The sequence below is a fragment of the Streptomyces specialis genome (genome assembly GCF_001493375.1).
GTDB lineage: Bacteria > Actinomycetota > Actinomycetes > Streptomycetales > Streptomycetaceae > Streptomyces > Streptomyces specialis.
On the sequence record NZ_LN929895.1, the window covers coordinates 268,126 to 324,905 of the forward strand.

At 73.9% G+C, this 56,780-nt stretch carries 49 protein-coding genes, 1 tRNA gene and 2 pseudogenes (1 of these 52 running past the window's edge); 27 read left to right on the forward strand and 25 right to left on the reverse strand.

Features of this window, described 5'->3' with window-relative positions; genetic code table 11:
• Positions 1-23: 23 nt before the first annotated feature.
• The 3 genes and pseudogenes from BN2279_RS31205 to BN2279_RS16005 form a co-directional block, all read right to left on the reverse strand.
• Positions 24-1,498, reverse strand: a pseudogene (locus BN2279_RS31205) (Stp1/IreP family PP2C-type Ser/Thr phosphatase).
• Between the two features lie 40 nt (positions 1,499-1,538).
• Positions 1,539-2,042, reverse strand: a complete 504-nt coding sequence (locus BN2279_RS16000) for an FHA domain-containing protein FhaB/FipA (RefSeq protein ID WP_059010147.1) — start codon at positions 2,040-2,042, stop codon at positions 1,539-1,541.
• 10 nt (positions 2,043-2,052) lie between these two features.
• Positions 2,053-2,899, reverse strand: a pseudogene (locus BN2279_RS16005) (FhaA domain-containing protein).
• Between the two features lie 303 nt (positions 2,900-3,202).
• Here BN2279_RS16005 and BN2279_RS16010 point away from each other — a divergent pair.
• The 8 genes from BN2279_RS16010 (at position 3,203) to BN2279_RS16045 (ending at position 11,654) form a co-directional block, all read left to right on the forward strand.
• Positions 3,203-3,289, forward strand: a tRNA-Leu gene (locus BN2279_RS16010).
• A gap of 230 nt (positions 3,290-3,519) precedes the next feature.
• A complete protein-coding gene (locus BN2279_RS16015) occupies positions 3,520-4,683 on the forward strand; it encodes a glycosyltransferase (protein ID WP_234347898.1) in 1,164 nt (387 codons plus the stop codon).
• Positions 4,680-6,149: a sugar transferase gene (locus BN2279_RS16020; protein ID WP_059010149.1), complete on the forward strand. Its 1,470-nt coding sequence runs from the start codon at positions 4,680-4,682 to the stop codon at positions 6,147-6,149. Before BN2279_RS16015 ends, BN2279_RS16020 begins: the two co-directional genes overlap by 4 nt.
• Positions 6,149-7,489, forward strand: a complete 1,341-nt coding sequence (locus BN2279_RS16025) for an O-antigen ligase family protein (protein ID WP_059010151.1) — start codon at positions 6,149-6,151, stop codon at positions 7,487-7,489. Before BN2279_RS16020 ends, BN2279_RS16025 begins: the two co-directional genes overlap by 1 nt.
• On the forward strand, positions 7,486-9,099 hold the full coding sequence (locus BN2279_RS16030; RefSeq protein ID WP_059010153.1) for a lipid II flippase MurJ: 1,614 nt from the start codon (positions 7,486-7,488) through the stop codon (positions 9,097-9,099). The genes BN2279_RS16025 and BN2279_RS16030 overlap by 4 nt, the downstream gene beginning before the upstream one ends.
• Positions 9,083-9,907: a polysaccharide deacetylase family protein gene (locus BN2279_RS16035; RefSeq protein ID WP_234347900.1), complete on the forward strand. Its 825-nt coding sequence runs from the start codon at positions 9,083-9,085 to the stop codon at positions 9,905-9,907. The genes BN2279_RS16030 and BN2279_RS16035 overlap by 17 nt, the downstream gene beginning before the upstream one ends.
• Positions 9,904-10,992, forward strand: coding sequence for a glycosyltransferase (locus BN2279_RS16040; protein ID WP_059010155.1), 1,089 nt, complete (start codon positions 9,904-9,906; stop codon positions 10,990-10,992). The genes BN2279_RS16035 and BN2279_RS16040 overlap by 4 nt, the downstream gene beginning before the upstream one ends.
• Complete coding sequence (locus tag BN2279_RS16045) at positions 10,989-11,654, forward strand: YveK family protein (RefSeq protein WP_159037232.1); 666 nt, start codon at positions 10,989-10,991, stop codon at positions 11,652-11,654. Before BN2279_RS16040 ends, BN2279_RS16045 begins: the two co-directional genes overlap by 4 nt.
• Here BN2279_RS16045 and BN2279_RS16050 read toward each other — a convergent pair.
• The 7 genes from BN2279_RS16050 to hisC form a co-directional block, all read right to left on the reverse strand.
• Complete coding sequence (locus BN2279_RS16050; RefSeq protein WP_059010159.1) at positions 11,626-12,393, reverse strand: SDR family NAD(P)-dependent oxidoreductase; 768 nt, start codon at positions 12,391-12,393, stop codon at positions 11,626-11,628. The two genes, BN2279_RS16045 and BN2279_RS16050, sit on opposite strands and share 29 nt — an antisense overlap.
• A gap of 17 nt (positions 12,394-12,410) precedes the next feature.
• Positions 12,411-13,289 carry a GAF domain-containing sensor histidine kinase gene (locus tag BN2279_RS16055; RefSeq protein ID WP_079032200.1) on the reverse strand — a complete coding sequence of 293 codons (879 nt, stop codon included), beginning with the start codon at positions 13,287-13,289 and terminating at the stop codon, positions 12,411-12,413.
• Between the two features lie 146 nt (positions 13,290-13,435).
• Positions 13,436-14,086, reverse strand: a complete 651-nt coding sequence (locus tag BN2279_RS16060) for a GAF domain-containing protein (protein ID WP_059010164.1) — start codon at positions 14,084-14,086, stop codon at positions 13,436-13,438.
• A 14-nt stretch (positions 14,087-14,100) separates the two neighbouring features.
• A complete protein-coding gene (cydD, locus tag BN2279_RS16065) occupies positions 14,101-17,742 on the reverse strand; it encodes a thiol reductant ABC exporter subunit CydD (RefSeq protein WP_059010166.1) in 3,642 nt (1,213 codons plus the stop codon).
• A gap of 20 nt (positions 17,743-17,762) precedes the next feature.
• A complete protein-coding gene (gene cydB, locus BN2279_RS16070) occupies positions 17,763-18,758 on the reverse strand; it encodes a cytochrome d ubiquinol oxidase subunit II (RefSeq protein ID WP_059010169.1) in 996 nt (331 codons plus the stop codon).
• 17 nt (positions 18,759-18,775) lie between these two features.
• Positions 18,776-20,290: a cytochrome ubiquinol oxidase subunit I gene (locus tag BN2279_RS16075; RefSeq protein WP_059010171.1), complete on the reverse strand. Its 1,515-nt coding sequence runs from the start codon at positions 20,288-20,290 to the stop codon at positions 18,776-18,778.
• Positions 20,291-20,435: 145 nt separating this feature from the next.
• Positions 20,436-21,557: a histidinol-phosphate transaminase gene (gene hisC, locus BN2279_RS16080; RefSeq protein ID WP_059010173.1), complete on the reverse strand. Its 1,122-nt coding sequence runs from the start codon at positions 21,555-21,557 to the stop codon at positions 20,436-20,438.
• A gap of 305 nt (positions 21,558-21,862) precedes the next feature.
• Between hisC and BN2279_RS16085 the strand changes: the two genes are divergently transcribed.
• From BN2279_RS16085 to BN2279_RS16125, 8 genes are all read left to right on the forward strand, one after another.
• Entirely contained in the window at positions 21,863-22,987 is a 1,125-nt protein-coding gene (locus BN2279_RS16085; RefSeq protein WP_059010175.1) for a LacI family DNA-binding transcriptional regulator, read from the forward strand.
• Between the two features lie 154 nt (positions 22,988-23,141).
• Positions 23,142-24,185: a metallophosphoesterase gene (locus BN2279_RS16090; protein ID WP_059010177.1), complete on the forward strand. Its 1,044-nt coding sequence runs from the start codon at positions 23,142-23,144 to the stop codon at positions 24,183-24,185.
• Positions 24,186-24,343: 158 nt separating this feature from the next.
• Complete coding sequence (locus tag BN2279_RS16095; RefSeq protein WP_059010178.1) at positions 24,344-25,045, forward strand: hypothetical protein; 702 nt, start codon at positions 24,344-24,346, stop codon at positions 25,043-25,045.
• A gap of 1,137 nt (positions 25,046-26,182) precedes the next feature.
• Positions 26,183-27,133, forward strand: coding sequence for an LLM class flavin-dependent oxidoreductase (locus tag BN2279_RS16105; RefSeq protein WP_059010183.1), 951 nt, complete (start codon positions 26,183-26,185; stop codon positions 27,131-27,133).
• Between the two features lie 97 nt (positions 27,134-27,230).
• Positions 27,231-28,163 (forward strand): ABC transporter ATP-binding protein, encoded by a 933-nt coding sequence (locus BN2279_RS16110; protein WP_234347994.1) that lies wholly within the window; start codon positions 27,231-27,233, stop codon positions 28,161-28,163.
• Positions 28,160-29,062: an ABC transporter permease gene (locus BN2279_RS16115; RefSeq protein ID WP_059010187.1), complete on the forward strand. Its 903-nt coding sequence runs from the start codon at positions 28,160-28,162 to the stop codon at positions 29,060-29,062. The genes BN2279_RS16110 and BN2279_RS16115 overlap by 4 nt, the downstream gene beginning before the upstream one ends.
• Positions 29,059-29,976 (forward strand): ABC transporter ATP-binding protein, encoded by a 918-nt coding sequence (locus BN2279_RS16120; protein ID WP_059010189.1) that lies wholly within the window; start codon positions 29,059-29,061, stop codon positions 29,974-29,976. Before BN2279_RS16115 ends, BN2279_RS16120 begins: the two co-directional genes overlap by 4 nt.
• 14 nt (positions 29,977-29,990) lie before the next feature.
• Positions 29,991-30,713, forward strand: coding sequence for an ABC transporter permease (locus tag BN2279_RS16125; RefSeq protein ID WP_059010893.1), 723 nt, complete (start codon positions 29,991-29,993; stop codon positions 30,711-30,713).
• A 31-nt stretch (positions 30,714-30,744) separates the two neighbouring features.
• On the opposite strand, the gene BN2279_RS16130 is transcribed toward BN2279_RS16125, so the two are convergent.
• On the reverse strand, positions 30,745-31,740 hold the full coding sequence (locus BN2279_RS16130) for a GlxA family transcriptional regulator (protein ID WP_059010191.1): 996 nt from the start codon (positions 31,738-31,740) through the stop codon (positions 30,745-30,747).
• 70 nt (positions 31,741-31,810) lie between these two features.
• Here BN2279_RS16130 and BN2279_RS16135 point away from each other — a divergent pair, with 70 nt between their 5' ends.
• A complete protein-coding gene (locus tag BN2279_RS16135) occupies positions 31,811-32,758 on the forward strand; it encodes an NADP-dependent oxidoreductase (protein WP_059010192.1) in 948 nt (315 codons plus the stop codon).
• An 18-nt stretch (positions 32,759-32,776) separates the two neighbouring features.
• Here BN2279_RS16135 and BN2279_RS16140 read toward each other — a convergent pair whose 3' ends face one another.
• A complete protein-coding gene (locus tag BN2279_RS16140; RefSeq protein ID WP_059010193.1) occupies positions 32,777-33,958 on the reverse strand; it encodes an alpha/beta hydrolase family protein in 1,182 nt (393 codons plus the stop codon).
• A 197-nt stretch (positions 33,959-34,155) separates the two neighbouring features.
• Between BN2279_RS16140 and BN2279_RS16145 the strand changes: the two genes are divergently transcribed.
• Positions 34,156-34,707 carry an RNA 2'-phosphotransferase gene (locus BN2279_RS16145; RefSeq protein WP_059010194.1) on the forward strand — a complete coding sequence of 184 codons (552 nt, stop codon included), beginning with the start codon at positions 34,156-34,158 and terminating at the stop codon, positions 34,705-34,707.
• 102 nt (positions 34,708-34,809) lie between these two features.
• On the opposite strand, the gene BN2279_RS16150 is transcribed toward BN2279_RS16145, so the two are convergent.
• The 9 genes from BN2279_RS16150 to BN2279_RS16190 all read right to left on the reverse strand — a co-directional run bounded on the left by BN2279_RS16150 (position 34,810) and on the right by BN2279_RS16190 (position 44,538).
• Positions 34,810-35,670 (reverse strand): Cof-type HAD-IIB family hydrolase, encoded by an 861-nt coding sequence (locus BN2279_RS16150; RefSeq protein ID WP_059010196.1) that lies wholly within the window; start codon positions 35,668-35,670, stop codon positions 34,810-34,812.
• On the reverse strand, positions 35,667-36,947 hold the full coding sequence (serS, locus tag BN2279_RS16155) for a serine--tRNA ligase (protein ID WP_079032203.1): 1,281 nt from the start codon (positions 36,945-36,947) through the stop codon (positions 35,667-35,669). The genes BN2279_RS16150 and serS overlap by 4 nt, the downstream gene beginning before the upstream one ends.
• 445 nt (positions 36,948-37,392) lie before the next feature.
• Complete coding sequence (pheA, locus tag BN2279_RS16160) at positions 37,393-38,337, reverse strand: prephenate dehydratase (protein WP_059010199.1); 945 nt, start codon at positions 38,335-38,337, stop codon at positions 37,393-37,395.
• Positions 38,338-38,411: 74 nt separating this feature from the next.
• Complete coding sequence (efeB, locus tag BN2279_RS16165) at positions 38,412-39,650, reverse strand: iron uptake transporter deferrochelatase/peroxidase subunit (protein ID WP_059010895.1); 1,239 nt, start codon at positions 39,648-39,650, stop codon at positions 38,412-38,414.
• 5 nt (positions 39,651-39,655) lie between these two features.
• Positions 39,656-41,587, reverse strand: coding sequence for a copper resistance CopC/CopD family protein (locus BN2279_RS16170; RefSeq protein WP_059010201.1), 1,932 nt, complete (start codon positions 41,585-41,587; stop codon positions 39,656-39,658).
• A 10-nt stretch (positions 41,588-41,597) separates the two neighbouring features.
• Positions 41,598-42,074, reverse strand: coding sequence for a copper chaperone PCu(A)C (locus tag BN2279_RS16175; protein ID WP_059010203.1), 477 nt, complete (start codon positions 42,072-42,074; stop codon positions 41,598-41,600).
• Complete coding sequence (locus BN2279_RS16180) at positions 42,071-42,748, reverse strand: SCO family protein (RefSeq protein WP_059010205.1); 678 nt, start codon at positions 42,746-42,748, stop codon at positions 42,071-42,073. Before BN2279_RS16180 ends, BN2279_RS16175 begins: the two co-directional genes overlap by 4 nt.
• 108 nt (positions 42,749-42,856) lie before the next feature.
• On the reverse strand, positions 42,857-43,651 hold the full coding sequence (locus tag BN2279_RS16185) for a YcnI family copper-binding membrane protein (protein WP_059010207.1): 795 nt from the start codon (positions 43,649-43,651) through the stop codon (positions 42,857-42,859).
• 113 nt (positions 43,652-43,764) lie between these two features.
• On the reverse strand, positions 43,765-44,538 hold the full coding sequence (locus tag BN2279_RS16190) for a hypothetical protein (protein ID WP_059010209.1): 774 nt from the start codon (positions 44,536-44,538) through the stop codon (positions 43,765-43,767).
• 238 nt (positions 44,539-44,776) lie between these two features.
• On the opposite strand from BN2279_RS16190, the gene BN2279_RS16195 reads away from it, so the two are divergent.
• The 4 genes from BN2279_RS16195 (at position 44,777) to tatA (ending at position 48,404) form a co-directional block, all read left to right on the forward strand.
• Positions 44,777-45,223, forward strand: coding sequence for an ATP-binding protein (locus tag BN2279_RS16195; RefSeq protein ID WP_059010211.1), 447 nt, complete (start codon positions 44,777-44,779; stop codon positions 45,221-45,223).
• Between the two features lie 172 nt (positions 45,224-45,395).
• The gene (locus tag BN2279_RS16200) at positions 45,396-46,817 is read left to right on the forward strand and encodes an aldehyde dehydrogenase family protein (RefSeq protein ID WP_059010213.1); all 1,422 of its coding nucleotides are present in this window, start codon (positions 45,396-45,398) and stop codon (positions 46,815-46,817) included.
• A gap of 74 nt (positions 46,818-46,891) precedes the next feature.
• Entirely contained in the window at positions 46,892-47,971 is a 1,080-nt protein-coding gene (locus BN2279_RS16205) for a Zn-dependent alcohol dehydrogenase (RefSeq protein WP_059010215.1), read from the forward strand.
• A 157-nt stretch (positions 47,972-48,128) separates the two neighbouring features.
• Complete coding sequence (tatA, locus tag BN2279_RS16210) at positions 48,129-48,404, forward strand: Sec-independent protein translocase subunit TatA (RefSeq protein WP_059010217.1); 276 nt, start codon at positions 48,129-48,131, stop codon at positions 48,402-48,404.
• Between the two features lie 12 nt (positions 48,405-48,416).
• On the opposite strand, the gene BN2279_RS16215 is transcribed toward tatA, so the two are convergent.
• Positions 48,417-49,115: a DedA family protein gene (locus BN2279_RS16215; RefSeq protein WP_059010219.1), complete on the reverse strand. Its 699-nt coding sequence runs from the start codon at positions 49,113-49,115 to the stop codon at positions 48,417-48,419.
• 268 nt (positions 49,116-49,383) lie between these two features.
• Between BN2279_RS16215 and BN2279_RS16220 the strand changes: the two genes are divergently transcribed.
• From BN2279_RS16220 to BN2279_RS16235, 4 genes are all read left to right on the forward strand, one after another.
• Positions 49,384-50,637, forward strand: a complete 1,254-nt coding sequence (locus BN2279_RS16220; RefSeq protein ID WP_059010221.1) for a hypothetical protein — start codon at positions 49,384-49,386, stop codon at positions 50,635-50,637.
• Between the two features lie 121 nt (positions 50,638-50,758).
• Positions 50,759-51,265 carry a SigE family RNA polymerase sigma factor gene (locus BN2279_RS16225; RefSeq protein WP_059010223.1) on the forward strand — a complete coding sequence of 169 codons (507 nt, stop codon included), beginning with the start codon at positions 50,759-50,761 and terminating at the stop codon, positions 51,263-51,265.
• Positions 51,266-51,302: 37 nt separating this feature from the next.
• Positions 51,303-52,604, forward strand: coding sequence for a hypothetical protein (locus BN2279_RS16230; protein ID WP_059010225.1), 1,302 nt, complete (start codon positions 51,303-51,305; stop codon positions 52,602-52,604).
• A 292-nt stretch (positions 52,605-52,896) separates the two neighbouring features.
• Positions 52,897-53,403, forward strand: coding sequence for a peptidylprolyl isomerase (locus BN2279_RS16235; protein WP_456112213.1), 507 nt, complete (start codon positions 52,897-52,899; stop codon positions 53,401-53,403).
• Between the two features lie 27 nt (positions 53,404-53,430).
• Here the strand turns inward: BN2279_RS16235 and BN2279_RS16240 are convergent, their stop codons facing one another.
• Positions 53,431-53,775 carry a winged helix-turn-helix transcriptional regulator gene (locus BN2279_RS16240; protein WP_059010229.1) on the reverse strand — a complete coding sequence of 115 codons (345 nt, stop codon included), beginning with the start codon at positions 53,773-53,775 and terminating at the stop codon, positions 53,431-53,433.
• Between the two features lie 168 nt (positions 53,776-53,943).
• On the opposite strand from BN2279_RS16240, the gene BN2279_RS16245 reads away from it, so the two are divergent.
• On the forward strand, positions 53,944-54,828 hold the full coding sequence (locus BN2279_RS16245) for an NAD(P)-dependent oxidoreductase (RefSeq protein ID WP_059010231.1): 885 nt from the start codon (positions 53,944-53,946) through the stop codon (positions 54,826-54,828).
• A 54-nt stretch (positions 54,829-54,882) separates the two neighbouring features.
• On the opposite strand, the gene BN2279_RS16250 is transcribed toward BN2279_RS16245, so the two are convergent.
• Together BN2279_RS16250 and BN2279_RS16255 are read right to left on the reverse strand one after the other, a co-directional pair.
• Positions 54,883-55,902: a hemolysin family protein gene (locus BN2279_RS16250; RefSeq protein WP_059010233.1), complete on the reverse strand. Its 1,020-nt coding sequence runs from the start codon at positions 55,900-55,902 to the stop codon at positions 54,883-54,885.
• On the reverse strand, positions 55,899-56,780 hold the 3' portion of the coding sequence (locus tag BN2279_RS16255; RefSeq protein WP_079032205.1) for a hemolysin family protein. Its footprint extends 516 nt past the window's final position; 882 of the gene's 1,398 nt are visible here — the last part of the coding sequence; the start codon falls outside the window, past its right edge; it ends in the stop codon at positions 55,899-55,901. Before BN2279_RS16255 ends, BN2279_RS16250 begins: the two co-directional genes overlap by 4 nt.

The following is a 56,780-nucleotide window of genomic DNA, read 5'->3' on the forward strand; positions in this document are numbered from 1 at the left end:
CTTCTTGGTTTCCTCTTTTTGCGTCAGACCGTGGCTGCCTCACCATACTTCCCCCTTCCCCTCTCCGTCGGCGGCGTCACATTGGTAACTGAGACAGTCTGGGGGGAGGTCGCCTCCTTGCCGTCGCCCTCGTCGGTCTGCCCGTTCTGCTCGTTCTGCTCCTCGGGCTCCGGCGCGGCCTCTTCCTCCTGCTCGGCCAGCAGCCGGCACGCCTCGGCCTGCTCGGCCAGCACCGCGATGCGGGTCTCGGCCTCTTCCAGGCCGCTGACGGAGAAGGACTCCTCGACCTGGCCGCGGGTGGACGCGGGCAGGTGGGCGAGCCGGATCTCGGGGTGGTCCTGCTCGACGCTGCTGAGGCTGAGCGGGCCCAGGTCCTGGCTGATGCCCTGGTAGAGCGCGACGTGGTCGCCGTTGGCGCCGATGTAGTACTGGTCCTGGGTCCAGCGGTACCCGGCGTACAGGCCGCCGGCCACGACGACCAGCGCGACGCCGACGATGGCGGCGCGTTTCCACGCGCGGCGGCCGGAGCGCGCGGGCAGGTAGTCGTCGTCGGTGAACGCGCCGCCGAGCTGGCCCGCCCCCCGGCCGCGCCCCCCGGCGGCGCGGGAGGCGGGGGTCTGCGGGATGCCGCCCGCGCTCTGGGCCTGGGCCTCGGCGACGGCGCGTTCACCGACGACGCCTACCTGCCCGCGCTCTGGGCCTGGGCCTCGGCGACGGCGCCGACGATCTGCGGGGCGTCGTAGAGCTGGCGGGCGAGGGTGTCGCTCTCCTGGGTGTCGAGGTCGAGGACGTCCGCGACGATGCAGGTGATGTTGTCCGGGCCGCCGCCGCGCAGGGCCAGCTCGATCAGCTCGCGGACGGTGTCCTGGGGCGGCGCGAAGGTGCTGAGCGTGTCGCGGAGGGTCTCGGCGCTGACGACGCCGGAGAGGCCGTCGGAGCACAGCAGGTACCGGTCGCCGGGGCGGACCTCGCGGATGGAGAGGTCGGCCTCGATGTGGTCGGCGCTGCCCAGGGCGCGCATCAGGAGGGACCGCTGGGGGTGGGTGGTGGCCTCCTCCTCGGTGATCCGGCCCTCGTCGACCAGCCGCTGCACCCAGGTGTGGTCCTGGGTGATCTGGTGCAGCTCGCCGTCGCGCAGCAGGTAGGCGCGGGAGTCGCCGACGTGGACCAGGCCGAGGCGCTGGCCGGTCCAGAGCAGGGCGGTGAGGGTGGTGCCCATGCCGTCCAGGCGCGGGTCCTCGGCGACCATGGAACGGAGCTGGTCGTTCGCGCGCTGCACGGAGGTGTCGAGCGAGGTGAGGACGTCGGAGCCGGGGATGTCGTCGTCGAGCTGGACGAGGGTGGAGATGACCTCGGAGCTGGCGACCTCGCCCGCGGCCTGCCCGCCCATGCCGTCGGCGATGGCGAGGAGCCGCGGGCCGGCGTAGCCCGAGTCCTCGTTGTGGTCCCGGATCATGCCGGTGTGGGATCCGGCGGCGAATCTCAGTGACAGGCTCATGCGCGCCTTTCCCACCCTCCGGTCGTCATGGTGTTCGGCCCTACTTCCGCAGCTCGATGACGGTCTTGCCGATACGGATCGGCGTGCCGGGCGGGATGGGCACCGGGGTGGTCAGGCGGCCCCGGTCGAGGTAGGTGCCGTTGGTCGACCCGAGGTCCTCGACGATCCACTGGCCGTCACGGTCGGGGTAGATCCTGGCGTGCCGCCCGGAGGCGTAGTCGTCGTCCAGCACGATCGTCGAGTCGTGTGCCCGGCCGAGCGTAATGGTCTGGCCCTGGAGGGCGACAGTGGTTCCGGCGAGCGAGCCCTCGGTGATCACCAGCTTGGTGGGGGCGCCCCGGCGCTGCCTGCCGCGCTGGGGCTGCGGGGGCTGCTGGGGACGGCGCTGCTGCTGGGGGGCCGCCTCGGGCCGGCGGGCGACGGCGCGCTGGGTGACCCGGGTGCCGAAGAGGTCGCTGCGGATCACCTGGACGGCCACGATGACGAACAGCCACAGGACGGCCAGGAAGCCCAGCCTCATGACCGTCAGGGTCAGCTCTGACATTGCCCCCCGCTTACCCTTCGGCTTGCCGGTAGATGACTGTGGTGCTGCCCACGACGATCCGTGAGCCGTCGCGGAGCGTAGCGCGTTTGGTGTGCTGTCCGTCCACCACGATGCCGTTGGTCGAGCCCAGGTCCCGGATGGTGGCCGGGTCGGTGGCCTGGATCTCGCAGTGCCGGCGGGAGACGCCGGGGTCGTCGATGCGCACGTCGGCCTCGGTGCTGCGGCCGATCACGAGGCTGGTGCGGGAGATCTGGTGGCGGGTGCCGTTGATCTCGACCCAGCGCCGGACGCGGCCGGGCTGCCCGTACGGCGCGATCGTCGGCTGGTGGCCGCGCGGCGGCGAGGGCGGTGGCGCGACGGGCGGCTGCGGATACCCGGCGCCGCTCGTCGGGGCGCCGGGCGGGGTCTGCGGGCGGCCGGGTCCTCCGGCGGCACAAGCGCGTGGGGAACGTGGCACCGTCACTGCTTGCTGTTTGTGTGTGCCTCTTTTCGCATGCAGCTTATGTGTTTTTTTTTGAAAGGATACGGGATTGCATGAGAGCAGCGGAGGAAAGAGAGAGAGGAGGGGAAGAGGGGTATAAGAGACAGTTCGCGTACTCCTTGACCATGGCGGCCAGTTCGTCCCCGAGCTGGCCCGCGTACGGGGAGAGGCGCTCGAAGTCGCCCGCGCCCAGCTCGACGATGAAGTCGTTGGGCACGACGGTGCGTTCGCGGTTCCAGATGGTCGCGTTGTTGTCGCACTCGCGCTGGAGCGCGCCGGCGATCTCCACCGGCTGCACCTCGGACTTGAAGACTTTGGCGAAGGTGCCGTTGACGAGGCCTTCCAGCCGCTGCTCGAAGCGCTTCAGTACTCCCATGTGCACCTCCTTCTCCGATGTCCGGGCGCGGCTGAAGTGGTAGGGCTTACTGATCGTATCCACGCCCGGGACGATCAGGTGGTTCCCCTCTCGATACCCGTCTTCCCCGGGATCGTAGGGGGGAGTCCGGACCAGTGTCGCGCATGTGCGGAGGGAATGCGGAGGGGATGGGGGGGAGCGTCCGCGGTGCCCCCGATACGCGGGTGAGGGCACGCCCGGGAGCGTGTTAGCCTTCTGCATGTCGGTGGCGCTCCCGCCCGGACAGAACGGTCCGGCAGGGGGCAGTCCTTCGGCAGCACCCATGCGCGGGTGGCGGAATAGGCAGACGCGCTGGATTCAGGTTCCAGTGCCCGAAAGGGCGTGGGGGTTCAACTCCCCCCTCGCGCACCACACAGTGAAGGCCCCTGGTGACAGGGGCCTTTCTGGTGTTCTCCCGTGTTCCGGATCTCTCTCGGAATCCTCTTGTATGTAAATCACAGCATGCATTTTTGTGCCTGGTTCGCGGCGTTATGCGTGATTTCCCATTTGATTTCTGTCATGGTTTTCCCGCCTGCCGGAAAGTTCGCCTGGAGGGTGACCATGCACCGTCTGACCTGCGACGACGCACGCGAGGACCGGGCGTGCTGACCGTATTGCACTTCGCCCAGCCGGTCGACGGGGGCGTCGCCCGGGTCGTCACCGATCTGGTGCGGGCGCAGACCGGGGCGGGAATGCGCGCGATCGTCGCGTGCCCGCCGGGCGGAACGCTGGAGAGAACGGCCGCGATGGCCGGGGCGCGGGTCCGGCTCTGGCTCGCGGAGCGCGGGGCCGGGGCCGACCTGCCGTGGGAGATCGCGTGCGCGGCCCGGATCGCGCGCCGCGAACGGCCCGATGTCGTGCACCTGCACAGTTCCAAAGCCGGTCTCGCCGGACGGCTCGCGCTGCGCGGACGGCTGCCCACCGTCTTCCAGCCGCACGCCTGGTCGTTCCTGGCGGCATCCGGTCCGACCGCCCAACTCGCCCTGCGCTGGGAGAGGTTCGCCACACGATGGGCCGATCGCGTGCTGTGCGTGAGCGAAGCGGAACGGCTCGGCGGCTGCGAGGCGGGCCTGTCCGCCCGGTGGGAGGTGATCGCCAACGGGGTCGATCTGGAACGGTTTCCCGTCGCCGACGGCGTGGCCCGCCGCCAGGCCCGCGCCGCGCTCGCCACCGTCCACACCCTGCCGCAGCGCGCGCCGCTCGTCGTCTGCGTCGGACGGCTCTGCCCGCAGAAGGGACAGGACCTGCTGCTGCGCGCCTGGCCCGCCGTCGCCGCCGCCGTTCCCGGCGCCCGGCTCGCCCTCGTCGGCGACGGGCCCGACCGCCGCGCGTTGCGCCTCGCCGCCGGTCCCGACGTCCTCTTCGCCGGGCACACCGACGACGTCCAGCCCTGGTACGCGGCGGCCGATGTCGTGGTGCTGCCGTCCCGCTGGGAGGGGATGGCGCTGGCGCCCCTGGAGGCGATGGCCGTCGGCCGCCCGGTGGTGGTCACCGACGTCGGCGGCGCCCGCGAGAGCCTGCCGCCGGGCCACGTTCCCCACGCGCTGGTGCCGCCGGAGGACCCGGCCGCCCTCGCCGGGGCCCTGACCGCGCTGCTCGCCGATCCCGTCCGCCGCCGGGCCCTGGGCCGGCAGGCCGCGCAGCACATCAGGGGCACCCACGACGTACGCCGAGCCGCCGCCGCGTACGCCCGGCTCTACCGCGCTCTGGCGGACCGGGAGCCGGGCGAACCGGCGCCCGAGGCGAGGGAGTTCAGCAGCCCATGAGCACGGAAGGCATGACCGGCACGACCCGCGCGGCCTCCCCCGTCAGACCCGCCTCCGTCGTTCCGCCCCGGGGTCCGCTGCCCGCCCCGGCGCCGTCGCGCGGGCGCCGCGCCCCGTGCCGTTCCGCCGCCGCGGCGCTGTGCGTGGCCGACGTCCCGGCCGCCGCCGCCGCGCTGCGGGCCGCCGACGCCCACGCCGCCGCCGTCCTGCTGGTGCCGGGGCTGACCGCCGTGCTCAACGCCGCGGGCGGCCTGTACCGCCCGGCGCCGATGACCACCGCTCTGGACGACCTGCCCCGGCTGCTCGGTCACGCCGCCGTCGCCTGGTGCGCCGCCGCCGCGCTGCTCGCCCCGGCCCGCCCGTGGCCGGAGCTGCTCGCCCTGATCACCGCGCACGCGTCGCTCGCCGCCGCCGCCCCGGGCGGCGCGCACCACGCCCGCCGCCGGGCCGCCAGGCGCCGCCCGCGCCCGGCGCTCGTCGTCGGCACCGGGCCCGCCGGGCAGCGCGTCGCGGACGTCCTCGCGCAGCACCCCGAGTACGGGATGCGGCCGGTCGGCCTGGTCGGGCCCGTGCCGCGGCGGCTGCCGAACAGCGTGCCGCTGCCCGTCCTCACCACCGCGCGGGAGGTCGGCCGGGCCGTCGTGCGCGGCGCGGTCCGGGACGCGGTCTTCGCGCGGCGGCCCGAGGAGGCGCTCGTGCGGCTGTTCTGGGCGCGGGGCTGCACGGTGTGGCTGGTGGCCGCCGAACCGGGCGCCGCCGGGCTCGCCGGGGCCACCGGGATCTGGGGCCGGGGGGCCGTGGCGGGTCACCTGTGGGGGTTCGCCTGCCGCCGCCTCGACCCGCCGCCCGGTGCGGCCGGTCCCCGCCAGCCGGGCACGTCCGCCTGGTCCGCCCGGTGGGCCAAGCGCGCCCTCGACGTCGTGGTCGCCGCCACCGCCCTCACCGCCGCCGCCCCCCTGTTCGCCGGGTGCGCGCTGGCCGTGCGGCTGGGCGACGGGCCCGGCGTGCTGTTCCGGCAGGAGCGGATCGGGAAGGACGGCCGGCCGTTCGTCATGCTGAAGTTCCGCACCCTGCGGCCCGGTGACGCGCGGGAGGCCGCCACCCGCTGGAGCATCGCCGGGGACGAGCGGATCACGCCCGTGGGGCGGTGGCTGCGGCGCACCTCGCTGGACGAGCTTCCCCAGTTGTGGAACGTGCTGCGCGGCGACATGAGCCTGGTCGGCCCCCGGCCGGAACGCCCGCATTTCGTCGAGCGGTTCAGCCGGCTCCACCCCGGCTACGCCGACCGCCACCGGATGCCGGTCGGGCTCACCGGGCTCGCCCAGATCAGCGGGCTGCGCGGGGACACCTCCATCGAGGACCGGGCCCGGTTCGACAACCTGTACATCGAGACCTGGTCGCTCTGGCAGGACGTGCGGATCATGCTGCGCACCACGGCCGCCTGCTTCCGCCTCGGGGGGAGCTGATGACCGCCGTGCGGGAGGCCGTCCGGGCGGCGCGGGACCGCCGGCACCTGTGGCCCGCGCTCGCCACCGTGCTGCTGTTGGCGCTGCCCGGCGGCCGGTGGCAGGTGGCGGGCGGGCAGATCGCCGTCGCCGACCTCGCCTCGGTGGCGCTGGTGGCCGGCGGCGCGGTGGTCCTGGCGCGCGGCCACCGGCCGCCGCCGCACCCGGCCGCCGTGCTGCTGCTGGCCGCGCCCGCCGTCGCGTTCGCCGTCGTCACCATGGCCTCCGGGGACCCGGTGGGCAGCCTGCCCGGGTTCCTGCGCTGCCTCCAGGTCTTCGTGCTGGTGCCGCTGGCGGTGGTGCTGCTGCCGCGCGACCGGCGTGACGCGCGGCTGGTCGCGGGCGCGCTCGTGGTGCTGGCCCTGGCCCAGGGCGCGGTCGGCACCGCGCAGTACGTCACGAAGACGGGCGCCTCGTACATGGGCCAGGACGTGCGGGCGGTCGGCACGTTCGGGCCGTTGAGCGTGATGGGCATGGCCACCGTCGTCTCCTACGGGCTGATCGCCGCGCTCTGCCTCGGGCTCGCGGGGCCCGGCCGGCCCCGGTGGCGCGCCGCCGCCCTCGGCGCGGCGGCGGCGCTGGCGCTGCCGCTGGCGTTCTCCTTCAGCCGGGGCGCCTGGCTGGCCACCGCCGCGGCCGTGGCGACCGTGGTGGCCGTGCCGCTCGTCGCCGGTTCGCGGCCGGCCCGGCGCGTACTGCTCCCGCTCCTGCTGTGCGGCGGCGCGCTGCTGGCCGGGGGCGCGGCCCTGGGCTCGGCGGGGATGATCGGGGAACGGCTCGGCTCGATCGGCGACGTGACGGGAACGCCCGACCAGTCGGTGATCGACCGCTACGCCATGTGGGACGCCGCCTGGTCGATGTGGCGCGACGCGCCGTGGACCGGCACCGGGCCCAAGGGTTTCGCGGAGTACCGCGACAGCCACGCGTCGCTCGCGCTCTCCGGCGGCAGCGACACCGGGGGCGCCGGATTCGGCTTCCAGCGCCAGGAGTTGCTCTCCCCGCACAACATGTACCTGCTGCTGCTCAGCGAGCAGGGCCTGGTCGGCGCCACCTCGGTCCTCGGCTGCTGGGCCGCGCTCGCGGCGCGCTGCCTGGTCCGGCTGCGCCGGGCCGCCCGGGGCGGCGGGCCGCTCGACGTCGGGCTGCTGGCGGTGGGGCTGCTGGTGTGGCAGGCCGTCAACTTCCTGTACGCCGACATCGGCGGGGCGGCCACCGTCCTGACGGCCGTGGCGCTGGGGCTGGCCGCCTGGTGGGCGTTCTCCCCGGCGGCCGTGGCCCCGGCCGTACGGGAGAACGGGTGAGCGCGGCCACCGGGACCGACCGGGCCGAGAGCACCGACCGGTTCGTCGCCCGCGCCGCCGCCGTCACCGCCGCGCTCACCGCGGCGGGCGCGGTGGTCGGGCTGCTGCGGGACCAGATCATCGCCACGCTGTTCGGCGCGGGGCCCGCCACCGACGCGTTCCTCGTCGCCTGGACCGTGCCCGAGTTCGCCGCGACGCTGCTGATCGAGGAGGGCGCGGCGCTGGTTCTGGTGCCCGCGTTCAGCCTGGCGCTGGCGCGGGCCGGGGCCGGCGGGGCGCGCGAGTTGTGCGCGGCCACGTTCCCCAGGCTGCTGCTGGCGCTGGCGGTGGCCGCCGCGGCGCTGGCGGCGGGGGCGCGCCCGCTGGTGGCCGCCCACGCCCCCGGGCTGGCGGAGCGGGGGCTCGCCGTGGACTGCGTGCGGCTGCCCGCCGTGAGCGTCCTCACCTTCGGCGTCGCCGGGTACTTCAGCGCCGCCCTGCGCGCCCACCGCGATTTCGTGCCGCCCGCCGCGATCTACGTCGTCCACAACGCGGGCATCTTGGCCACCGCGCTGGCGCTGCACGCCTGGTGGGGCATCCGGGCGGCGGCGGCCGGGGTGGCGCTCGGCGGGGCGCTGATGGCGCTGGTGCAGTTGCCGTTCTTCCTGCGCCGGTTCCTGCGGGGACGCCCGCGCGGAACGCCGCCCGCGCCGTCGTCGGCGCCGGTACGGGCCGGGGGCCGGGTCTCGCTCCTCGCGGGCGTCTCGGTGGGCGTCGTGGCGCCGGTCGCGCTCTTCGCGCTCAGCCGCCAGTCCCAGGTGCTGGTCGAGCGCTGCCTCGCCTCCGCGCTGCCCGCGGGCGCCATCTCGCACCTCAACTACGCGCAGAAGGTCGCCCAGATGCCCATGGTGCTGTCGATGATGATCTGCACCGTGACCCTCCCGCTGGTCGCCCGCGCGGTCGCCGACGGCGAGACCGAGCGGGCCCGCGAACGCGTCGAACGCGATCTGGTGCTGGCGGGCGTGGTGGTGCTGCTCGGCGGCGCGTTCGTCGTCGCCTGCGCGCCCGCGATCATCGAACTCCTCTTCCAGCGCGGCGCGTTCGACGAGCGGGCGACGGCGGCGACGGCCGGGGTGATGCGGGTGTACGCGCTCGGTCTGCTCGGGCACACGCTGGCGGGCGCGTTGACCCGCCCCTTCTTCTCGGCCGCGCGGCCCGCCTGGTTCCCGCTCGCCGCCATGGCGCTCGGCCTGCTGATCACCGTCGCCGGGGGGCTGGCCGCCGTGCCGGTGTGGGGCGTACGCGGGATCGCCGCCGCCAACGCGGCCGGGATCAGCGTCACCGCCCTCCTCCTGCTGCGCGCCCTGCCCCGCAGGACCTCCATCCCCGTCGACGCCCGCCGCGTCCTGGGCCGCCTCGCGCGGCTCGCCGTGGCCGCCGCGCTCGCCGCCGGGGCGGGCTGGGCCGCCACGGCCCTGCCCGGCTGCTCCGCTCCCCTGCCGGCGGTCGCCCTCGGCTGCCTGCTCGTCCCCGCCGTCTTCGCCGTGGCCGCGTGCGCGCTGCGGGTGCCGGAGGCGGCGCTGCTCGTGTCCGCCCTCAAGCAAAGGCTCGACCATGCGCGTTGCCACTGACTCCGCCGGACCCGGCCTCAGCCCGGTGTGGCTGCTGATGTACCACTCCGTCTCCTACACCACCCCCGACCCGTACCGGATCACCGTCACCCCCGACCGCCTGCACCGGCAGCTCGCCTGGCTGCGCCGCAACCGGCTGCGCGGCGTCTCCGTCGGGGAGCTGCTGCGGGCCAGGGCCGCCGGGCGCGCCGGGCGCATGGTCGGGCTGACCTTCGACGACGGCTACCGCGACTTCCTCGACACGGCGGTCCCGCTGCTGCGCGGCCACGGCTGCACGGCCACCGTGTTCGTGCTGCCCGGCCGGCTGCACGGCAGCAACGTGTGGGACACGGACGGCCCGCGCAAGCGGCTGCTGAACGCCGACGGCATCCGGGCCGCCGCCGAGGCCGGGATGGAGATCGGCTCGCACGGGCTGCTCCACCGTTCGCTGCCCGGCCTGGACGCGGCCGAGTTGGAACGGGAGGTCGCGCACAGCCGCGACCTGCTCGCCGAGATCACCGGCGAGCCGCCGCAGGGCTTCTGCTACCCCTACGGCGCGGTGGACCGGCGGACCGCCGACGCCGTGCGGGACGCGGGCTACGCCTACGCCTGCGCGATCGACCCCGGCCGCCTGACCGGGCAGTACGCGCTGCCCCGGGTCCATGTGGGGGAACGGGACATCGCGCCGATGATGCGTCTCAAGCGGCTGCTGCACCCCTGGCGCCGCCGCCCGCTGCCGCCGCTGCCCGCCCCCGCCCGGCCGGTCCGTGCGGATCGTTCGGGTCGTTCGGATCGTTCTGGGCGTCAGAACGAGGCACCGGCGTCATGAGGCGGGCGCTGCATGTCATCACCGGGCTCGGAGCCGGGGGCGCGGAACGGCAGCTGCGGGCGCTGGTGCGGCGGCTGCCGCTCGTCTGCGATGTCGCGACCCTCACCAACCCCGGTGCCGTGGCGCGCGAACTGCGGGGCGACGGCGTACGGGTGGCCCACCTCGGCATGGCGGGCAACCGCGATGTCGGCGCACTCCCCCGGCTGGCGCGGCTGATCCGCGACGGGCGGTACGACATCGTGCACACCCACCTCTACCGGGCCTGCGTCTACGGCCGGATCGCCGCCCGGATGGCCGGGGTGCGGGCCGTGGTGGCGACCGAGCACTCGCTCGGCGCCCACCGCATCGAGGGGCGCCCGCTGACGCCGGGGACGCGGGCGCTGTATCTGGCGACGGAGCGGCTGGGCACGGCGACCGTGGCCGTGTCCGCGACCGTCGCGGGGCGGCTGCGGGCCTGGGGCGTGCCGGACCGGCGGATTCATCTGGTGCCCAACGGGATCGAGCCGGACCGGTTCCGTTACGACCCGGCGGCGCGCGCCGGGGTGCGGGCCCGGTTCGGGGTGCCCGACGACGCCGTGGTGGTGGGCGCGGTGGGGCGGCTGGTGCCGGACAAGCGGTTCGACGTGGTGGTGCGGGCCGTGGCCCGGCTGCCGGAGCACGTGTGGCTGGTGGTGGCCGGGGAGGGGCCGGAACGGGCCGCGCTGGGGGCACTGGCCGGGCGGCTGGGGCTGACCCGGCGGCTGGTGCTGACGGGCGCCTGCCCGGACGTGCCCGGGCTGCTGTCGGCGTGCGACCTGTTCGTCTCGGCGTCGGAGGAGGAGACGTTCGGGCTGGCGGTGCTGGAGGCGCTGGCCGCCGGGCTGCCGGTGCTGCACGTCGCCTGCCCGGCCGTCGAGGAACTGCCGCGCCACGAGGCGCCCGGCGCGCGGCGGGTCGGGGCGGGTCCGGCGGATCTCGCGGACGCGCTACGGGCCGAACTCGCTCTGGGGGTGCGGCGGTTGTCCGTTCCCGAGGCGGTGCGCCGGTACGGCGTGGACCGGGCGGCGGACCGTCTGATGGCCGTCTACGAAGGGGTGTGCCGGTGACCAGGCCGAGGTGGTGGTGGCCGCTGGCGCTGTGCGCGCTGCTGGGCGCGGTGTGCGGCGCGGCGCACGGGCTGCTGGCGGACCGGCAGTACGCGGCCGGCGGGCAGGTGCTGGTGACGCCGGTGGAACGCGGTGACGCGGCGGCGGCCGTGGGGCTGGCGCAGGCTCTCGGACGGGTGGCGACGGGCGAGGCGGAGCTGCGCACGGCGGCGGCCGACGCGGGCGTTCCGGCGGGAACGCTGCGGAGCCGGGTGCGGGCCGTGACGTCGCCGGACGCGCCGGTGATCGAGATCACCGGGACGGCGGGCCGGCCCGAGGACGCGGCGCGGGCGGCGAACGCGGTGGCGCGGGCGCTGGTCGCGCGGGGCAACGACGCGCGGGAGGGCGGCGCTGAGTTGTCGGTGCTGGCCGAGGCGCACCGGCCGTCCGTGCCGACCGCCCCGGTGCCGTGGGTGTCGGTCGCGACCGGTCTGTGCGCGGGCGTCGTCGTCGGGGGCGCGGCCTTGGCGGCCCGCGGCGGACGTGCCGGTGGCGGTGGTGGCGGGGCCGGCGGCGGGGGGCGTCCGGGGGTGCCCGCGCGGCGGGCCGGGCCGGTGCGGCTGGTGAGTCAGTGGTGGGACGGGGGCCGGTGGGTCAGTGACCGCGTTCCGCTCCGCCGTTGACCTGGATGACCTGGGACGTGATGTGGCTCGCGGCGTGGGAGGCCAGCCAGCGCAGGGTCTCGGCGACGTCGCCCGGGGTGCCCGGGCGGCCGTCGAGGGTCTGTGCGACGAGGGTGGCCCGTCGTTCGGGTGTCATCGCGTCGCCGAAGAACTCGGTCTCCTCGATGTAGCCGGGGGCCACCACGTTGACCGTGACGCCTCGCGGGCCGAGGTCGCGGGCCAGGTCGAACGCGTACGGGTGCAGGGCCGCCTTGCTCGCCGCGTAGGCGCCGGTGCCGGAGCCCCGGTAGGCGGCGATCGAGCTGAGGAAGAGGACCCGGCCGCCGGGGGAGGCGAGGCGGTCGCGGAGGGCCTCGGTGAGGAGGACGGCGGTCAGGGTGTTGACGCGGAAGGCGACCGTCCAGGCGTGGGCGGTCGCGGCCAGCGCGCCGCCGGGGGCGTCGGCGCCGCCGTTGTCCGGGCCCGGTTCGAGGAGGCCGCTGCCGCCCGCGCTGTGCACCAGGACGTCCACCGTGCCGAAGCGTTCGGCGACGAAACGGGCGACGCGCGCGGCCTCGGCCGGGTCGGTGAGGTCGGCGGGGAGGGCGACGGCGGTCGCGATGTCCGCCGCGGCCCGTTCCACCACCTCGGCGCGGCGGCCGACGAGCACGGGCGTGTCGCCGTCCCGCGCGAACGCGCGGGCCGTCGCCAGGCCGATGCCGGTGCCGCCGCCGCTGATGATCACTGTCCGTCCGGCCATGTCCGGACCGTATCCCGTCAGCGGGGCACGTGCCAGGTCACCCGGGTGCCGGTGCCGCCGGGGCCGGGGCCGGCCTCGGCGGAGCCGCCGAGGGCCTCGGCGCGCCGGGCGAGGTTGCGCAGGCCGCTGCTGCGCGTCTGTCCGGGCGGGATGCCGACGCCGTCGTCGGTGACGGTGAGCCGCACCGCTCCGGCGCCGTGGTCCTGGTCCCCGGCCGCCGCCTCGACCGTGACCTCGACGCGGGAGGCGCGGGCGTGGCGGGCGGCGTTGGAGAGGGCCTCGCGGAGGGCGGCGACCAGATCGCGGGCGACGCTCTCGCCGGTCAGCGCGTCCACCGGCCCGGTGAAGGAGACGGACGGGGTGAAGCCGAGGGTCCCGGCGGCGGCGCCGGTCTCCCGCAGGACGCGGGTGCGCAGCGAGGTGGGGGCCTCGTCGGGCTGCTGCTGGAGGGCGAAGATCGCGGTCCTGATCTCCTGGATGGTGGCGTCGAGTTCGCGGGTCGCGGTGTCGATGCGGTCGCGCACGGCGTCCGGCGGGTCGGCGCGGCGGGCGCTCTCCAGGGTCATGCCGACCGCGAACAGCCGCTGGATGACGAGGTCGTGCAGGTCGCGGGCGATCCGGTCGCGGTCCTCCAGGACGGCGAGCTGTTCGCGGTCGTGCCGGGCCCGGCCGACGACGACGGCGAGCGCGGCCTGCTGGGCGAACTGGGTGGCCAGGGCGCGTTCCGGCACGGTGTAGGGCGCGGCGCCCGGCGGGCGGGCGAGGGAGAGGGCGCCGAGCGGGGTGCCGTCACCGGCCAGCGGCAGCAGCATGCTCGGGCCCTGGTCACGGCCGGGCCCGGTGACCAACCGGGGGTCGGCGGCCGGGTCGTCGATGAAGACCGGATCGCCGTCCAGGACCCGGCGTGCGGCGGGGCTGTGGGCGGGGACGGTGGTGCCTTATTCACACCTGTCGCTGCCGACGAAGAGGAGAGTCGGGGTTTTGGTGGGCGCGTCTGGCGTCCCACTAGTCACCCGCACTTAGAGTAGTGCAACAGAGCTCGTCATACCGCACACAGCATACCGGCGGCGGGGGAGGTCGAGGCGGCGACGACCTCCAGGCCGCCGTCGGGGGTGGGCGTGAGGACGGTGCTGGTGGCGGCCCCGGCAAGCCGTCTGGCCTGCTCGGCGACGACGGCGAGGGTGTTGTCCTCGTCGGCGTCGCCGGCGAGGAGGGCGGTGGACAGCTCCAGGCTGCCGTCCATCCAGCGGGCCTGCTGGCGGACGGCCGCGTGCAGGCGGGCGTTGCCGATGGCGATACCGGCCTCGGTGGCGAGGATGCCGACCATCTGCCGCTCCTCGTCGGTGAAGCTTTCGCCGGGGGCCGCGGCCAGGTGGAGGGCGCCGAAGCGGACCCCGTGGACCAGGACCGGCACCAGCAGCGTGCCGGTGCCGTCCCGGGCCGGGGGGCCGGGCCGGGTGCCGTCCAGGAGCATCCGGGTCAGCGGCTCGTGCCCGTCGTCCGGGGCGGGGTCCGGCCCGTGGCTGACGAACCGGCCGATGCCGTCGCCGTCCTCGTTGAGCACGGCGAGCGCGGCGTGCCGGGCCCCGGCCAGCTCGGCGGCGGTCCGGACGATCCGCTCCAGCACGGCCTCCGGCGCGATGTCGCCGCCGATGGCCTCCATCGCCCGGAGCAGCCGGGGCATCTGCTGCATGCCAGCGAGCGTAGTCACGCCCGATTCGTCGCGAAAGTCGGTGTCCGCTCGCGGTCCAGCAGGGTGCGGAACGGTCCGTCGGCGGTGGCCAGCTCCGGGTAGGGGCCGCGCTGCACGGTCCGGCCCGCGTCCAGGACGAGGATCTCGTCCACGGCGTCGAGGCCGGTCAGCCGGTGGGTGATCAGCACGGTGGCCCGGCCCTCGGTGGCGGCGAGGAGGTCGGCGGTGAGCGCGTCGGCGGTCGGCGGGTCGAGGTGTTCGGCGGGCTCGTCGAGGATCAGGACGGGGAAGTCGGCCAGCAGCGCGCGGGCCAGCGCGAGGCGCTGGCGCTGGCCGCCGGAGAGCCGGGCGCCGTGCTCGCCGACCGGGGTGTCCAGGCCGCGCGGCAGCCCGTTGACCCAGTCGAGGAGCCGGGCGGCGGCCAGGGCCGCGCGCAGGGCGTCGTCACCGGCGCCGGGCGCGGCGAGGCGGAGGTTCTCGCGGAGGGTGCTGTCGAAGACGTACGCGTCCTGGGCGCACAGGCCGACGACGCGGCGGACGGTGTCACCGTCCAGCGTGGTCGCGTCGGTGCCGCCGAGGCGGTAGGTCCCGGCGGCGGGGTCGAGGAAGCGCAGCAGGCAGTGGGCGAGGGTGGTCTTCCCGGCGCCGGACGGGCCGACGACCGCGATCCGGCGGCCCGGCGTGATCTCCAGGTCGAGATCGCGCAGCGCGGGCGCCCCGGACCGGCCGCCGGGGTGGCGGGCGGTCAGACCGCGCACGGTCAGGGGGAACGGGTCGGCGGGCGCGGGCGCCGGGTGCTCGGGCTCGTGGGCGGGTTCGGGGGCGGCGACGACGTCCCGGACGCGCGCGGCGAGCGGCACGAGGACGACGGTGGCGAGCCAGTCGCAAAGGCGACATTCGAGCTTGCGGCCTGCGTCGGGGGCTCGGGGATGTGAATAAGAGGCGGGCTCGGGCTCGTGGGCGGGTTCGGGGGCGTCGACGACGTCCCGGACGCGCTCGGCGGCCCGCCGCGCGCGTTGCCGGTGCTGGACGGCGAGGGGCAGCCCGGCGACCGCCTCGAACGCGGCGAGCGGCACGAGGACGACGGTGGCGAGCCAGACGCCGTCGAGACGGCCGTCCGCGACGGCGGGGACCGCCGCCCAGGCCGCCGCCGTGGCGGTGAGGCCGGTGAGCAGGGCCGTCAGCCCGCCGCTCAGCGCGGTGACGGACGCCGAACGGGCGGCCAGCGCGGTCAGTTCGGCGTCGGCGGCGCGGACGGCGGCGTGCCGGGCGGGGAGGGCGGCGGCGACGGTAAGTTCGGCGGTGCCGGTGAGCAGATCGACCGTCGGGGTGGCCAATTCGCCGCGGGCGGGGGCGAGCCGCCGTTCGGTGCGCCGGGCGGTGGCGGCGGCCAGGGCCGGGACCCCGGCCCCGGCGGCGAGGAGCCCGGCGGCGAGCGCGGCGCCCGCGGCGGGCAGCAGCAGACCGGTGCCCACGACGGCCGCCGTGCCCACGACTCCGGCGGCGACGGCGGGCAGCAGCCAGCGCAGGAAGTAGTCCTGGAGGGCGTCCACGTCGGTGACCACCCGGGAGAGCAGGTCGCCGCGCCGGGCCCCGCCGAGCCCGGCGGGGGCGAGGCGTTCCAGCCGCCGGTAGACGCCGACGCGCAGGTCGGCCAGGACGCGGAGTACGGCGTCGTGGCCGACGAGCCGTTCGGCGTACCGGAAGACGGCCCGGCCGATGCCGAACGCGCGGGTCGCGGTGACGGCGACCATCAGGTACAGGACGGGCGGCTGTTGCGCGGCCCGGGAGATGAGCCATCCGGAGGTGGCCATGAGGCCCACGGCGCTGCCCAGCGCGGCGGCGCCCAGCAGCGCGGCCAGCGCGAACCGGCCGGTGCGGGCGGCGCCCGCCGCGCGGACCCAGGTCAGGGCGTCGGCGGTCCTCGTTCCGGCGGCGGGCTCCGGAGGCCCTGTGACGGGCCCTGTCACAGGCGTCGTCACAGGCGTCGTCACGGGCACCGTCGCGGGAGCCGGGTCACGGGTGGGCGTCGCCGCCGTCACCTGATCGGCCTCGGCGACCGGCGCCGGTTTCACGTGAAACACCCGGTCGGCCACCGCCAGCAGCGCCGGACGGTGCGTCACCAGCAGGACCGTGCGACCGACGGCCAGACGGCGGATCGCCTCGACCACCTCGGCCTCCGTCGTGCCGTCGAGGGCCGCCGTCGGTTCGTCCAGCAGCAGGACCGGGCGGTCGGCCAGAAACGCGCGGGCCAGGGCCACACGCCGGCGCTGGCCCGCCGACAGGCCGGTGCCGCCCTCGCCCAGCCGCCGGGCCGGGTCGAGGTCCCCGGCCGCCGCGTCGCGCAGCGCGCGGGCCACCGCCGCGTCGTCGGCGTCGGGGCGGGCGAGTCGTACGTTGTCGGCGATGGTGCCCGCGAACAGGTGCGGGTGCTGCGGGACCCAGGCGACCCGCCGGTGCCAGGCGGCCGGGCCGAGGCCGGCCAGGTCCCGGCCGCCGACCAGGACCCGGCCGGCGGAGGGGCGGACCAGGCCGAGCACGGTGGCGAGCAGCGTGGACTTGCCGCCGCCGGACGGACCGGTCAGGGCGACCGTCTCGCCGGGCGCGACGGTCAGGCTGGTCTCGCGCAGCGCCGGGGCGGCGCGGTCCGGGTGGTGGACCGTCACCTGGTCGAGTGACAGGGCCGGGGCGTCGGGAACCGGGTGGGTGCCCCGCTCCGGGGGCTTGGTCTCCAGCGCCGCGAAGACCTCGGCCGCCGCCGACAGGCCCTCCTGGGCCGCGTGGAACTGGGCGCCGACCTGCCGCAGCGGCAGATACGCCTCGGGCGCGAGGATCAGCACGACGAGCCCGGTGTAGAGGTCCAGATCGCCGTGGACGAGCCGCATGCCGATGCCGACCGCGACCAGTGCGACCGAGATCGTGGCCAGCAGCTCCAGCGCGAACGACGAGAGGAACGCGATCCGCAGCGTGCGCAGCGTGCAGCGCCGGTGGTCGTCGGTGATGGCGCGGATGTTGTCGGCCTGGGCCTTGGCCCGGCCGAAGACCTTGAGGGTGGCCAGCCCGGACACCACGTCCAGGAAGTGCCCGGAGAGCCGGGCCAGCCGGTGCCACTGCCGGTCGGTGTGGGCCTGTGTGGCCCACCCGATCAGCGCCATGAAGAGCGGGATCAGCGGCAGGGTGGCGGCGATGGTGGCGGCGGCGATCCAGTCGTCGGTGACGATCCGGGCCAGCACGGCGACGGGCACCACGGCGGCGAGCCCGAGCTGCGGCAGGTAGCGCGCGAAGTACCCCTCCAGGGCGTCCACGCCCCGGGTGGCCAGGGTCGTCAGCTCGCCGGTGGAACGCCCGCCGAGCCCGGCCGGGCCGAGCCGGGTGGCGTGGCCGAGGAGCCGGAGGCGCAGCTCGGAGATGACGGCGGCGCTCGTCCGGTGGGCGGCCAGTTGGGTGAGCCAGGCCACCAGCCCCCGGCCCGCCGCCGTGGCGGCGAGCGCGGGCAGCGGCGCGAGCGAGACCTCGGTCACGGCCGAGGCGATCAGCACGGCCTGGGCGATGACCAGGCCGGCGTCGGCCAGGCCCAGCGCGACGGTGGCGGCGAGGAAGCCGCGCGTGGCCCGCGCGTGGCGCAGCAGACGCGGATCGACCGGCCCCCGGCTCATGACGGGCTTTATGACGGGCTTCATGACGCGATGTGCTGGGTGCCGATGCGCTTGCGGAACACCCAGTACGTCCAGCCCTGGTAGGCCAGCACCAGCGGCGTGACCAGGACGGCGCACCAGGTCATGATCCGCAGCGTGTACGGGGTGGAGGCGGCGTTCTCCACGGTCAGGCTCCACTCGGCGGCCAGCGAGGACGGCATCACGTCGGGGAACAGCGCCAGGAAGAACGTCGCGACGACGGCGACCACGGTCATGCCGGAGAGCGCGAACGCCCAGCCCTCGCGCCCGCGCCGGTTCGCCGCCAGCGCGCCGGCCAGGGCGGCGACGGCGGCGGCCACGGCGACGAGGCTGCGCGCGTTGCCGCTGTCGGCCTGCGTCCACAGCAGGAACGCGCCGCCCAGCGTCGCGGACGCCACGCCGAGCCCGTCCGCCGCCCGGCGGGCCCTGACCCGGATGTCACCGACCGTCTTCAGCGCCGTGAACACCGCGCCGTGGAAGGTGAACAGCGTCAGCGTGACCACGCCGCCCAGCAGGGCGTACGGGGTGAACAGGTCGAGCAGACCGCCGGCGTACTCGCGGTCCGCGCCGATCGGCACGCCGCGCACGACGTTGGCGAACGCCACGCCCCACAGGAAGGCGAGGAGGACGGAGCACCAGAAGATGGCGTTCTCCCAGTTCCGCTGCCACCGCTCCTCCGGCCGCTTCGCCCGGTACTCGAACGCGACCCCGCGCACGATCAGGCAGACCAGGATCAGCAGCAGCGGCAGGTAGAAGCCGGAGAAGAAGGTGGCGTACCAGTCGGGGAAGGCGGCGAACGTGGCACCGGCCGCCGAGAGCAGCCAGACCTCGTTGCCGTCCCAGACCGGGCCGATGGTGTTGATCAGCACCCGGCGCTCGGCACGGTCACGGGCCAGGGTGCCGGTCAGCACGCCGACACCGAAGTCGAAGCCCTCCAGGAAGAAGTACCCGGTCCACAGCACCGCGATGATGAGGAACCAGAGGTCGGGAAGGTGCATCGTGGGCTCCTCGCGGCTCAGTAGGAGAAGGCCATCGGCCGGTCGGGTTCGGTCTCGTGGTGGTCGCCGCCGATCCGGGTGGGCGGGTTCCGGTCGGACGCGGTCAGCTCCGGTGGACCGGCCTTGATGTACTTGATCATCAGCCGCACCTCGACCACGGCGAGGGCGCCGTACAGCAGGGTGAAGACGGTCAGCGAGGTGATGACCTCGGCCTGCGACACGCCGGGGGAGACGGCCGCGTCGGTGCGCAGCAGGCCGTAGACTACCCAGGGCTGGCGGCCGGTCTCGGTGAAGATCCAGCCCCAGGCGTTGGCGATGAGCGGGAAGAGCAGCGTGAGCACGGTGCCGCGCCAGAACCAGGTGGTCAGGGCCGGGCCCAGCTCGTGGTCGCGGGTCAGGGCCAGGCGGGGCCGTTCGTCCGGGCCGGTGCGCAGCGCGGGCGCCAGCCACAGGCGGCGGCGGGTGAGCCAGAGCCCGGCCGCGCCCAGGGTCGCCGAGGCCATGCCGAAGCCGATCATCCAGCGGAAGCTCCAGTAGGCGAGCGGGATGTTGGGCCGGTAGTCGCCGGGGCCGTACTGCTCCTGAAGGGCATCGTTGATGTCGTTGATGCCGGGGACGGCCTCGGAGAAGTTGTCGTGGGCGAGGAACGAGAGCAGGCCGGGGACCTCGACGGCCACGGTGTTGTGCCCCTGTTCGACGTCGCCGACCGCGAAGAGGGAGAACGGCGCGGGCGCCTCGGTCTCCCACAGGGCCTCGGCGGAGGCCATCTTCATCGGCTGCTGCTCGTACATGATCTTGCCGAGGCGGTCGCCGGAGAAGGCGGTGAGGAGCCCGGCGACGACCATGGTGATCAGGCCGAGCCGCAGCGAGGCGCGCATCACGGCGACGTGCCGGTGGCGCAGCAGGTGGTAGGCGGCGACACCGGCCATGAAAGCGCCGCCGGTGAGGAACGCGGCGGTGATGGTGTGGCAGAACTGGGCGACGGCCGTGTTCTGCGTCAGCACCTGGAGGAAGTCGGTCAGCTCGGCCCGGCCGGTCTCCTCGTCGACGCGGTACCCGACCGGGTGCTGCATCCAGGAGTTGGCGGCGAGGATGAAGTACGCCGACAGGACGGTGCCGGCGGCGACGGTCCAGATGGTGGCGAGGTGCAGCTTGGGCGGCAGCTTGTCCCAGCCGAAGATCCACAGGCCGATGAAGGTGGACTCGAAGAAGAAGGCGATGAGGGCCTCGAAGGCCAGGGGGGCGCCGAAGACGTCGCCGACGAAGCGCGAGTAGTCCGACCAGTTCATCCCGAACTGGAACTCCTGGACGATGCCGGTGACCACGCCCATCGCGATGTTGATCAGGAAGAGCTTGCCCCAGAACTTGGTGGCCCGCAGGTACTTGTCCTGCCGGGTGCGGACCCACGCGGTCTGGAGGCCGGCGGTCAGGGAGGCCAGGGATATCGTCAGCGGGACGAAGAGGAAGTGGTAGACGGTGGTGATGCCGAACTGCCACCGCGCCAGGGTTTCCGGTGCGAGCGCGAGGTCCACGGTTCTTCTCCTCCGCGGGTGGTGCGAGTGAGCTTGTGAACGTATTCACATTCACAAGCCATTATGGCCCACACGCCCGCCCGCCCCGGCACGGGGGGTGGCGCGTGGGGTGTGACCTCGGTCGCTTCCCGCCCGGACGCGCGTCCTAGCGCCGCTCGCGGAAGCGCGCGGCCGTGCGCAGCAGGATGTCGTTCGCCTCCGGCTCGCCGACCGTGACGCGGACGCCCTCCCCCGCGAACGGCCGGACCGTCACGCCCGCCCGTTCACAGGCCACCGCGAACGCGCCCGCCTCCTCCCCCAGCCGCAGCCACACGAAGTTCGCCTGCGACTCCGGTACGTTCCAGCCCTGCTCCGCCAGCCCGGCCACGACCCGCGCCCGCTCGGCCACCAGCGCGTCCACCCGCTCCCGCAGCGCCGCCTCCGCGCCCAGCGACGCGATCGCCGCGTCCTGCGCGATCCGGCTCACGCCGAACGGCACCGCCGTCTTCCGCAGCGCGGCGGCCACCGGCTCGTGCGCCACGGCGTAGCCGACCCGCAGCCCGGCCAGGCCGTACGCCTTGGAGAAGGTGCGCAGCACGCACACGTTGGGCCGCTCCCGGTACAGCTCCAGGCCGTCGGGCACCTCGCTGTCGCGGACGAACTCCCGGTACGCCTCGTCGATGACCACCAGGACGTCGGAGGGCACCCGATCGAGGAAACGCTCCAGCGCCGCCCGCCGGATCGCCGTGCCGGTGGGGTTGTTGGGGGTGCAGACGAAGATCAGCCGGGTCCGTTCGGTCACCGCGCCGGCCATCGCCGGCAGGTCGTGCTCCTCACCCACCGTCAGCGGCACCCGCACCGAGGCGGCGCCGGAGATCTGCGTGATGATCGGGTACGCCTCGAACGACCGCCACGCGTAGATCACCTCGTCACCCGGCCCGGCCGTGGCCTGGAGCAACTGCTGGGCGACCCCGACCGAGCCGGTGCCCACCGCCAGATGGGACACCGGTACCTCCAGACGCTCCGCGAGCGCGGCCAGCAGGCCGGAACAGGCCATGTCCGGGTAGCGGTTGAACGAGCCCGCGGCGGCGATGGCCGCTTCGAGCACCCCGGGCAGCGGGGGGTACGGGTTCTCGTTCGACGACAGCTTGAAGGACCCGGGCCCGTCACCGGCCGGGCGGCCGGGCGCGTAGGCGGGGATGTCCTCCAGCGCGGCGCGCAGCCGAGGGCCGCCGCGGGCCGGGGCAGTGGCCTGGGCGGGGGCGGGGTGCTGAGAAGATGCGGTCATTTCGCACACCCTAGAAGCAACCCGCGGCCGGGCGTAACCGTGGGGCGGAACGGCGGGCGGCACGCGGCACGCGCCCCTGGCGTGCTCCCTGGCGCGCTACCCCCGTGGGAGTGAGGACGCGGCCGTTGAATTTCGCGCGGCAACCCGGAGGGGGTGCGCGTCCACCGGCTCCGGGCCGGGTGCATGCCCTCGATCGCCTTGCGATCCAAGGTACGGCGAGCCGCTCGCCATGCAAAAACGTACTGTCATGGAAGCGTCCGGAAGCTGCTGTAGCCCCGTCCGGCCGGGCCTACGATCAGGTCGCCATGACAGCAGCGAAGCATCAGGTGACGCGGACCCCCGGTCGCCGAACAAGCGGGCGGGCCGGCATCAGGGATGTCGCCGCCGCCGCCGGTGTCTCGATCACGACTGTCTCCGACGCGCTCAACGGCAAGGGGCGGCTGCCGGAAGCCACCCGCCGCCATGTCCGCACCGTCGCCGACCGCCTGGGGTACCGACCCTCCGCCGCCGCCAGGACCCTGCGCACCGGCAAGTCGGGACTGATCGGTCTGACGGTGACGACCTACGGCGAAGAACCGTTCACCTTCACCGAGTTCGCCTACTTCGCGGAGATGGCGCGCGCCGCCACCTCCGCCGCGCTGGCCCGCGGCTACGCGCTGGTCATCCTCCCCGCCGCCTCCCAGCACCGCGACTTCGACGTCTGGTCGAACGTCGCCCTCGACGGCACCGTCGTCATCGATCCCGCCGACAACGACCCGGTCGTCACCGAGCTGGTCCGCCAGGGCATCCCGGTCGTCTCCGACGGCCGGCCGGGCGGCAGCCTGCCCGTGACGGCCTGGGTGGACAACGACCACGAGGCCGCCGTCACCGGGCTGCTCGACCACCTCGCCGCCGCCGGGGCCCGCCGCATCGGGCTGCTGACCGGCACCAGCACCGACACGTACACGCGGCTGTCCACCACCGCCTACCTCAACTGGTGCGAGCGCGCCGGCCAGAGCCCGGTCTACGAGGCGTACCCGGCGCACGACCCGTGCGCCAGCGCCGTCGCCGCCGACCGGCTCCTCGCCCGCCCCGACCGGCCCGACGCGGTCTACGGGCTGTTCGACCCCAACGGCACCGATCTGCTGGCCGCGGCCCGCCGTTACGGCCTGCGCGTCCCCGACGACCTGCTCGTCGTGTGCTGCAGCGAGTCCAGCGTCTACGCCACCACCGAGCCGCCGATCACCACGCTCTCCCTCAAACCGGGCCGCATCGGCACCACCGTGATCCAGCTCCTCATCGACGCCATCGAGGGGACCACCGGCCGGCCGCAGGGCGAACAGGTGATGCCCACCGAGCTGATCGTCCGCGCCTCGTCCCACCGGCCGCCGCACTGCCGGCCGCACGCCACGGTGGCGGCGCCGCGTACACCCCCTGCCGTTGACCAGTAGGTTCGGGTAGACAGGTACGCGGCGGTTCCGAGGACGGCGCCGCGTGGGCCGGAAGCGAAAGTCCGGCCCCGGGTGTCTCACAACCGGGCGCCGGGATTCCTATGATGGGCGAATGGCACGGCGACCGGCCCGGCGGGCGGGCCGCCGGGCTCTCATGCGGCGCGTAGTGGTGGAGGGGTCGATGGCTCAGGGGGCCGGTCAGGGACCGGACGTATGGCACGGCGCGCAGCCGGGCGTGCCCGCTCCGCACGCGCCGGATGTCTACTCTCCGACGCTGCCCGACCTGCCGATCCCGGTTCCCGCCGCGCCACCGGCTCCGGACCGGGTCCCGGCCCCCGCGGCCGGGGACGCGCTCGACGGCACCGGCCCGCTGTACGTGGTCGGGGACGTGCACGGCTATCTGGACGAGCTGCGCGCCGCCCTGCGCGCGGCGGGCCTGACGGACGAGAACGACGGCTGGGCGGCGGGCACGGCGCGGCTGTGGTTCCTCGGGGACTTCACCGACCGGGGCCCCGACGGCGTCGGCGTGATCGATCTGGTGATGCGGCTGTCGGCCGAGGCCGCCGCCGCCGGTGGCTACTGCAAGGCTTTGCTGGGCAACCACGAGCTGCTGCTGATCGGCGCGAGCCGGTTCACCGACGCCCCGGTGGAGTCGGCGGCGGGCACCGCCTCGTTCCAGGCGGCGTGGCTGCTGAACGGCGGGCAGCGCAGCGACATGGAGCGGCTCCAGGACCACCACATCCAGTGGATGTCGCGGCTGGACTCGATGGCCCTGGCCGACGGGCACCTGCTGCTGCACTCCGACACCACCGCGTATCTCGACTACGGCAGCACGATCGACGACGTCAACGACTCGATCTGGCAGGCCCTCCAGCGCAACGACGTGGAGGTGACCTGGGACCTGTTCCGCAAGTTCACCAAGCGGTTCGCGTTCCGCGACGAGGAGTCCGGGCCGCGGGCGGTGCGCGAGCTGCTCGACACCTACGGCGGCGAGCGCGTGGTGCACGGCCACAGCCCGATCCCGTATCTGACGGGGGAGACCGGCGCCGACGCCGACGCGGCGGGCGGGCCCGGCGGGGACGCGACGCCGCGCGTGGACGGGCCGCACGTGTACGCCGACTCGCTGGCCATCGCGATGGACGGCGGGGTGACCATGGCCGGAAAGCTGTTGGTGGCGCGGCTGCCACTGGCCGGGTGACGCGCCGCCGCGCCGGGGACCGATTCGGGTAATTCCCTGTCATCCGGCGCGAATGCGTTCTACCATCGTGGGTCCCTCATCACCTGGTTGACACCCGGACGCCCGCGCGGCTCCGGGGACTGGGGACACATATGAACAGCCCTGATGGTTTGGAAGGTTTGCCGCCCGAGGACCGCGCCGATTTCGAACGCGTCCTCGACGAGACCCTGTTGAGCGCCCGGCTGACGTCGGGCGTGGACCGTTCCGAGACCGACCGGCTCCGGGCGCTGGCCCTCGACGCGCTGCCCGGCATCGCCTCCGCCGCCGAGGCCGAATACCGGCGGTACACCCGGCTGCGGGCCGAGTCCCGCGCCGACCGCTCCCGGCGTCCCGCCGGCCCGGCGGCTCCCGGCACGCGAGAGGACGACGGGGCCGGACTGCTCACCGTCGCCTTCGTGCTGGTGCCGGTGCTGGCCGCGATCGCCGCCGTCGTCTTCCTGCTGCTCGGGTACGCGCTGGGCGTGACCGGCTCCGAGCCCGCCGTCGCCCGGCCGATGCGGCAGGCGGGCTGGGTGTTCGCGGCCGTGGCCGGGGCGGGCGGGCTGGTCGCGGTGGCCGGGCTGGTGGTCGCGGCCGTGCGCAACGGCGCGTCCACCGCGATCCGCGCCTCCGCGTCCGCCGACGAGGTGGCCCGCGCCCGTGAGGAGTGGCGGCGCGCCCTGCACGACCGGGGCGTCGTGCCGTTCCTGCGGGAGCGCACGCCCGGCCCGCGCCGCGCCGACGCGGCCTCGCGCGCCGGGTTCGTCAGCCCGCGCTTCAGCAGCCCGCACTTCTCCAGCCCCGCCGACAGCGGCGCGGACGGCGACCGGCGGCGGCGTTAGATCCCGTTCGCCAGCAGCTCCTCGATGACGGCGTCGCCGCCGTCATCGGCGGGGGCGGCGGGCGCACGGGGGTCGAGCCCCGGCCCTTTTACAAATCTGACGCTGGCGGCCAAGGGGGGAGGAGGGAGATGCGGCGGGTGAGGCGGTGTGATAAGAAGAGCAGTAGGCACAAGCGACGTAAGGAAGAAAATAGTAAATAGAGGGAGTCAGACATAAAAGAGCAGATGCGGGAAATGAGGGAGAATTTATGTTGAGACGGCAGACGAGATTTCTGCCTGTCGCGTGGGCTCGTGGGCTCGGAGATAAGTATAAGAGACAGAACGCCACCACCTCGTCCGGCCGGATGCCGAAACGGAGGCACCGGGCGGCCAGGGTGCGGGCCTTGGTGACGCCCGGCGCGCTGATCTCCAGCAGCGCGGTCGGGCTGGACCGTGTGAACGTGCCGTGCTCGCCCGCCACTTCGTCGCCCAGCGCCAGGAACGCGTCGGGGTCCTGGGCGTCGTGGTGGGCGAGCAGCTTGAGGATGGGCAGATCGGGGACGCCGGGGCCCGGCGCGATCAGCTTCTCGATCGGCGCCACCACCGAGATCGGCTCGAAGTCCAGCGAGGGCCACCCGGGTTCGTGGTGGAAGTCGGTGGTCCGCTCCACCCCGAAGGTCACCCCGGGCGCCGCCCCGCGCAGCGCCCGCGCGATGAGCAGCGCCTGTTCCCGCAGGAGGGGCCGGGTCTCCACGATCTCGTCGCGGTGCAGGTCCACGACGGCCGCTCCGTTGGCGCAGATGGCGATGCCGTGGCCGTGGACGTGTTCCCTGACGATCTCCATCCACCGCACCGGGCGGGCGGTCACGAAGATGACCTGGACCCCGGCCGCCTCGGCCGCCGCCAGGGCGGCGACGGTGCGTGGCGACACGGTCCCGCCGGGGCGCAGCAGCGTGCCGTCGAGGTCGGTCGCGATCAGGCGGGGCAGTCGGCGGGACGCGGGCGGGGGCGATGCGGGGTGCGGGTCCACGGTCAGCCAGCATAGGCGCGCGCGTACACCCGTGCGGGGCGCGTCCGGCGCGGGGCGCTCCCGGCGTTCACCGGCCGCTTCCGCCGAAGCGCTCCAAAGGCGGCGGGATTGGGCTTACCCTTGCTGCCCATGGCTGTGTCCTCCGAGCTGCCGCTGCGGCTGTCCACCGTGATCCTGCCCGTCCACCGCTGGACGGAGGACGGGCGCAGAATCTGGTGCCGGGCCGAGGAGTTGGGGTTCCACGCCGCCTACACGTACGACCATCTGACGTGGCGCGGCTTCCGCGACCGGACGTGGTTCGGGGCCGTTCCCACGCTGACGGCCGCCGCCGCCGTGACCGAGCGGATCCGGCTCGGCACGCTCGTCACCTCGCCCAACTTCCGGCATCCGGTGACGCTGGCCAAGGAGCTGATCACGCTGGACGACGTGTCCGGCGGGCGCGTCACCCTGGGCATCGGCTCGGGCGGCACCGGCTTCGACGCGACGGCGCTGGGCGCCGAGGCGTGGTCGCCGCGTGAACGGGCGGACCGCTTCGAGGAGTTCACCCGGCTGCTGGACCGGCTGCTGAGCGAGGGCGGCGCCCCGTCGGGCGGTACCAAGGGGGTGTCGTACCAGGGCGAGTTCTACTCGGCGCACGAGGTGCGGAACATTCCCGGCTGTGTGCAGCGCCCCCGGCTGCCGTTCGCCGTGGCGGCCACCGGGCGGCGCGGGATGCGGCTGGCCGCGCGGCACGGGCAGGCGTGGGTGACGACCGGCGACCCGGCGACGTTCGAGGGGTCGGCCGCCGACTTCCTGGCCGGGCTGGCGCGGCAGACCGAGCGGCTGGACGGCGTGTGCGAGGAGACCGGGCGCGAGCCGGGCGGGCTGGGCCGTATCCTCCTCGACTCCAGCCTGACGCCGGCGGGTGTCTCGCCCCTGTCGTCGGTCGCGGCGTTCGTGGACTACGCGGGGGCGGTCGCCGCGCTGGGGTTCACCGAGCTGGTGCTGCACTGGCCGATCCCGGACTCGGTGTTCGAGGCCGATCAGGACGTCTTCGAGCGGATCGTCACCGAGGGACTCCCGCAGCTCGCGCGGCCCTGAGCCGGCGCGGGAACGCCCCTAAGGGGAGCCCAGCCCACGTCCGACCAGAGAGTGACGCGCCCGGCGAGCGCCTGCGGCTAGCGTCGGTCGCGTGAGCGTGAGCGTGATTCGAACCGAGCGCCTGACCAAGCGGTACCCACGGGTGACCGCGCTGGACGGGCTGACCGTGGACATCGGTCCCGGAGTGACGGGCCTCGTCGGCGCGAACGGCGCGGGCAAGTCGACCCTGATCAAGATCCTGCTGGGCCTGGCCCCGGCCACCGAGGGCACCGCCGCCGTGCTCGGCCGGGACGCCGCCCGTGAGGGCGGCGCCATCCGCGAGCAGGTGGGGTACATGCCGGAGCACGACTGCCTGCCGCCGGACGTGTCGGCGACCGAGTTCGTCGTGCACATGGCCCGCATGTCGGGGCTCCCGGCGAGCGCGGCCCGTGAACGCACCGCGGACACGCTGCGCCACGTCGGCCTGTACGAGGAGCGGTACCGCCCGATGGGCGGCTACTCGACGGGCATGAAGCAGCGGGTCAAGCTGGCGCAGGCGCTGGTGCACGACCCGAAACTGGTGCTGCTGGACGAGCCGACGAACGGCCTCGACCCGGCGGGGCGCGACGAGATGCTGGGCCTGATCCGCCGGGTGCACGCCGACTTCGGGATCTCCGTCCTGGTCACCTCGCACCTGCTCGGCGAGCTGGAGCGGACCAGCGACCACATCGTCGTCATCGACGGCGGCAAGCTGCTGCGGTCCCAGGCCATCGCCGCGTTCACCGAGGTCACCGCGTCGCTGGCGGTCGAGGTCACCGACAGCGACACCCACCCGGACGGCGCGGCGGCGCTGCTCGCCGCCCTCGGCGGGCGCGGCCTGGCCGCCACCGCGGGGACCGGGCACCTGGTGCACGTGGACGCCGCCGACGAGGCGGCGTACGACGTGGTCCGGGACGTCATCGCCGACCTCGGCCTGGGCCTGATCCGCATGGAGCAGCGCCGCCACCGCATCGCCGAGGTCTTCCAGGACGCACAGGAGGCTGTCCAGTGAGCACCGGGACCGGGACCGGCGGCGTCCGCGACGCCCGTATCCACGACATCGGCTACCGCCACTACGAGGGCCGGCGGCTCGGCCGGAGCTACGCCAGGCGTTCCCTGATCACGCATTCGCTGCGCGGGGCCTACGGGTTGGGCCGCTCCGCGCGCCACAAGGTGCTGCCGTTCGGCCTGTTCGGGATCACGGCGATCCCCGCGATCGTGATGGTCGCGGTCGCGATCACCACGGGCCTGGACGAACTGCCCATCGAGTACACGAGCTACGCGCTGTTCATGCAGCCCATCCTCGGGCTCTACATCGCTCTGGCCGCGCCGCAGATGGTCTCGCTCGACCTGCGGTTCAAGACGATCCCGCTGTACTTCTCGCGGCCCGTCGAGCGGAACGACTACGTGGCGGCGAAGTTCGCCGCGCTGTCGCTGGCGCTCTTCCTGTTCGTCTCCGTCCCGCTGCTCATCGCCTACGCCGGCGGTCTGCTGGGCAAGCTGGGATTCGCCGAGCAGACCAGCGGCTTCGCGCGGGGCCTGGTCGCCGCCGCGGTCTTCGCGGTGCTGCACGCCGCGATCGCGCTGCTGGTCGCGTCGCTGACGCCGCGCCGAGGCTTCGGTGTCGCGGCGGTCATCGCCACGCTGACCGTTCCCTACTTCGCGGTGACCGCCGTCCAGGTCGTCGCCAGCGAGCAGGGCAGCCCGGGGGCGGTGGAGTGGCTCGGCCTGTTCTCGCCGGGCACGCTGCTGGACGGCATCCAGGCCGCGTTCCTCGGCGGCGTCAGCGAGTTCCCCGACGAACTCGAACCGTCCGGCGCGGCCGCTGCCTGCTACCCGCTGGTCGCCGCCGGGCTCGTCGTTCTCTGCTCCTACCTGCTGACGCGCCGCTACCGGAAGGCGGGCCTGTGACCACCCTCCATATCTCCGCCGCCTCCCGCTGGTTCGGGAACGTCGTCGCCGTCAACGACGTGACGATGGACATCGCGCCCGGTGTCACCGGCCTCCTCGGGCCCAACGGCGCCGGCAAGTCGACCCTGATCCACATGATGAGCGGATTCCTCGCCCCCTCCTCCGGCTCCGTCACGCTGGACGACCGGCCGATCTGGCGCAATGAGAAGGTGTACCGCGAGATCGGCCTCGTTCCCGAGCGCGAGGGCATGTACGACTACCTCACGGGCGCCGAGTTCGTGCTGGCCAACGCCGAACTGCACGGCCTGAAGGACCCGGAGGGCGCCGCCCGCGCCGCGCTGGAGACGGTCGAGATGACGGGCGCCGCCGACCGGCGCGTCTCCACCTACAGCAAGGGCATGCGGCAGCGCGTGAAGATGGCCTCGGCCCTGGTCCACGAGCCGTCCGTGCTGCTGCTGGACGAGCCGTTCAACGGCATGGACCCCCGCCAGCGCATGCACCTGATGGAGCTGCTGCGCAGGATGGGCGACGAGGGCCGCACGGTCCTGTTCTCCTCGCACATCCTGGAGGAGGTCGAGCAACTCGCCACCCACATCGAGGTGATCGTCGCCGGCCGGCACGCCGCGTCCGGGGACTACCGCAAGATCCGCCGCCTGATGACCGACCGGCCGCACCGTTACCTGATCCGGTCCAGCGACGACCGGACGCTGGCCGCCGCGCTCATCGCCGATCCGTCCACGACCGGCGTCGAGTTCGACGCGGGGGAGGGCGCGCTGCGCGTGCAGGCCGTGGACTTCATGCGGTTCACCACCCAACTTCCCCTTCTGGCCCGTGAGTCCGGTATCCGGTTGCTGACGGTGTCGCCCTCGGACGAGTCCCTGGAGAGCGTCTTCTCCTATCTGGTCAGCGCGTAAGGAGACGTTTGATGATCTACAACTCCACGGTCGCCCGGCTCACTTACCGGGCGCTGCTCGGCCGTCGCCGCGCGCTGATGCTGCTGGCCCTGCCCGTGCTGCTGCTGGTGATCGCCGTCGTCATCCGGGCGCTCGGCGGCGCCGACGACCGGGCCGCCACCGAGATCCTCGGCGGCTTCGCCCTCGCCTCGATGGTGCCGCTGATCGGCGTCATCGCCGGAACGGGCGCGATCGCCCCCGAGATCGACGACGGCTCGATCGTCTACCTGCTGTCGAAACCGATCAGCCGCCGCACGATCATCACCACCAAGCTGCTGGTGGCGATCAGCGTCACCATCGCGTTCACCACCACGCCCATCCTGCTGGCCGGGATGATCCTCAACGACAACAGCCAGCAGATCGGCAGCGCCTACACGGTGGCGGCGGGCGTCGCGTCGGTCGCCTACAGCGCGGTCTTCCTGCTGCTGGGCACCGTGTCGCGGAACGCCGTGGTCTTCGGCCTGGTCTACGCCCTGGTCTGGGAGGCGCTGTTCGGCAGCCTGGTCCCCGGTGCCCGCACGCTGAGCATCCAGCAGTGGTCGCTGGCCCTGGCCGAGCGCGTCGCGGCGGACGGCGCCGACATCACCTCGGACGTGGCCCTGCCGACCGCCCTGATCCTGCTCACCGCCGCCACGGTGCTCGGCACCTGGTACGCGGGCCGGCGGCTGCGGGTGCTGAAGGTGGCGGGCGACGAGTAGCCGCTCGCGCGGCGCGCCGCACCCATGGCTCTCACCCGGCCCCGGCTCCGGCGCCGAATGTCCGCCGGTACGCGGACGGTGAGATGCCGAGCGCGGCGCGCATGTGCTGCCGCAGCGAGTTGCCCGTGCCGAACCCGGCCCGGTCCGCGACCCGGTCGACCGACAGGTCCGAGGACTCCAGCAACTCCCGTGCCAGCTCGATGCGCTGAGCCGTCAGCCACTGTCCGGGCGGGATTCCCACCTCGGCCTGGAAGTGCCGCGAGAAGCTGCGCACGCTCATCCCCGCGTGCGCGGCCAGCTCGGACAGCGTGATCGGCCGCCCCAACTGCTCCAGCGCCCACGCCCTGGTGGCGGCGGTGCCGTTCGACTCCGGCCCGGGGACCGGCCGTTCGACGTACTGCGCCTGCCCGCCGTCGCGCCACGGCGGCACGACGCAGCGGCGGGCGACCTGGTTGGCGACCCCGCTGCCGTGGTCGCGGCGCACCAGATGCAGGCAAAGGTCCACCCCGGCCGCCGCGCCCGCCGAGGTGAGGATGGTGCCGGCATCCACGAACAGCACGTCCCGGTCCACCCGCACCCGGGGGAACGTCCGCTGGAAGTGCGGGGCGTCCCGCCAGTGCGTGGTGGCCGGGCGGTCGTCCAGCAGCCCGGCCGCGGCCAGGATGTACGAGGCGGTGCAGATCGACGCGACGCGGGTGCCCGGCCGCAGCCGCGTGAACGCCGCGGCCAGCCCGGGCGGCGGCGGTCCGCCCTCCCGCATCGCGCCGAGCCGCTGGGTCGGCGCGAGGACGAACGTGTCGGCCCGCTCCAGCGCCGACGCGTCGTGCTCGACGGCGATGGCGAACCCGGCGTCGGAGCGGACCGGCCGCCCGTCGAGGGTGCAGACGATCACCTCGTACAGCGGCTCGCCGGCCGGCCCCTCGGCGCCGCCGAAGATCGCGGCCGGGATGCCCAGCTCGAACGGGATCACCCCGTCGAGGGCGAGGACGACGACACGGTGCGGGGCCGTGGACCGGGGCGGGGCCATGGCCAGATCCTGTCACATCATGGCCATCCGGCCAGTGCCGAGGGCGCGTCCCCCCGCGCAGGCTGGTTCCATGAACGAGACCATGCGCGCCATCAGCCCCCGCACCTGGGGCGATCCCGATGTCCTCACCCTGATCGAGACCCCGCGGCCGGTCCCGGGACCGACCGAGATCCTGGTCCGCGTGCACGCCGCCGGGGTCAACCCGACCGACTGGAAGTCCCGGCGGTACGGCGGCCTCGGCCTGTGGAACGATCCGGTGATCCTCGGCTACGACGTCTCCGGCGTGGTCGAGGCGGTCGGCGTCGGCGTGACCCTGTTCCGGCCGGGCGACGAGGTGTTCGGCATGCCGCGCTTCCCTCACCAGGCGGGCGCCTACGCGGAGTTCGTCACCGGGCCCGCGCGCCACTTCGCCCCCAAGCCCGCCGCGCTCGACCATGTGCGCGCCGCCGCGCTGCCCCTCGCCGGGCTGACCGCCCTCCAGGCCCTGACCGAGGCCGCCGCTCTCCGGGCGGGACAGCGGGTCCTGATCCACGCGGCGGCCGGCGGCGTCGGCCACCTCGCGGTCCAGATCGCCGCGTCGCTGGGCGTCCATGTCACCGGTACCGCCTCGGCGGCCAAGCACCCGCTGCTGCGCGCGCTCGGCGCGGACGAGCTGATCGACTACCGGACCACCGACTTCACCACGGCTGTCCGGGACGTGGACGCGGTCCTCGACACGGTCGGCGGCGACTACGCGACCCGCTCGCTGCGTGTCCTGCGCCCCGGCGGCACCCTCGTCACGCTCACCTCACCGGACGACGTCCCGCCCGCCGGCCCGGGGAGCGCCGGGCTCAGGACCGGCTTCACCATCGTCGAACCGGACCACGCGGGTCTGCGGACCCTCACCGAGCTGGTGGCGTCCCGCCGTCTGCGCGTCGAGATCGACACCGTCCTGCCGCTGGAACAGGCGGCGAAGGCCCACGAGTTGAGCGAATCGGGCCGTGCCACCGGCAAGATCGTGCTCCGGGTCGCCGAGTAGCGCCGCCGTCCGCGCCGGTCAGCGCAGGGCGCGGTCGAAGAAGGCGGCCAGCTCGGTCCGTTGGGCGGCGAGCGCGCGGCCGGGCGGGGTGGTGCCGATGTTCCTGGTGACGGTCTCGCGGGGCAGGTCCAGGTGGCGGGCGAGCTGGGGGACGAGGGCCTCGGCGTCGGTGAACGAGGCGTGGGCGGTGCCGGTGAGGGTCACGGTCCGCCGCCACCCCGTGCTGGTGGCGCACAGGGAGTCCCAGGAGGGCACGGTGGACGGGGAGTTGCCGTCCTTGCCCAGCAACAGGAACGGCCGGTCCAGGCCGTTCGCGGCGACGGGCGCCAAGTGTCCGGCCTCGCCCGGCTCCTGGACGTAGGCCAGCACCCCGTCCAGGTTGGCGCCCGCGCGGACGCGGTCGTCCTCGTACATCGTCTGGAGCGCGGCGAAGCCGCCCGCCGAGTGACCGAACATCCCGGTGCGGCCGAAGTCCAGCGCGCCGCGCAGCTCCCCGGGCAGGGCACCGGGCAGCGCGTCCAGCACGAAACGGATGTCGGCGACCCGGGTGTCGAGGGTCTTCCTCAACAGCGCCCGCACCCGCTCCGGGTCCGGGTACGCGTTGGCGAACTCCCCCGGCAGAACGCTGTGTTCGACGCGGCCCCGCTCGCCTTCGCCCGGGAACTGCACGGCGGTGGCGTCGTAGGTGTGGTCGACGGTCACCACGGCGTGGCCGCGGGAGGCGAGGTCGTCGCAGAGGGTCGTGCCCATGGAGCGGGGGTCGGCGACCCCGGGCGAGTGGAGCACGACCGGGAACGGCCCGCCCGTCCGGCACACGGGCGCTCCCAGGTGGGCGTGGGTGGGCGTGGCCGCCCAGTCGACGGCGTCGCCCGGGATGTCCGCGAGGTTGTTGAGCGCGGCGAATCCGGACGCCTCGCCGGGCAGCATGTGCGGCGCGACCGGGAAGGCGGCGGCCTCGGCGGGCGGCACCGGGTAGCGGACGCCGACCATCAGCTCGCGGAACGGCTGGTCCGCGCGCCACGGGTCGGGGCGCGCGGTGTCCACGAGGCGGAACGCGACCGCCCCGACGCGGTACGGCCCGGTCGGCGCGGGCAGCCGCAGCGTCGGCCGCGTGGTGGCGGAGGCCGCGGCGGCGGGCGCGGCGGCCGTGGCGGCGGCGAGGGCGAGGCCGGGGAGCACGACGGCCCGGCGTGAGCGCATGACGGTGAATCCCCCGGGGCAGGTGGCGAGTTGGCTACTGCGAACGGTGTGGCGGGGCCAGCCTGTCAGACGGTCCGGTGCCGTTTCCATCCGGTGGACCCACCGGCCGGGCGGGGGATAACCCGACCCCGGCGGGACCCGGGCCGGCGGAATCGGCGTGCGGCGCGGGCGTGTTGTGCGGCAGGCTGGCGGGAATCATGGACGACGGACGAAGCACCCGGATATCGAAGTACCTCTCCCGGCACCTGCGGCACGACCCCGCGCGGATCGGGATCACCCTCGACCCGCGCGGCTGGACCGACATCGGCGAACTCCTCGCGGCGGCACGGCGGGACGGGTTCCCCATCAGCCGCGCCGAGCTGGACCACGTGGTGGCGCACAACGACAAGCGCCGCTACGCCATCGACCCCGGCGGCACCCGGATCCGCGCCAGTCAGGGCCACACGGTCGCCGTCGATCTGGGCCTGCCGCCCGCCGAGCCGCCCGCGTCGCTCTTCCACGGCACGGTCGCCCGGTTCCTCCCCGCGATCCGCGACGAGGGACTGCGGCCCATGGCCCGCCGGCATGTGCACCTCTCCGCCGACCGCGAGACGGCGGCCCGCGTCGGCGCCCGTCGCGGCCGGCCGGTGATCCTCACCGTGGACGCGGCCGGGATGCACACGGCGGGCCACGTGTTCCACGTCAGCGACAACGGCGTCTGGCTCACGGCCGCCGTCCCGCCCGCGTTCCTCCGCCTCCCCGCGCCATGACGGCGCCCGTACCGGTCAACCGGGCTGTGGACGGCCGGTGTTGACATCCACAGGGGAAACGCGTCCGCGCAGGTCACCGGCCGTGCACAGCCTGTGGATAACTCAGCGCCTGACGGGCCGGAGCAGCGGCTCCAGGGTCTGCGCGATGCCGTCGGCGTCGTTGCCCGCCGTGATCTCGTCGGCCATGGCCAGCACTTCGGGATGCGCCCCGGCCATCGCCACGCCGTGCGCGGCCCATGCCAGCATCGGGATGTCGTTGGGCATGTCGCCGAACGCGATCGTCTCCGCCGCCTTCACGCCCAACCGCCGGGCCGCCAGGGACAATCCCGTGGCCTTCGTCAGGCCCGGCGGCGTCATCTCCACCAAGTCCCGCCCCGACACCACTATCGTCACCCGCTCCCCGACCGACGCGCGGGCGGCGACGGCCAGTTCGTCCTCCGACAGGCCGGGGCACCGGAGGTAGAGCTTGATCAGCGGCTCCGCGAACAGCGGTTCACGGTCGATCGCGGCCGTCGCGAGCGGCGCGCGGTCGGCGCCGGCGAAGCCGCTGTGCACGACCGGGTCGAACCGGTCGTCCATCACGATCTTCCCGTCCAGCCCGTCCCGGTTGACGGCCACCGCGATCGGGCCGAGGTCGGCCTCCAGACGCTCCACCGCCCACCGCGCCACCGCGCGGTCCAGCGTCACCGACGTCAACAGGCGGTGCTCCCCGGCGTGGTAGAGCTGCGCCCCCTGGCCGCACACGGCCAGACCCCGGTACCCGAGGTCGTCCAGGATGTGCCGCGTCCCGGCCACCGCCCGGCCGGTGACCACCAGATGCTCCGCGCCCGCCGCCTGCGCGGCGACGAGCGCGTCACGCGTCCGCTGGGAGATGGTGTGGTCGCTGCGCAGCAGCGTCCCGTCGAGGTCGGTCGCCACCAGCCGGTACGGGAACCGCTGCGCGAACGACGCCTCGGGACTCACTTCGCCACCGGCTCCAGCACCTCGCGCCCGCCGAGCCAGGGCCGCAGCACCGCCGGGACCCGGACCGAGCCGTCGGCCCGCTGGTGGTTCTCCAGGAGGGCGACGATGGTGCGCGGGACCGCGCAGAGCGTGCCGTTGAGCGTGGCGAGCGGGCGGATGCCGGCGTCCTTGGTCCGCATCCGGATCGCCAGCCGACGGGCCTGGAACTCGGCGCAGTTGGACGTCGAGGTCAGCTCCCGGTACTTGCCCTGCGTCGGGATCCACGCCTCGCAGTCGAACTTCCTGGCGGCCGACGCCCCCAGGTCGCCACTGGCCACGTCGATGACCCGGAACGGCAGCTCCAGCGACGTCAGCCACTGCTTCTCCCACTCCAGCAGCCGCGCCAGCTCGGCCTCCGCGTCCTCCGGGGCGACGTAGGAGAACATCTCCACCTTGTCGAACTGGTGGACGCGGAAGATGCCCCGGGTGTCCTTGCCGTAGGAGCCGGCCTCGCGGCGGAAGCACGGTGAGAAGCCCGCGTACCGCAGGGGGAGTTGGTCCGCCTCCAGGATCTCGTCCATGTGGTAGGCGGCGAGCGGGACTTCGGAGGTGCCGACGAGGTAGAAGTCGTCCTTGTCCAGGTGGTACACGTCCTGCGCGGCCTGGCCGAGGAAGCCGGTGCCCTCCATGGCGCGCGGCTTGACCAGGGCGGGCGTGAGCATCGGAACGAACCCGGCCTCGGTCGCCTGCGCGATGGCCGCGTTGACCAGGGCCAGCTCCAGCAGGGCGCCGATGCCGGTCAGGTAGTAGAAGCGGGAGCCCGAGACCTTCGCGCCGCGTTCGGTGTCGATGGCGCCGAGGATGTGGCCGAGCTCCTGGTGGTCCCTGGGGGTGAAGCCCTCGGCCTCGAAGTCGCGGATCGTGCCGTGCGTCTCCCGGACGGTGAAGTCCTCTTCGCCGCCCACGGGAACGTCGGGGTGCACGATGTTGCCCAACTGGAGCAGCAGCCGCTGGGCCTCGGCCGCCGCCTCGTCGCGCTCGGCGTCGGCGGCCTTGACCTCGGCGGCCAGCTCGCCGGCGCGGGCCAGCAGGGCGGCCTTCTCGTCGCCCTGGGCGCGCGGGACGCGCTTGCCGAGCTGCTTCTGCTCGGCGCGCAGCTCGTCGAAGCGGGAACTGGACGACCGGCGCCGCTCGTCGGCGGAGATCAGCGCGTCGACGAGGCCGACGTCCTCTCCACGGGCGCGCTGGGAGGCGCGCACTCGGTCGGGGTCCTCACGGAGCAGGCGAAGGTCAATCACGGGCCCAGGCTACCGGGGTGGGTGCGAGGGGCTGAACCGGAAAAGCCAGGAGCGGCTTTTGGGGTGTTTTGCCGGAATGGCAGCCGTGGAGAAATCCACAGGTCAGCGCGGGGACGGCCCAAGTTATCCACAGGCTGGTGGGGGGTTGTGGATGACGCGGTGGACGGCCCGGGGGGCCGGCGGTGTGCGGCGGAGAATTCCCCACCCGAACCCCCTTCACACACGCCTGCGGAGGGAAATATGTCACGCGCAGGGGTTACTCCGGATGCGTGGGGTGACGAATCGTGATCCGCACACCTGTGGGTCGCTTCATAATCGAAAGGGCCACATGTCGATAATGTCCGGTTCGCCGTGTCGACTTGTACACAGGCACGGAGGGTGTCCTGTGGATAACTTTCCGGACACCCCGCGGCCCGCCGGACGCCACCCCCGCGACCGGCCCGGTTCAGCCCTTCCGCCCGCCCGGCCTGCCGTCCAGGCAGCGCGTCAGCCAGTCCGCCGCCCGCAGGAAATCGGCGTCCGTCGTCCCCGTCATCACCGTCGGCTCGACGCTGTCGTGGCGCGGATACGACCCCAGGTACCGCACATCGGCGCACAGCCGCTTCAGGCCCATCAGCGCCTCGCCGACCCGCCGCTCCGAGATGTGCCCCTCGCAGTCCACCGAGAAGCTGTACTGCCCGATGCCCCGGCCCGTGGGCCGTGACTCGATGCGGACCAGGTTCACGCCGCACGTCGCGTACTCCTGGAGCGCCTCCAGCAGCGCGCCCGGGTGGTCGGCCCGCAGCCACAGCACCACCGACGTCTTGTCCGCGCCGGTCGGCGCCGCCGGCCGGGCCGGGCGGCCGACCAGCACGAAGCGGGTGGTGGCGTTGTGCGCGTCGTGGATGTCGGTGACCAGCGGTTCGAGGTTGTAGGTCGAGGCCGCGAACTCCCCGGCGAACGCCGCGTCGTACCGCCCCTCCTGCACCAGCCGCGCGCCGTCCGCGTTCGACAGCGCCGACTCCCACTGCGCCTCCGGCAGGAAACGCTCCAGCCAGCCCCGCACCTGCGGCTGCGCCACGGGGTGACCGGTCACCGTCTTGATGTTCTCGATCACCGTGCCGGGCCGGACCAGCAGCGCGAACGCGATCGGCAGCAGCACCTCGCGGTAGATCATCAGCGGCTCGCCCGAGGCCAGCTCGTCCACGGTGGCGGAGACCCCGCCCTCCACCGAGTTCTCGATCGGGACCAGCGCGCCCGCCGCTTCCCCCGAGCGCACGGCGTCGAGCGCGGCGGGCACGGAGATCATGGGCACCAGCTCGCGCGTGGCGGCCTCGGGGAGGGTGCGGAGCGCGGCTTCGGTGAAGGTGCCTGCGGGGCCGAGGTAGGTATAACGGCTTGCGGCTGTCATGGCGCAACCGTAGCCCCGCCGGTCCGTTCCCTGCCCGCCGTCTCAGTCCCTGAACCTGGAGGGTGTCCGGACCGTCACGCTCCTTCGAGCAGGGCCTGCCCCACGTACTCCCCCTCCGCCGCGCCGCCCGGCACCGCGAACAGGCCGCTGGCCTCGTGCCGGATGAACGGCGACAGCGCGTCGCCCCGGTCCAGCTTCCGCTGCACGGGGACGAAGCCGCGCAACGGATCGGCCTGCCAGGCGACGAAGAGCAGCCCGGCGTCCGGTGCTCCGTCGTCCCGGAAGCCGTCGTGGAACGAGAACGAGCGGCGCAGCATCGCCGCGCCGCCGTTCGACTCGGGCGCGGTGACGCGGACATGGGCGTTGGCGGCGATGACGGGCGTGCCGTCGGCGTGGGTGGCGGCCAGATCGACGGGGGTGGTCTCGCTGTCGCCGGTCAGCGGCGCACCGTCGGCCTTGCGGCGCCCGATGACGCGTTCCTGCTCCTCGGCCGGGCGCTCCTCCCAGTCGTCCAGCAGCATGCGGATGCGGCGGAAGACGGCGTACGAGCCGCCCGCCATCCAGGCGGGGTCGCCGTCGGCGGGGACGAAGATCCGTTCCTCGAAGTCCTCGTCCTCGGGCCGGGGGTTGTTGGTGCCGTCGAGCTGGCCCATGAGGTTGCGGGTGGTCATCGGCCGGTCGGTGGCGCCGGGGCTGCGGTTGAACCCGGTCATCTGCCAGCGCAGCGCGGCGGTCTCGTCGGCGGCCCGGTGCAGGGCGCGCAGCGCGTGGAACGCCACCAGGGCGTCGTCGGCGCCGATCTGCACCCAGATGTCGCCGTGGGAGCGGCGCTCGTCGAGGGCGTCGCTGGAGAAGCGCGGCAGCGGGTCGAGCCCGGCGGGCCGGTGGTCGGTGAGGCCGGTGGCGTCGAAGAAGCTGTTGCCGAAGCCGAAGGTGACGGTGAGGGACGACGGGCCGGCGTCGCGGGCGACGGCGGTGTCGGTGCCGGTGGCGCGTCCGGCCATGAGGTCGGCGGCCAGCTCGGACCAGCGGCGCATCAGGGCGGCGGCCTCGCGGCGCCCGGAGGCGGGGGCGAGGTCGAACGTCACGAGGTGGCCGTGGGCCTGGAGCGGGGTGGTGATGCCCGGCTGGCGGGTCCCGTGGAAGGGGACGGCGGTGCTGCCGAGCGTGGACAGGGCCGGCTCGTCGTCGGCGGTCGCCGCCGAGTGGGCCAGGGCGCCGGTGGTGGTGCCGACGGCGAGTCCGGCCGCTCCCGCGCCGCCCGCGGTGGTGAGCAGGCGGCGGCGGGAGAGCGGGGTGGAACGTTCGGTCATGGTGCTCACTCGATGGGAAGCGTGATGGTCTCGGTCACCTGGTCGATGTCCGAGGTGCGGAGCGTCAGGGCCAGCTCCCAGGCGCCGGGGCGGGGGAACTGGAGCCCGGTGACGGTCCACTGGCCGGCCTCGGTCCGCAAGGGCTCGAAGCGCAGCGGGCCGATGTCCTCGTCGGGGAGGGTGACCGCGACGCGGACCTCCTCGGCGGCGGCCGGGCGGCCCTCGGCGTCGACGAGCTGGATCTGGAGGGTGTTGTCGCCGGTGCGGGCGGGGGAGACGTCGATCCAGGCGGTGCCCTGGCCCGCCTCGCCGCCGGTGTCGTAGGGCAGCTCGACGGAGACGGGCTCGGGCGCCTCGTAGCCCATGGACCTGGCGTCGTCGTCGGCCTCGGTGTGGGCGGGGGTGGTGGCGCTGAGCCAGGTGGCGACGGCGAGGACGACGGCGGCGATGGCGGCCTCGGTGAAGACGGAACGGCGCAGCGCGGCCCGTTCCGGATCGGCGTCGCGGGCCTTGCGGTCCCGGGCCCGCAGCACGGCGGCCCGCTGGCGGGCGAGCTGCGCGGCACGGCCGGGCCCGGCGTCCCCGTCCGCCTCGGCCTCCTCACGGGCCTCCTCACCGGCCTCCTCACCGGCATCGGGAACGGCGTCGGGCCCGGCCTCGGGCGCGGCCGTGTCCCCGAGGCGGGCGGTCCAGCGGCGGGAGGTCCAGGCGACCGCGAGCAGCGCGCCGACGAGGGCGACCTTGAGCAGCAGCAGCCGCCCGTACTGCGTCTCGGTGAGCGCCGACCAGGACCAGCCGACCTGCCGCCACGCCTGGTACAGGCCGGTGACCACCAGGACGGAGACGCTGGTGAGGGCGAGCGTGGAGAAACGGCGGACGGCCTCGCGCGGCACGGCGGGCCCGCCGCGGAGCAGGGCCAGCAGGGTGGCGAGCCCGCCGAGCCAGGCGCCGACGGCGAGCAGGTGGAGGATGTCCGCCGGGATGGCCACGGAGGTCTGCCGGCCGGTGGAGGCGTGCTCGGCCAGGGCCCAGGTGGCGGCCAGACCGGCGGCGAGGATGGCGCCGCCGAGCGCGAGACCGAAGGTGAGGTCGCGGACGCGGACGTCGTGCTCCTCGTCGCGGTCGTCGGGCGGGGCGGTGACGATGCGGGCGTAGCCGCCGTGCAGGAGCGCGATGAGCACCCCGGCGGCGGCGACCAGCAGGAGCCGGGTCACCAGGGCGGTCCCGGTCTTGGTGTCGATGACGTCCCGCAGACCGCCGAGGTCGAAGGCGTCGGCGAGGCGCCCGGTGGTGGTGTAGGGGGTGCGCAGGAGCAGCAGCGCGATGGTGGCGGCGGTGAGCGTGGTCCAGCCGGTGAGGGTGACGCGCTGGACGACGGGCACGGCGGCGGCCTCGCGGCGGCAGAGCAGGACGAACGCGCAGGCGCCGGTCAGCAGCACGAACCCGGCGTAGGCGGCGTAACGGGCGACGTCGTACAGGAGCCCGACGGTCCCCTCGCCCACGGCCTGGTCGGGGAGCTGCACGCTGGTGGCCGAGGGGGCGCCGATCGAGAACGTGAACGCGCCCGAGACCGGGTGGCTGTCGGCGGAGATCGCCTGCCACGCGACGGTGTACGTGCCGTCGCCCAGACCGGCCCGGAGGGTGACGCTGTGGGTGTTGCCGCCCTCGTCCGTCACGTCGCCGCTGTCGACGCGCTCGCCGGCGGGGTCCAGGACGCGGATGGCGTCGCCGGAGACGGCGACCTGTTCGGAGAAGCTGAGGGCGACGACTCCGGGCGCCGTGTCCACCACCTCCCCGTCCGCCGGGTTGCTGCCGATGAGCGAGGAGTGCGCGGCGGCGGGCGTGGCGCCCAGCAGCACGGCGACGAACGCCGTGACGACGGCGATCAGTAACGGCACGGCCGGTGAGCGGCGACGAGCGGGGGCGGTGGTGGTCATGGCTGGCGGGTCACTCCCCGGTGTGGGTGGCGGCTTCGACCGGCACGTTCAGGGTGATCGGGTCCGAGGTCGCGAAGTGCAGCTCGACGGACACGGTGTCGCCCTCGGCCGGCTGGTGCGTGAGGTCGAGGAACATCAGGTGGTTCCCGCCCCGGGACAGGTGCAGCGCGCCGCGGGCGGGGACGGGCAGCGAGTCCACCCGGCGCATGGCGTTGTCGACGGTCTCGTGGATCTCGACGCTGCCGGCGATGTCGCTGGTTGCGGCGACGAGGGCGTCGTCGGTGTCCCCGGCGTTCTCGACGGTGAGGAAGCCGCCGGCCATGTCGCCGGTGGCGGGCTCGGGGATGAAGGCGCCGGTGACGGTCAGTTCGGGACCGCCCCCGTCGCCGCCCCCGTCACCGTCGCCGTTTCCGCAGGCGGTGAGGGTCAGGGCGCACGCGAGGGCGGCGGCGGCCGTCGCGGCGCGGGCGCGCGTCGCGGCTGTCACGGCAGCTCTCCGGCGAGCAGCGCGGGCAGGTCCCGCTCGAACGTCTGGGCCGTGACGCCCTCGGTGTAGATGACGTGGGCCTTGTCGTCGGTGGGCAGGAAGGCGACGACCTGCGTGCCGTGGGTGGAGACGATCTCGCCGTTCTCGTCCTCGTAGGACGGCTCGATATGGACCCCGAGGGCGCGGGCCGCCTCCTGGACGGTGGCGAAGTCGCCGGTGAGACCGGTGAAGTCCGGGTCCTGGGCCTGGAGCCAGGCGCCGAGCGACTCGGGGGTGTCGCGTTCGGGGTCGGTGGTGACGAAGACGACCCGCAGGTCGGCGCGCTGCTCCTCGCTGAGGGTGGCGGCGGCGACGGCGATGTTGCTCATGGTGAGCGGGCAGATGTCGGGGCAGTGGGTGTAGCCGAAGTAGAGCAGGGTGGCGTGGCCGGCGGTCTCGGCGACGAAGTCGTACGGGTCGCCGTTGGTGTCGGTGAGGACGAGTTCCGGCTTGTCGAAGGGCTGGTCGAGGACGGTGCCCTCGTCCTCGCCACCGCCGCCGGAGACCTCGGCGGCCGAGCCGTCGTGGGCGTGGTCGCCGTCGCCGCCGTCGTCACCGCCGTCGCTTCCGCAGGCCGCGAGGGCCAGGGCGGTGACGGTGGCGACGAGGGCGGTGCTGATTCTGCGCAGGTGCATGATCGGGTGTCGATTTCTGTCGGTTGCTGTTCGTGGGGGGTGCGGGGCGGACCGCTGACGGGTGGTCCGCCCCGCTGGGGAACGACGGGGAACGACGGGGAACGAGGGTCAGGACCCCGTGGTGCGGCGGCGGCCCGCGAGGACGCCGAACGCGACCCCGGCCACGCCCACGGCGATGCCCATACCCGCCAGGACGCGGGCGGTGGTGTCGGTCGCGTCGTCGTCACCGGACTCGGCGGCGGCCGTGTCGTCGTCGCCGTTCCCGGTCTCGTCGTCCGCGGCGTCGGCGTCGGTGTCGGTGTCGGTGTCGTCGGCGTGGTCGTCGGCGTCCTCGTGCCCGCCGTCCGCGGCGTGGTCGTCGCCGTCACCGGCGGTCAGGGAGAGCACGGCCGCCGGGTGCTCGGGCTCGGGCTCGCCCTCGACGGGCTCCTCGATCCAGCGCACGACCTCGTCGTTGTCGTAGGTCTGGATGGCCTTGAACAGGAGCTGGTCCACGTCGTCCGGCAGCGGCCCGACCGAGATCGGGAACTGCTGGAACATCCCGGGCTCGATCTCGCCGCCCGTCCACCTGATGACGCTGGGCACCTCGGTGATCTCGCTGCCGTGGACGTCCAGCGGCTCGTCCAGCTCCGCCGTCTCGATCTCGATCTCCCATCCGGGCACCGGCTGCGGCTGCACGGAGGCCACCGGGTGCTCCAGGTCGAGGTGGACCTCCAGGCCGACGGTCGAAGCGTTGTCCCGCTCGTTGGGAACCCTGATGTTGATGGTGCTGTAACCGCCCTGCTCGGCCTGGTCGGGGTCCACCCCGACGTGCGCGGACGCGGCGGGAGCGGTGAACGCGAGGAACGCCCCGGCGGTCAGGGCGGTGGCGACGGAGCAGGCGACGACGCGCGTGCGGGTCATATGAGCACTCCACAGAGAGGTGTGGTGGACGAAAGGGATGTCGAACGCGCGGCGACGACACCCTCGTCCGTCTCCGTTCCGGCGAGCCGGGGAGCGGAGGTCCGGGGAGTGCGTCAGGCCGCGAGAGTCATACGGTGCGCCGCGCACGCGGGCGGACCGCGGCGGCTGACGGCGCTCGCCAGCACGGTCCCGCGCGCGGCGGGCAGCAACGCGCCGTCGGCGGCGCGCGGCAGACACGGCGCGGGCGCGTACCCGCGCGGGCCGCCGCCGGACACCACGCGCGCCAGGCGCAGCGCGCGCCGCAGCGGCGGCAGGTGGGTGGAGAGCCGCACGAGCCGCCACAGGGCGGCCTCGCCGCGCCGCAGCAGCCAGCCGGCGGCGATGGCGGCCAGCAGGTGGCCGAACAGCATCGGCCAGGAGGCGAGGGAGGCGATGGCGTCCCCGAGGCAGCCGACGTTCCCGGTGGCCGCGGCGGCGTTCGTGTGGCCGTGCCCGGCGTGCGGGTCGAGCCCGGCGGCCCGGAGCATGCCGATGGCCTGGGCCTCGCTGAGGTTCGCGGTCCCGTCGCTGCACAGCAGCCGGGCGGCGAGCCCGGCCGCCCCGGTGCCGCCGTTCGCCGCCCCGGTGCTGCCGAGGACGCCGAGCGTGCCGTGCTGGCCGAGGTGGTACAGGACGTGGAGGGCGAGCTGCGCGACGCCGAGGACGGCGGCGAGCGCGGGCGCGGAGCGGCGTTCGCGGCCGGCCAGCGGAAGCGCGACGGTGAACGCGGCGGCCCAGCCGGCGGCCATGATCCAGAGCGGAACCGCGAGGCCGGTCGCGGACAGATGCCCGGCGGCGGCCAGCGTGGCGCAGGCCGCGGCGAAGACCGCGGCTCGCAGCAGTCGCATATCAGCTCCGGCACGCATGGCGGCGTCATCATCTCACCGCACCATCGCTTGGCAAGGCACCGGGGCCCTGACCTCGTACGGAAGTGCGGATCATCACCCTTACCGGAGTGTGGCTATATCGACCTCTAGGCCCCGATACATCCGCCGAACGAGGGGTGTTCAGGGGGGCGAGCGCTTACGGTCCACCGAGGTAGGCAATACCTACAGATATGTCGAGCCGCGGCCAGGAGGCTGGAGCATGAGCATCTGGTGGTCTCTCCAACTGCGGCGCGAAGCGGCCAGCGTCCCGCTCGCGCGGCGGCTTCTGCTCGGCGCCATGGAGACCGCGGGGGTGGACGCCGACATCTCGCACGAGGTGTGTGTCGCGCTCTCCGAGGCGTGTTCGAACGCGGTGCAGCACGCCGGTGACCACACCGAGGTGTACCGGGTGACGGCGTCGATCCACGGGGACGTCTGCCGGATCGAGGTGACGGACGGCGGACCCGGCTTCCCGGCCGGGGCGACCATCCCGCTCGCCGGGCGGCGCGAGCCGCGGGAGCTGGCGACGGGCGGGCGGGGGCTGCGGCTGATCGAGGCGCTGGCGGACCGGGTCCGTTATGACAGCCAGCCGGGGACGGGCGGGGCGGTCGTGACGTTCGACAAGGTGCTGAGATGGCGCGAGGGCGCTCTGCTCAAGGCGTCCTGACCCGGCCTCGGCGCGTCCCCTGGCTCCGGCCGGCCGTCCGTTCCCGGGCCGGGTGAGCCGGATCACGGCGCGGTGCGCTTGTGACCGCGACCGCCTCCACAATTAACTAGCAATGCTAATTTGTGGGCGGTGGCCGGACCGACGCCGACCGGACAGAAGCGGAGCGACACGCATGCAGGCTCACGAGGGGCACTACATCGACGGCGCCTGGCGCCCGGCCGCCGGCTCCGGCGAGGTGATCGAGGTGGTGAACCCGGCCACCGAGGAGGTCATCGCCACCGTCCCCGCGGGCACCGCCGAGGACGTCGACGCGGCCGTCGCCGCCGCCCGCTCCGCCGCCGGCGCCTGGCGCGCGACCCCGCGCGACGAGCGGCTCGCCGCCCTGACCCGGCTGCGCGACGGAATCGCCTCCCACCAGGACGAGATCGCCGCCACCGTCGTGGCCGAGCTGGGCTCGCCCCTCCGGCTGGCCCAGGCCCTGCACAGCACGCTGCCGGTCGCGGTGGCCACGTCGGTCCTGGAGGTGCTGGCCGAGTTCCCCTTCGAGGAGAAGGTGGGGAACTCGACGGTGTACTACGAGCCGGCCGGCGTCGTCGGCGCGATCACCCCCTGGAACTACCCGCTGCACCAGATCGTCGCCAAGGTCCTGCCCGCGCTCGCCGCCGGCTGCCCGGTGGTCCTCAAGCCCGCCGAGAACACACCGCTGACCGCCCGGCTCTTCGCCTCGATCGTCCACGACGCGGGCCTGCCGGCCGGCACGTTCAACCTGGTCACCGGCCTCGGCACGGTCGCGGGCGCGGCGCTGGCCGAGCACGACGGCGTGGACGTCGTCTCGTTCACCGGCTCCACGGCCGTCGGCCGCCGCATCGGCGCCGCCGCGGGCCGGGGCATCAAGCGGGTCGCCCTGGAGCTCGGCGGCAAGTCGGCCAACGTCATCCTGCCCGGCGCCGACCTGACCCGGGCCGTGAAGGTCGGCGTCGGCAACGCCTTCCTCAACGCCGGGCAGACGTGCAGCGCCTGGACCCGGATGCTGGTCAGCGACGCCGACTACGACCAGGCCGTCGAGCTGGCCGCCAAGAGCGCCGAGGGCTACGTGCCGGGCGACCCCACCGACCGCTCCACCCGCCTCGGCCCGCTGGTCAGCGCCGTGCAGCGGGAGCGCGTACGCGCCTACATCGAGACCGGCGTGCGCGAGGGCGCGCGCCTGGTCGCCGGTGGCGCCGAGGCGCCGGAGGGCCTGGACAAGGGCTACTACGTGCGGCCCACGGTCTTCGCCGACGTCGAGCCCGGGATGACCATCGCCCGGGAGGAGATCTTCGGCCCTGTCCTGTCGATCCTGCGCTACCGGGACGCGGAGCACGCCCTGGAGATCGCCAACGGCACCGACTACGGTCTGTCCGGCGGCGTCTGGGCGGCGGACCCGGCCGAGGCCGCCGCGTTCGCCCGGCGGATGGAGGCCGGGCAGATCGACATCAACGGCGGCGCGTTCAACCCGGCGGCGCCGTTCGGCGGGTACAAGAACTCCGGGGTGGGGCGCGAGATGGGCCGGTTCGGGCTGGAGGAGTTCCTCCAGACGCAGTCCCTTCAGTTCTGACGCCTTCCCGCGCTGTGCCGCGTCTTCCGAGTCGTCCCGCGTCTTCACCGCCGCTGAGAATCGAGGAACACCCGATGGTCCAGGCCGTTCTGCTGCCCGCCGTGGGCGCCCCGCTCGAACTCGTCGACATCGCGCTGCCCGAGCCGGGGCCGGGCCAGGTCCGCGTCAAGGTGGCCGCCGCCGGTGTCTGCCACTCGGACCTGTCCCTCGCGAAGGGCGTGCTGCGCACCCTCGCCCCGGTCGTGCTCGGCCACGAGGGCGCGGGCACCGTGGTCGCGGTCGGCGAGGGCGTCGAGTCGGTCCGGCCCGGTGACGCCGTGCTGCTCAACTGGGCGCCCGCGTGCGGGAACTGCCACCTGTGCGAGCTGGGCGAGCCCTGGCTGTGCGAGCACGCCCTCGACGGCGCGGCGGCCCCGTACGCCACGCTCGGCGACGGCACCCCGGTCTACCCGGGCCTGGGCACCGGCGCGTTCGCCGAGGAGACCGTCGTCGCCGAACGCGCGGTGCTGCCCCTGCCGCCCGGCGTGCCGCTGACGACCGCGGCCCTGCTGGGCTGCGCGGTGCTCACCGGCTACGGCGCCGTCCACAACGCGGCGCGGATCCGCGCCGGCGAGTCCGTGGTCGTCTACGGCCTCGGCGGGGTCGGCCTCTCCGTGCTCCAGTCCGCGCGGATCGCCGGGGCCGACCCGGTCATCGCGGTGGACATCTCCCCGGAGAAGGAGGAGCTGGCGCTGCGCCACGGCGCGACCGCGTTCCTGCTCGCCGACGACCGGACGGCCCGCGCGGTCCGCGAACTCACCGGCGGCCACGGCGCCGACCACGCCATCGAGTGCGTCGGCCGGGCGGATGTGATCCGCACCGCCTGGTCCTCGACCCGCCGCGGCGGCCACACGACGGTCGTCGGCGTGGGGGGCAAGGACGACAAGCTGACGCTCTCGGCGATGGAGATCTTCCACTTCGCCCGCACCCTGTCCGGCTGCGTCTACGGCAACAGCGACCCGGCCCGCGACATCCCGGTCCTCGCCGATCTGGTCCGCACCGAACGCCTCGACCTCGACGCCCTGGTCACCGACCGGATCGGGCTGGGCGACGTCCAGGAGGCGTTCGACCGGATGGCGGCGGGCAAGGGCGGCCGTTCCCTCGTGATCTTCTGACCGGACCACGGCGGAATCCGATTCTTATGTTTTTGTCCGACTTTGACCGGTCGGGCCCCGGTGTATTGGCCGGGGATTTGTGTCATCTTTACCTGGGGCGCGCTACCGTGGCGCCTGATATGGGACGTTCGGTTACGTTCCCTTGGAGGTGGAAGTCATGGGTCAGATCGGTGCCAGGGAGCTCATTCTCCTCGCCATCGTCGTGCTGCTCGTTTTCGGGGCGAAGCGCCTGCCGGACATCGCCCGCTCGCTGGGCAAGTCCGCGCGCATCCTCAAGAGCGAGACGGCGGCCTTGAAGGCCGAGAGCGCCGCGACCCCGCCCCAGGGGGGCGAGCCGCAGGCTCCGACGGTGGCGAAGACGATCCAGTCCGCGCCCGGCGACGTGGCCGGCGCCCGGCCCGTCGAGGAGCCGAGGCCGGCTCAGCAGAGCTGAGGCCCCGCGGCCTCAGCGGTGGGCGTCCCGCCCCTGGCCCGTCGCGGCCTGGGGCGGTTCGGCGTTCCCCGACGCGGCGGTGCTCCGGCCCGCGCGCCGGGCGCGCAGGTACTCGATGGCGATCGGCACGACCGACAGCAGCACGATGAGGATCAGGATCAGCTCGACGTGCTCGCGCACGAAGTCGACCTTGCCCAGCGCGGCGCCCAGCAGCGTCACGCCCGCGCCCCACAGCACACCGCCGATGATGTTGAACGTGACGAACGCGCGGTAGTCCATCCGGCACACGCCCGCGATGATCGGCGTGAACGTGCGCACGATCGGTACGAAGCGGGCCAGGACCAGCGACTTCGGGCCGTGCTTCTCGAAGAACACGTGGGCCTTCTCCACGTTCTCCTGCTTGAACAGGCGGGAGTCCGGCCGGTTGAAGAGGGCCGGGCCGACCTTGCGGCCGAAGAGGTACCCCACCTGGTCGCCGAGCACCGCCGCCACCGAGATCAGCACGCACATCAGCCACAGCGGATAGTGCAGGTACTGGTCGGTGGAGACCAGCAGCCCGGCCGTGAACAGCAGCGAGTCGCCCGGCAGGAAGAAGCCGATGAGCAGGCCCGACTCGGCGAAGACGACGACCAGGATGCCGATCAGGCCGAAAGCCTCGATGAGCTGCTCCGGGTCCAGCCAACTGGGACCGAGAGCGAGAGAATCCGTCAAGAGGAACCCCTGATGCGCGGGCGATGGGTGTCCCGCCAGGCTATCAACCTCCGTGCCCCCGGCCCCTCTTCCCGGACGCCTGCCCGGTGCCTGCCCTATGTCTTCCGTGATGCCTTCCGTGGTGCCTTCCGTGGTGCCGTCCGCGGCGTGGCACCGGGCGCGGCGAAAGTCGTCCGCAACATTCTCCCGGCCCCACCGCATCAACAGGGGTAACGGGGCGAGCCGCGGATCACCGGCGGCGAGCCGAGACCGACGGAGGGGTACGGGAATGATCAACGGGGTAGCGGGACGCAAGCCGCGCTGGAGCCGGCGCCTGGGGCTGTCCGCCGCGATAGCGACGCTCGCGGCGGTGAGCACGGCCGCCGCCATCCAGCCGAGCTACGGGGCGGAGGGGTCGGAGACCCCCCGCACCGGCGAGGAGCTGATCGAGGCGCTGACCGCGCTGCTGCCGGAGGGTGTGGAGATCACGGGTTCCGAGGGCGAGGGCCTGGACGTGGTCTCCGACCCGTACGCGTCGCTTCAGGTCGAGGACGGCGCGGGCGGGGCGTCGGTCGACCTCGGGCTGTACCGGTGGGCGACGGACGACTGGCGGGCGGACTCCGGCTGCGCGTCGTGGGGGCTTGTGCCGGAGGACGGTGCCACCTGCGAGGAGACCGAGCTGCCTGACGGCTCCGTGCTCTCGCTGATCACCTGGGAGTGGGACGAGGAGGGCGTTCCCGAGGAGGGCGTCGATCCCTGGTCGGGCCGGAGCTGGGACGTCTACCTGGAGGGCCCCGGCGGTTCCGGGCTGGACGAGCCGGGCGGTCGCGCGGTCTCGCTGTCGCTCTACAAGGACTTCACGGAGACCGGTGACCCCGGTTCCTACACCCCGCCGGTCGACATCGACGAGCTCGCGGAGATAGTCCAGGAGCCCGTCTGGCAGGACGTGCTGGACGCGGCGGACGAGCAGTACGGGCCGCCGGAGGACTGGTCGGACGAGCCCAGCAGCGACATCCCGGCCGCCGAGCTGCGCGCGACCTTCCGCGAGCTGGCGCCGGAGGGCCTGGAGATCACCGACGGCGAGGACGACGAGCCGGGCTGGGCGTCGCTGACGATCGACGACGGGAACGGCCCGGCGCAGATCGACATCACCACCTGGGACGCGGACAGCGGGCTGAGCGCCATCGAGGAGGGCGAGTCGGCGGCCGAGCTGTCCGTGGAGTCCTACGAGAGCGAGGTCGACCTCTCGGCGGTCGGTCCCGACGGGATCGAGGGCGGCGACGGTACCGAGCCGGCCGGGACCGAGGGCCCCGACTGCGAGACCGAGGTGCTGAACGACGGCACCGAGATCGTCTCCTGCTCGTGGCCGTCGACCGGCGAGGACGACCCGGTGGCGCTGTGGTGGGCCGCGGTCTACTACCCGGACGGTTCCTCGCTGGACATCACCCAGAGCGATGACACCGGGGACAACGCCGCTCCCCTCACCCTGGCGGAGCTGACCGGCATCGCCTCCGCCGACGAGTGGCGCGCGCTCCTCGGCTGACCGGTCACGGACCGGACCCGGCCGGAAAAGGATGGCCCACTGGTGCAACATAAGTGACCGGCTCACGCATCAGTAGGAGTGCAGGGGCACGACAGGGCAGGCCGATCGCGAGGGGGAGCGGATGAAGAAGCGTGATCTGGAGGAGTTCCACGACTTCGCCACACGCCGCGGATCCGCGCTCTACCGGTCGGCCTGCCTGCTCACCAGTGGGGACACCCACCTCGCGGAGGATCTCGTGCAGGAGACCCTCGGCCGCATGTACATTGCGTGGGGCCGGAGGAAGTGCATCGACAATCCGGCCGCCTATGCCCAGACCGTGCTGGTCCGGGTCTATCTGGCGCACCGCAGGCGCCGCAGCAGCGGTGAGAGTCCGGTGGTGCGCCTCCCCGAGCAGACGGTCGAGCAGGGGGACTCACCGCTGCGGGTCACGCTGCTTCAGGCGCTGGCGGAGCTGCCGCGCCTGGACCGCGCCGTCCTGGTGCTGCGGTTCTGGGAGGACCTCAGCGTGGAGCAGACCGCCGAGATCCTCCGCACCAGTTCCAGCGCCGTCCGCACCCGGAGCAGCCGCGCGCTGAGCAAGCTCCGCACCCAGCTCGGTGACACGGGCTTCGCGGAGCTGACCGCTTGAGCAGGGCCGACGCAAGCCCAGGAAGGAGGACCCAGCGATGACGAACGACGACTACACGGATCTCGAGCGGGAGTTCAGCGCCATGCTGCGCCAGACGGGGAACGGGTTTCATCACGATCCCCAGGCCCTGGCGGAGAGCGGGATGCGGCGAGGCCGGGCGCGGCTGTGGCGGCGCCGGGCCGGAGTGCTCGGCGGCACCGTCTCGGCGACGGCGATCGCCGTGGGCGCCGTCTATCTGCCGGGTCTGGGGGACGACGGCCAGGTGACCGCGGCTCCGCCGGAGACCGGTCAGGACATGATCGAGACCCTGACCGAGATGCTGCCGGACTCCTACACGGTGAGCGAGGTGCTGGGCGCGGCCGGACCCGCGACCACCGCCGACCCCCATGTGTCGCTCGTCGCCGAGGACGGCGCGGGGGTCAGCTTCACCATCGATCTCGACCTGACGCGCTGGCAGAGCGAGGACTGGCGCGCCGACGCGGGCTGCTCGGTGTGGGACGAGGAGGCGGGCGCGACCTGCGACCAGACCGAGCTGGACGGAGGGTCCCTGCTCGTCTCGCGGACCATGGACTACAGCGCCGAGGACCTGTCGATCGGGGCGCCGGACGGAGTGCCGGTCGGCGACGACTCGATGGCCCAGCGGTCCTGGGGGGTCGGGCTGGAGAGCCCGAGCGGCCCGGCCGCGGAGGCCGAGGGCTTCCGCTCGGTGACCATGACGGTGACCGCGGAGGGGACCGAGGGCGCCGCCGGGGTTCCGGACGTCCCGCCGGTGGAGCTGACCCTCCTGGAGGAGATCGTCCAGGACGCGGTGTGGCAGCGGGTCTTCGACCAGGTGGACGCGGAGTACGAGGCGCCGGAGGCATACGCCGGGTGGAACAGCTCGGTGGAGCCCCAGGAGCTGCTCGCCCTGTTCCGCGAGCTGGCCCCGGCCGGGCTGGAGATCACCGACAGCGGCGACTCGTATCCCGGCTATGCCGCGCTGGAGGTCGGCGACGGCGAGAGCACGGCGCTGGTGGAGATCAACGCGTGGGCGCCCGGCTCGTTCCCCGACGGCTGGAGCATGGACGACGGTGACCTGGAGGACCCGTCCGGAATGGGCGACGCCGGCTGCGAGCCGTATGCCACCGGCGACGAGAGCACCGAGGTCCTGCGGTGCCCCGACCCGGAGGCCGGCACCTGGATGATCGACGTCTACTACGCGGACGGCTCGTCGCTGGACATCACGGAGACCGTGGAGGTCCCGGCCGGTGCCGGTGAGGAGGCCGTCGGCCCGCTGAGCCTGGACGAGCTGACGGAGATCGGTGCCTCACCGGAGTGGCGGGCGCTTCTCCAGGACTGAGGCGGAACGCGCAGGACGGGAGAGGCGTGGGCGCGCGCCCGTGGTGCATGATGTGGCTGCGCACTCCTGTACGAGCATTCGGAAGGCTGGCGACATGATCCGCTCCCACCGGCGTCTGGCGACGGCGTTCCTGTGCGTCGGGCTGCTGACGCTGACCGCTTGCGGTTCCGAGGACGGGACCGGGTCCGGGTCCGGCGCCGACAAGGGCTCCGACGCCGTCCCGCCGGGCGCGTCGGAGAGCACCCCCGCCGAGGGGCCGGGCGGTTCGCCGACCGACCCGGCCGGCGTCGAGGTGCCGGACGTGTCCCGTGCCGTCATCCACACCAGCGAGGGCGACATCGCGCTCACCCTCTTCCCCGAGCAGGCCCCGCTGACCGTGACGAACTTCGCGGGTCTCGCCGACGGCTCCATCCAGTGGTCGGGGCAGGAGGACGGCGAGCCGCTGTACGACGGCACGATCTTCCACCGGGTCATCGACGGTTTCATGATCCAGGGCGGTGACCCGGAGGGCACCGGCATGGGCGGGCCCGGGTATCAGTTCCAGGACGAGTTCGACCCGGAGCTGACGTTCGACGAGCCTTACCTGCTCGCCATGGCCAACTCCGGCGAGGACACGAACGGTTCGCAGTTCTTCATCACCGTCGCCCCGACCCCGCACCTCGACCAGTTGCACACCGTCTTCGGTGAGGTCGCCGACGAGGAGAGCCGGGCCGTTGTGGACGCCATCGCGGCGACCGAGACCGACGCGCAGGACCGCCCGGTCGAGGACGTGGTCATCGAGTCGATCACCGTCGAGTGATCCGCGGGGGACGACCCGGGCGACCGGTCAGACCGGCTGCCGCTCGCGCATCGACTCGATGTGCGCCATGTGCCGCTTCCCCCAGGCGCTGAGGGGCTCCAGCGCCGCGTTGAGCGAGACGCCGAGCGCCGTCAGGGAGTACTCCACGCGCGGCGGCACCTCGCGGTAGACCTCGCGGTGCACGATCTCGTCCGCCTCCAGCTCCCTGAGCTGCTGGATCAGCACCTTCTCGCTGACCCCCGGCACCATCCGCCGCAGCTCGCCGAACCGCCGCGCGCCGTCGTGCAGCGCCCACAGGATCAGCACTTTCCATTTGCCGCCGACCACGTCGATGGCCGCGTCGATACCGCAACTGTAGGCACGCTTCGGCATGTTGGTCTCCCGCCCATACTGACCTGGAGGTAGGTACCTGACAAAATAGTGGGTACTTGCCGACTGTACAGCCATGGATGAGCCTTGATCCCGTCACCCCCACACCCTTCCGAGGCGGCTTCCGAGCGGAGCTTCCCGGAGCATCTTCATGACGAGGACAGGACGACCATGACCGACAGCAGGACCCCGGTGACCGTGATCGGCCTCGGCGCGATGGGCACCGCGCTGGCCGAAGCCCTCCTGGCCGGCGGACACGATGTGACCGTGTGGAACCGCACCTCCGCCAAGGCCGAGCCCCTGGCCGCCAAGGGCGCCCGCGCCGCCGCCACCGTCGAGGAGGCCATCGCCGCCTCCCCGCTGGTGATCGCCTGCGTGCTCGACTACCCGGCCCTCCACGCGACCCTCGACCCGGTCGCCACCGCCCTCGCGGACCGCGTCCTGGTCAACCTCACCAACGGCACCCCCGAGCAGGCCCGTGCCACCGCCGACTGGGCCACCGAGGCCGGCGCCCAGTACGTCGACGGCGGCATCATGGCCATTCCGCCGATGATCGGCCACCCCGGCTCGACGCTGCTGTACAGCGGCGCGCGGGAGGCGTTCGACACCCACCGCGAGACGCTGGAGCGGTTCGGCGTCGCCACCTACCTCGGCACCGACCCCGGCGCCGCCCCGCTCCACGACCTGGCGCTGCTGTGCGGCATGTACGGCATGTTCGGCGGCTTCTTCCACGCCGTGGGGCTGGTCGGCACCGAGGGGGTCAAGGCGAGCGAGTTCACCACCACGCTGCTGCTCCCCTGGCTGAACGCGATGATGACGGCGATGACCGAGTTCGCGCGCCTGATCGACGCGGGCGACTTCGAAAGCCGGGATTCCAACCTCGCCATGCAGTCCGCCGGCTACGTCAACCTCATCGAGGCCAGCCGCGCCCAGGGCCTGCGCACCGAGCTGATCGAGCCCATGCGGAACCTGATCGACCGCGCCGTCGCGGAGGGCAAGGGCGGCGAGGACCTGCCGGGTCTGATCACCCTCCTCTCCGCCACTCCCTCCTCCTGAGCCCCTCCTCCTGAGCCGCTCCGCCCGAGCCGCTCCTCCAGGCCACCCGGGGCGTCAGACGGGCTGCGGCCCCATCAGCCGCACCAGCAGGTCGTCCAGGCTGATCAGCCCGGTCACCCGCCCGTCGGCGCCCCGCACCACGGCCAGCGACGCCCGGCGCTGCCGGAGCTGCTCCACCGCGAACGCCACCGTGTCGTCCGCCGTCAGCTCCGGCACCGGCCGGGCCAGCTCCCTCGCGGACACCCGGCGCCCCGCCGCCCGGGCCACGATGGCGTCCCGGACGTGCACCGAACCCACCACCCGCGACCCGTCCCGCACCAGTAGCCGCGTGTGGTCGCTGGCAGCGGCGGCGGCCAGGACCGCGTCCGCGCCCGCCTCGGCGGACACCTCCGCGATCCGGTCCGCCGGCACCTGAATGGCACCGACCGGCGACTGCGGCTCGGTCAGCGAGCGCGTGATCAGGCCCGAGTCCGTCTCGCTGATCAGCCCCAGCCGCTGCGACTCCGCGACCAGATGGGTGAGCTGCTCCCGGTCGTGCACGGAGGTCAGCTCCTCGCGCGGGGTGACGCGGCACAGCCGCACCAGGGCGTTGCTGATCTCGTTCAGCACCCAGATCAGCGGCCTGACCGCCCGCACCAGCGCGCGGAACGGCGGCGCCAGCAGCATCGCCGACCGCTCCGGGTGCGAGATCGCCCACGACTTCGGCGCCATCTCGCCGACCACCATGTGCAGGAAGACCACCACGGTCATGGCGACGACGAACGCGATGCCGTACGACAGTCCGCTCGGCAGCCCCGCCGCGTGCAGCAGCGGGTCCAGTTGGTGCGATATGGCCGGTTTGGAGATGCTGCCCAGGCCCAGCGTGCAGACGGTGATGCCGAGCTGGGACCCGGCGAGCATCAGCGACAGCTCCCGCATCCCGGCCAGCGCGGCGCGCGCCCCGCGCCGGCCCTCGGCCCGCGCCTGTTCCATCCGGTGGTGCTTGGCGGCGACCAGCGCGAACTCGGCGGCGACGAAGAAGCCGCTGCCGACCAGCAGACCAGCGGTCACCAGCACGGCGGCCTGCGGACTCATGAGGGCTGCCCCTCCCGCTCACGGACGCGCACCGGCTCGGTGACCACGGCCTCCCCGGCCTCCCCGGCCACCGTCCCCGGCCCGGCCTCCGGGGCGGGCTCCAGACGGACCCGCTCGGGCACCCGCCGGTCCAGCGACAGCACTTCCAGCCGGGCGAACGAGCCGTCCGCCAGCTCCACCACGATCCGGTCCCCGGCCACCGGGAACCGGCCGCAGTGGTCGATCACCAGACCGGCCAGCGTCTCGTACGCGTCGCTCTCCGGCAGCGCGACACCGGTGGCCTCGGCCACCTCGTCCACGCGGCGGCTGGCGTCCACCAGCCAGCCCTCGCCGTCGCGCTCCGCCGTCGTCTCCACGAGGTCGCTCTCGTCGGCGATCTCGCCCACCAGTTCCTCCGCGATGTCCTCCAGGGTGACGATCCCCGCCAGCCCGCCGTACTCGTCGAGCACCACGGCGAACTCCTCGGCCGCCGCCTGCATCTGCTCGACCGCGCCCGGCAGCGGCAGCGTGTCCGGCAGCAGCAGCGCCCGCCGCGCCAGCGCCCGCGCGGTGCGGCGCCCGACCCGTTCCGGGCTCATCCGCATCAGCTCGCGCACGCCGACGACACCGACGATGTCGTCGATGCGGTCGCCGACCACCAGATAGTGGGAGTGCCCGTGCGCGCCGATCAGCGTCACGACGTCACCGGCCGGCGCGGACGCCCGCACCGAGATCACGTCGACGCGCGGCACCATGACCTCGGCTAGCGTCCGTTCCGAGAAGCCGAGCGCGTGGTCCAGCAGCGTCGCCGTGGCGTGCGGAAGCTGCCCGTGCTCGTGTGACTCGTCGATGAGGTGGCCCAGCTCCTCCAGCGTCGCGCCGTGGTGCAGCTCCTCCAC

Bases quoted from the DNA above. Each gene is read 5' to 3' on its own strand.
- BN2279_RS16130 (WP_059010191.1), bottom strand. From the start codon at position 31,740: ATGGCCCCGCCCCGGTCCACGGCCCCGCACCGTGTCGTCGTCCTCGCC.
- BN2279_RS16195 (WP_059010211.1), top strand. From the start codon at position 44,777: ATGAGCATCTGGTGGTCTCTCCAACTGCGGCGCGAAGCGGCCAGCGTC.
- BN2279_RS16085 (WP_059010175.1), top strand. From the start codon at position 21,863: ATGACAGCAGCGAAGCATCAGGTGACGCGGACCCCCGGTCGCCGAACA.
- cydB (WP_059010169.1), bottom strand. From the start codon at position 18,758: ATGCACCTTCCCGACCTCTGGTTCCTCATCATCGCGGTGCTGTGGACC.
- BN2279_RS16170 (WP_059010201.1), bottom strand. From the start codon at position 41,587: ATGACCACCACCGCCCCCGCTCGTCGCCGCTCACCGGCCGTGCCGTTA.
- BN2279_RS16140 (WP_059010193.1), bottom strand. From the start codon at position 33,958: ATGCGCTCACGCCGGGCCGTCGTGCTCCCCGGCCTCGCCCTCGCCGCC.
- BN2279_RS16025 (WP_059010151.1), top strand. From the start codon at position 6,149: ATGACCGCCGTGCGGGAGGCCGTCCGGGCGGCGCGGGACCGCCGGCAC.
- BN2279_RS16190 (WP_059010209.1), bottom strand. From the start codon at position 44,538: ATGCGACTGCTGCGAGCCGCGGTCTTCGCCGCGGCCTGCGCCACGCTG.
- cydD (WP_059010166.1), bottom strand. From the start codon at position 17,742: ATGAGCCGGGGGCCGGTCGATCCGCGTCTGCTGCGCCACGCGCGGGCC.
- BN2279_RS16105 (WP_059010183.1), top strand. From the start codon at position 26,183: ATGGCTGTGTCCTCCGAGCTGCCGCTGCGGCTGTCCACCGTGATCCTG.
- tatA (WP_059010217.1), top strand. From the start codon at position 48,129: ATGGGTCAGATCGGTGCCAGGGAGCTCATTCTCCTCGCCATCGTCGTG.
- BN2279_RS16000 (WP_059010147.1), bottom strand. From the start codon at position 2,042: ATGTCAGAGCTGACCCTGACGGTCATGAGGCTGGGCTTCCTGGCCGTC.
- BN2279_RS16250 (WP_059010233.1), bottom strand. From the start codon at position 55,902: ATGAGTCCGCAGGCCGCCGTGCTGGTGACCGCTGGTCTGCTGGTCGGC.
- BN2279_RS16245 (WP_059010231.1), top strand. From the start codon at position 53,944: ATGACCGACAGCAGGACCCCGGTGACCGTGATCGGCCTCGGCGCGATG.
- BN2279_RS16050 (WP_059010159.1), bottom strand. From the start codon at position 12,393: ATGGCCGGACGGACAGTGATCATCAGCGGCGGCGGCACCGGCATCGGC.
- BN2279_RS16020 (WP_059010149.1), top strand. From the start codon at position 4,680: ATGAGCACGGAAGGCATGACCGGCACGACCCGCGCGGCCTCCCCCGTC.
- BN2279_RS16205 (WP_059010215.1), top strand. From the start codon at position 46,892: ATGGTCCAGGCCGTTCTGCTGCCCGCCGTGGGCGCCCCGCTCGAACTC.
- BN2279_RS16035 (WP_234347900.1), top strand. From the start codon at position 9,083: ATGCGCGTTGCCACTGACTCCGCCGGACCCGGCCTCAGCCCGGTGTGG.
- BN2279_RS16200 (WP_059010213.1), top strand. From the start codon at position 45,396: ATGCAGGCTCACGAGGGGCACTACATCGACGGCGCCTGGCGCCCGGCC.
- BN2279_RS16240 (WP_059010229.1), bottom strand. From the start codon at position 53,775: ATGCCGAAGCGTGCCTACAGTTGCGGTATCGACGCGGCCATCGACGTG.
- BN2279_RS16060 (WP_059010164.1), bottom strand. From the start codon at position 14,086: ATGCAGCAGATGCCCCGGCTGCTCCGGGCGATGGAGGCCATCGGCGGC.
- BN2279_RS16185 (WP_059010207.1), bottom strand. From the start codon at position 43,651: ATGACCCGCACGCGCGTCGTCGCCTGCTCCGTCGCCACCGCCCTGACC.
- BN2279_RS16145 (WP_059010194.1), top strand. From the start codon at position 34,156: ATGGACGACGGACGAAGCACCCGGATATCGAAGTACCTCTCCCGGCAC.
- BN2279_RS16230 (WP_059010225.1), top strand. From the start codon at position 51,303: ATGACGAACGACGACTACACGGATCTCGAGCGGGAGTTCAGCGCCATG.
- pheA (WP_059010199.1), bottom strand. From the start codon at position 38,337: ATGACAGCCGCAAGCCGTTATACCTACCTCGGCCCCGCAGGCACCTTC.
- BN2279_RS16225 (WP_059010223.1), top strand. From the start codon at position 50,759: ATGAAGAAGCGTGATCTGGAGGAGTTCCACGACTTCGCCACACGCCGC.
- BN2279_RS16220 (WP_059010221.1), top strand. From the start codon at position 49,384: ATGATCAACGGGGTAGCGGGACGCAAGCCGCGCTGGAGCCGGCGCCTG.
- efeB (WP_059010895.1), bottom strand. From the start codon at position 39,650: ATGACCGAACGTTCCACCCCGCTCTCCCGCCGCCGCCTGCTCACCACC.
- BN2279_RS16040 (WP_059010155.1), top strand. From the start codon at position 9,904: ATGAGGCGGGCGCTGCATGTCATCACCGGGCTCGGAGCCGGGGGCGCG.
- hisC (WP_059010173.1), bottom strand. From the start codon at position 21,557: ATGACCGCATCTTCTCAGCACCCCGCCCCCGCCCAGGCCACTGCCCCG.
- BN2279_RS16180 (WP_059010205.1), bottom strand. From the start codon at position 42,748: ATGCACCTGCGCAGAATCAGCACCGCCCTCGTCGCCACCGTCACCGCC.
- BN2279_RS16135 (WP_059010192.1), top strand. From the start codon at position 31,811: ATGAACGAGACCATGCGCGCCATCAGCCCCCGCACCTGGGGCGATCCC.
- BN2279_RS16090 (WP_059010177.1), top strand. From the start codon at position 23,142: ATGCGGCGCGTAGTGGTGGAGGGGTCGATGGCTCAGGGGGCCGGTCAG.